Genomic DNA, 43,127 nt, shown 5'->3' with positions numbered 1-43,127 from the left:
TGAGCGACTCGCCCCACACGTCGTCGGCCTTCTCCGGATAGAAGAACACCGGCTGCCAACCCTCCGCGATCTCGGCGGTCAGCTCGACGTTCTTCGGTCCAAGCGCCGCGATCGTGATCGGAATGCGTTCCCGGACAGGGTGATTGATCAGCTGCAGGGGCTTGCCCAGACCGGTGCCCGCCTCAGGCGGCAGCGGGATCTGGTAGTACTTCCCGTCGTAGGTCACCCGCTCGCGCCGCCACACCTGCCGGCATATCTCGACCACTTCCCGGGTACGGCCGAGCGGCGCGTCGAACGGGACGCCGTGAAACCCCTCCATTACCTGCGGGCCCGACGTACCGATGCCCAGTCGGAACCGGCCGTCGGAGACGTAATCGAGCCCGGCCGCGGTCATCGCCAGCAGCGAGGGAGTGCGGATGAAGATCGGCACCACGCCTGAGCCCAGCTCGATTCGCGATGTCCTCGCCGCCAAGAAGCCCAGCTGGCTGATCGCGTCATACGAATACGCCTCGGCTACCAGCGCGATGTCGACGCCGAGCTTCTCCAGTTCGACGACCTCGTCGACGGCCTCGAGGAAGCCCCCGGCGTAGTTCAGAAAAATCCCGGTACGCATAGAAGACACAGTTGATGTATACACCCAACCGGTTGGTTGGCCGACTCAGGGCTTCAGAAGCGCGACGACCTTGTTCTCCAGGTCGACAGGATCGTCGGCGAAAGGATCCATCACGGGGGCCTTCGGCAGGTCGACTTCGGGATCGGCGAAATCCCGGTAGGCCTTGTCTCCGGCCAGCGTGTGCAGCAGATACCCCGTCATCAGCGCCCGCACGATCTTCTGGGTGTCGCGGTCGGCGCCGGGCAGACCGACCACGCGGGCCAGTCGCCGTCCTTCGATCAACCCGCCCGCCTTCACTTTGTTGACCGTGCGCAGGGTGGCGGTCTTCCATACCCGCGCCAACTCCACGGCATTGGACCGCAGCGACATCGGATCGCCAGGATCGGCCAGTATCAGGCCCGAAGCCTGCAGCGACACCGCCGGCTCCTCGGCGGCCGGCTTGGTCACCGTGGGAAACGCGGCGATGACGGCCTTCGGCTTGGCCGGCATGCCCGCCGCCGCGAATACGGCCGCCGATCCACCGAAACCATGCCCGACGACTCCGAGCTTCGTCGGATGCACGCTGATCATGCCCGGCCCCAGCCGCACGCCGGCGATGATGTCGAGCGTCGTGCCCAAATCGAACGCCAGATTGAGCACCGACGGCGCCACGCTCGTCTCGGTGTCGGGCGCTGCCGCGACGATTCCCCACGAGGCCAGATGCTCGAGCGTGCCGTGATACCGGAATGCTCCCGCAAGCCAATCGTGACCAAACGCAACCCCTGGAAGGTTCGTCCCCGATTCGGGGGTGTAGACGACGCCGGGTAATCCGGCAAAGGCCAGGTCACCACGCAAAACTCGGTGGGGGCCGCGGCGCGTCAACGCGTTGAAGAGCTTCTTCGTGCTGGCCACGATCAGACCGTAGCGCAGCAGGGGTTTCGCGGCTCTTGCACTACCCTGAATGGCTATGTGCGGAATCGTCGGCTACGTCGGGCAGCGCCCTGCCTGCGACATCGTGGTCGACGCGCTGCGCCGCATGGAGTACCGCGGATACGACTCCTCCGGTGTCGCGCTGCTCGACGGTCGAGGCGGCCTGACGGTGCGCCGTCGCGCCGGTCGGCTGGCCAATCTGGAGGCGGCGATTGCCGAGACGGATGGCGGCAGCCTGGCCGGGAGCGCCGGGTTGGGCCACACACGCTGGGCCACTCACGGCCGGCCCACCGACCGCAACGCGCATCCGCATCGCGACCCCTCCGGCAAGCTCGCCGTCGTCCACAACGGGATCATCGAGAACTATGCCGCTCTGAAGCACGAACTCGAGGCCGTCGGGGTGGAGTTCGCCAGCGACACCGACACCGAGGTCGCGGTCCACCTGGTCGCGCGCGAGTACAGCCACGGTGAGGCCGCTGGTGACTTCACCGCCTCCGTCTTGGCGGTGCTGCGCCGGCTCGAGGGCCACTTCACCCTGGTCTTCGCCAATGCCGACGAGCCCGGCACGATCGTTGCGGCCCGACGGTCCACGCCGCTTGTCGTCGGTGTCGGCCAGGGGGAGATGTTCGTCGGCTCCGACGTGGCCGCGTTCATCGAGCACACCCGCGACGCCATCGAGCTGGGTCAGGACCAGGCGGTGGTGATCACCGCCGACGGCTATCGGATCAGCGACTTCCACGGCAACACCGACGTCGACTTCCGCGAGTTCCACATCGACTGGGATCTGTCCGCCGCCGAAAAGGGCGGCTACGAGTACTTCATGCTCAAGGAGATCGCCGAGCAGCCCGCTGCGGTCTCCGACACCCTGCTCGGCCACTTTGTCGACGGCCGAATCGTGCTCGACGAGCAGCGTTTGAGTGACCAGGAACTGCGCGAGATCGACAAGGTGTTCGTGGTGGCCTGCGGCACCGCGTATCACTCTGGGCTGCTGGCCAAGTACGCGATCGAACACTGGACGAGGCTGCCCGTCGAGGTCGAGCTGGCCAGCGAGTTCCGTTACCGCGACGCGGTGCTGGACCGCCACACGCTCGTCGTCGCCATCTCGCAGTCCGGCGAGACCGCCGACACGCTGGAGGCGGTCCGGCACGCCAAGGAGCAGAAGGCCAAGGTGCTGGCCATCTGCAATACGAACGGTTCGCAGATTCCGCGGGAATGCGATGCGGTGCTCTACACCCGTGCCGGGCCGGAGATCGGCGTCGCGTCGACCAAGACATTCTTGGCGCAGATTGCCGCGAATTACCTTGTCGGACTTGCCCTTGCACAGGCCCGCGGCACCAAGTATCCCGACGAGGTGCAGCGCGAGTACCGCGATCTGGAAGCGATGCCCGACTTGGTTGCGCGCGTGCTCGACACCGTCGAGCCGGTCTCGGCGCTGGCGCGCCGGTTTGCACAGTCGCAGACCGTGCTGTTCATCGGCCGCCATGTCGGCTACCCGGTGGCGCTCGAAGGCGCTTTGAAGCTCAAGGAATTGGCGTACATGCACGCCGAGGGGTTCGCCGCCGGTGAGCTCAAGCACGGCCCGATCGCGCTGATCGAGGACGATCTGCCGGTGATCGTGGTGATGCCGTCGCCGAAGAACTCGCCGACGCTGCACGCCAAGCTGCTGTCGAACATTCGTGAGATCCAGGCCCGCGGTGCGGTCACCATCGTCATCGCCGAGGAAGGCGACGACACCGTGCGGCCCTACGCCGACCACTTGATCGAAATACCTGCAGTGTCAACGCTTTTCCAGCCGTTGCTGTCGACGATTCCGCTGCAGGTGTTCGCCGCCGGCGTCGCGCAGGCCCGCGGATACGACGTGGACAAGCCGCGCAACCTGGCCAAGTCGGTCACCGTCGAGTAGTGCCGGGCCGCAAGCTCGGGCACCGCACCGTGATCGGCATCGACCTGCTCGGCGAGGCGGGGATGTCCGTGCAGCACAAGCCGATCACCGGTCCACACGATGAGGGGCAATGGCTTGACGAAACACTGGCCGGCCTCGGGCTGAACCGCGCGCACCTGTTGGGTGTGTCGATCGGCGGCTGGACGGCGGTCAACAGTTGTGGGATGAGGTCGACGGGGCGAGCACCGGCGTGTCGTCGTACTAGCCGAGGCGTCGGTGACACGATGGCGCCGTGTCCTTCGTCGAGATCATCGAGGGAACCGGCAGGGCGATCGATGGCGTCGGTGTCGCGGTTATCGCAGGCGGTGCGGTACTCGCCCTGTTCATGACGGTTGGCAGGATCCGTCATGAGGACGGGGGTGCCTACGATTTTTTCCGGCGGCGGCTTGGCCGCGCGATACTTCTCGGCCTCGAATTCTTGGTGGCCGCAGACATCATCCGCACGGTCGCGGTCACACCGACCGCTGAGAGCGTCGCGGTGCTGGGTGGCATTGTGTTGATCCGGACCTTCCTCAGCTTTTCTCTGCAGTTGGAGATGACCGGCGCGTGGCCTTGGCAGCAGCGCTCGGTTGCGGCCGCCGACAAGCCCACGCAGGCGGCGGAGTAGCGCCGAAACTCTGACTTCCCCCCAGCGAGACCACGTAACGTAAAGGAGCGCGGGGCTTGATCGAGCGGGACGGGGGCTGATGCGGCACTACTACACCGCCGATGAGATTCGCGAAGCCGAAGCGCCGCTGCTCGCGAGCCTGCCCGAAGGCGGACTGATGCGCCGGGCGGCGTTCGGATTGGCCACCGCGATTGCTCGCGAACTCGTTCTGCGCACCGGCGGCATCTCGGGCCGCAAGATCTGTGCGGTGGTGGGCTCCGGTGACAACGGCGGCGACGCGCTGTGGGCCGCCACCTTCCTGCGTCGCCGCGGTGCAATTGCGGCAGCCGTTCTGCTCAATCTCGAACGCACCCACAAGGCCGCCCTGGCCGCCTTCACTCGCGCCGGCGGCAGGGTCGTGCAAACCGTGCCGCCCTCAACCGATCTGGTCATCGACGGCGTCGTCGGCATCTCCGGCTCCGGTTCGTTGCGGCCCAATGCGGCCGAGGTGTTCGCCGCCGTCGACGAGGCCCGGATCCCCGTCGTGGCCGTCGACATCCCCAGCGGCATCGACGTGCAGACCGGCGCGGCCGACGGCCCGCACGTTCATGCCGCCTTGACGGTGACCTTCGGGGGCCTCAAACCCGTTCACGCGCTGGGCGAATGCGGCCGCGTCGAGCTGATCGACATCGGACTGGACTTGCCGCAGACCGACATGCGCGCATTCGACGCCGCCGACGTTGCCGCGCGCTGGCCGAAGCCCGGGCCGAGGGACGACAAGTACACGCAGGGCGTCACCGGCATTCTGGCCGGCTCCGCGACATACCCCGGTGCGGCCGTTCTGTGCAGCGGCGCCGCGGTGGCCGCCACGTCCGGCATGGTTCGTTACGCGGGAACCGCTGGGCAGCAAGTGCTTTCACATTGGCCCGAAGTCATAGCCGCGCAGAGCCCTCAGGCGTCGGGCCGCGTGCAAGCGTGGGCGGTGGGTCCGGGCCTCGGCACCGACGAGGCCGGTGCGAGTGCGCTGTGGTTCGCGCTGGAGACCGACCTGCCAGTCATCGTCGACGCCGACGCATTGACCATCCTGGCCGCGCATCCCGACCTCGTCGTGAACCGCAAGGCGCCGACAGTACTGACGCCGCATGCGGGCGAATTCGAGCGACTCGCGGGATCGCCACCCGGTGACGACCGCGTCGCCGCGACCCGCAAACTGGCCGACCACCTCGGCGTCATCGTGCTGCTAAAAGGCAGCATCACCGTCATCGCCGAACCCGGCGGGCCCGTCTATCTCAATCCCGCCGGCCAATCATGGGCTGCCACCGCCGGATCGGGCGACGTGTTGTCCGGCATCATCGGCGCGCTGCTGGCCGCCGGTCTGCCCGCCGCTGAGGCCGCCGCCGCGGCCGCCTTTGTGCACGCGCGCGCAGCCAACCTGTCGGCCGCCGATCCCGGGCCGCGTCCGGCGCCGACGTCGGCGTCGCGCATCCTCGCCCACGTTCGTACCGCCATCGCTTCCCTATAGAAAGGTATTTCCATGCCGCGCAAGCCCACTCACGCCTCGCAGATCACGCCGGCCTACACCGGGCGGCTGGCGATGGCGCCGGTGCCCTCCCTGCGGCTGCCGGACGAGGCGATGGATCCCGACGCCGCATACCGCTTCATCCACGACGAGCTGATGCTCGACGGCAGCAGCCGGCTGAACCTGGCGACTTTCGTCACGACATGGATGGACCCGCAGGCCGAGACGCTGATGGCCGAGACGTTCGACAAGAACATGATTGACAAGGACGAATATCCGGCCACCGCCGCGATCGAGCAGCGCTGCGTCTGCATGGTCGCCGATCTGTTCCACGCCGAGGACCTTCGCGACGACGACCCGTCGAGCGCCACCGGCGTGTCGACGATCGGATCGAGCGAAGCGGTGATGCTGGCGGGGTTGGCGCTGAAGTGGCGGTGGCGTGATCGGGTTGCGCCCGGGAAAAAGGATGCTTGGAAGGGCCGCACCCCGAATCTGGTGATGGGCTCGAACGTGCAGGTGGTCTGGGAGAAATTCTGCCGCTATTTCGACGTCGAGCCGCGGTATCTGCCGATGGAGAAGGGCCGCTACGTCATCACGCCGGAGCAGGTGCTGGAGAACATCGACGAGGACACCATCGGCGTCGTCGCGATCCTGGGCACCACGTTCACCGGTGAGCTCGAGCCGATCGGCGAGATCTGCGCTGCGTTGGACAAACTGGCCGCCGGTGGGGGATTGGACATTCCCGTGCACGTCGACGCGGCCAGCGGCGGCTTCGTCGTGCCGTTCCTGCATCCCGATCTGGTGTGGGATTTCCGGTTGCCGCGTGTGGTGTCGATCAACGTCAGTGGCCACAAGTACGGCCTGACGTATCCGGGCATCGGCTTCGTGGTGTGGCGCAGCCCCGAGCACCTGCCCGACGATCTGGTCTTCCGCGTCAACTACCTCGGCGGCGACATGCCGACCTTCACGCTGAACTTCTCCCGGCCGGGCAATCAAGTGGTCGGCCAGTACTACAACTTCCTGCGCCTGGGCCGCGAAGGCTATGCGCAAGTGATGGGCTGCCTGTCGACGACGGCGCGCTGGCTCGGCGACCAGTTGCGCGACAGCCAGCATTTCGAGGTGGTCGCCGACGGCTCGGCCATTCCGGTCGTCAGCTATCGGCTCGCCGGTGATTTCGGCTACACCGAATTCGACGTGTCACATGCATTGCGCTCCTACGGCTGGCAGGTGCCCGCTTACACCATGCCGGACAACGCGAGCGACATCACCATGCTGCGCATCGTGGTGCGCGAAGGTTTCTCCGCCGACCTGGCCAGGGCGCTACACGAAGACACGATCACCGTGTTGGCTCACCTCGACGAGCTCAAGCCGGGCGGCCACTTCGACCAGCTGCAGCCGTTCGCCCACTAGACGGCCCACCGCCGTCTCGGCCGGTTCTGGGACAATCGACATGACCATGCAGACGACCGAGCTTTCGTTGACCCCCACCGCGACCGCCGAGGCGGTGGTGGATCTCGACGCCATCGCTCACAATGTGCGGCTGCTGCGCGAGCTCGCCGGCTCCGCGCAGGTGATGGCCGTGGTCAAGGCCGACGGCTATGGCCACGGCGCCACACCCGTCGCGCGGGCCGCGCTGGCCGCCGGAGCCGCCGAACTCGGCGTCGCCACCGTCGACGAGGCGCTCGCCCTGCGCCACGACGGCATCCGCAGTCCCGTGCTGGCGTGGCTGCATTCCCCGGGCACTGACTTCGCCCCTGCGGTGCAGGAGGACGTCGAGGTGGCGGTGTCGTCGGTGCGCCAACTCGGCGACGTGCTCGACGCGGCCGGGCGCACGAGCCGCACCGCGATGGTCACCGTCAAGGTCGACACCGGGCTGAACCGCAACGGGGTGAGTGCCGCCGAGTATCCCGAGGTCCTCGCGGTGTTGCGCCGCGCGCAGGCCGACGGTGCGGTTCGGCTGCGCGGCATCATGTCGCACCTGGTGCACGGCGACGACCCCGAGAATCCCTTCAACGACCTACAGTCCCAACGCCTGACCGACATGCTCGCGCAGGCGCGTGATCAGGGTGTGAGTTTCGAGGTGGCGCACCTGTGCAACTCGCCGGCCGCGATGACCCGCCCGGACCTGGCCTACGACATGGTCCGCCCCGGCATCGCGGTCTACGGGCAGACTCCCATCCCGGAGCGCGGCGACATGGGACTACGGCCCGCGATGACATTGAAATGCCCTGTGGCCCTTGTTCGCTCGGTTCGCGCCGGCGCCGGCGTGTCCTATGGGCACACGTGGGTCGCCGAACGCGACACCAACCTGGCGTTGCTGCCGATCGGTTACGCCGACGGAGTGTTCCGCACGTTGAGCGGCCGAATCGACGTGCTGATCAACGGGCGGCGTCGCCGCAGCGTGGGCCGGATCTGCATGGACCAGTTCGTCGTCGACCTCGGCCCCGGGCCGGCCGACGTCACCGAGGGTGACGACGCGATCCTGTTCGGTCCTGGCAGCCAGGGTGAGCCCACGGCACAGGATTGGGCTGAGTTGCTCGACACGATCAACTACGAAGTCGTCACCAGCCCGCGCGGCCGGGTCACCAGAACGTACCGTGGAGCGGCGACGGGCCAAAGTCGTTGAGCGATCACGAAACCAGGCAACGGCGCAGTCGGATGTCCAACGCGCGGTGGCTGGCAGGAGCGGCCGGGCTGAGCGCTGTCGGCACGGCGGCGGGCGTCTCCGCCGCCCGGTCGATGCGCCGGCGCGTCACCACCGACGACCCCTACGCGGACGAGGACTTCGAACTCCTCGACGCCGACCGCGGCTATGTGGTGACGACGCCGGACGGCGTCGACCTAGCTGTGCGCGAGGCCGGTCCGGCGGACGCACGTATCACCGTCGTCTTCGCGCACGGCTTCTGTCTTCGCATGGGCGCCTTCCACTTTCAGCGGGCCCGGCTCGCCGAGCAGTGGGGCCCACAGGTCCGCATGGTCTTCTACGACCAACGCGGCCACGGCCAATCGGGTGAGGCATCACCGGACTCGTACACCGTCACACAGCTGGGTCAGGACCTCGAAACCGTGCTCGCCGTGATGGCACCCCGCGGCCCGGTCGTATTGGTCGGGCATTCGATGGGTGGTATGACCGTGCTGTCGCACGCGCGGCAATTCCCGCAGCGCTATCCGACCCGCATCGTCGGCGCGGCGATCATCGCCTCTGCCGCCGAAGGGGTTTCGCGGTCTCCGCTGGGCGAGATCCTGAAGAACCCGGCGCTGGAGGCCGTTCGATTCGCCGTCCGCTACGCCCCCAAGACCGTGCACCGCACTCGCGGCGCCGCCAAGTCGGTGATCGGGCCGATCCTGCGGGCGGCATCCTATGGCGGCGAGAAGATCAGTCCGAGCGTCGTGGCGTTCTCCGAAAAGATGATGCACGACACGCCCATCGCCACGTTGGTTGAGTTCCTGCATGCACTCGAGGTGCACGACGAGACGGCGGCGCTGCCCACGCTGGCGAAGGTTCCCACTCTGATCGCGTGTGGTGACCGCGACCTGCTCACGCCGATGGAGTACTCGCAGCACATGGCCGCCGCGCTGCCGAAGTCAGAGCTGGTGATTGTCGGCGGCGCAGGGCATCTGGTGCAGCTCGAAACCCCTGAGGTCATCGACGACGCGCTGGTGCGGCTGGTCGAGCGGGCCACGCCGTCCAAACTCGTCGCCCTGACGCGTCGCGTGCGGGATCGGGTGCGCAACTATGGCTGAGCACCGTGCCGGGACTGCGGAACTGCCGACCACCGAAGACACGATCGCGCTAGGCGCACAACTGGGCAAGGAACTGCGGGCTGGCGACGTCGTCGTGCTGTCCGGCCCACTCGGCGCGGGAAAGACCGTGTTGGCCAAGGGAATCGCCGAAGCGATGGATGTCGAAGGTCCGGTGATCTCGCCAAGCTTCGTGCTGGCACGGCTACACCGTGCCCGCCGCCCGGATTCGCCCGCGATGGTCCACGTCGACTTGTACCGACTGCTCGACCACGGGTCTGTCGATCTGCTCGGCGAGCTCGATTCGTTGGACCTCGACACCGATCTCGACGATGCGGTCGTCGTCGTGGAGTGGGGTGAAGGACTGGCCGAACGGCTTTCCGACAGTCACCTCGACATCCGACTCGAACGCGGGCACGACAGCGAAGTGCGCACCGCGATGTGGCAGTGGAGCCGATAGTGAGCACGATCCTGGCTATCGACACCGCGACGCCCGCGGTCACCGCAGGCATCGTCAGGCTCGAGGGCGTCGAGGTGCTCGCCGAACGCGTCACCGTCGACGCCCGGGCGCACGCCGAGCAGCTCACCCCCAACGTCGTGGCCGCCCTCGCCGACGCCGGACTGACCGTCGACGACGTCGATGCCGTCGTCGTCGGTTGCGGCCCAGGGCCTTTCACCGGTCTGCGCGTCGGCATGGCCACTGCGGCCGCCTACGGCCACGCGCTCGGCATCCCCGTTCACGGCGTGTGCAGCCTCGACGCGATCGGCATAGAAAGTGCAGCCACTGCCTCCGAAATTCTGGTGGTCACCGACGCGCGTCGCCGCGAGGTGTACTGGGCGCGCTACCGCGACGGCGTCCGCGTCGAGGGGCCTGCCGTGAACGCACCTGCGGATGTGCCGGGCGCGGCCGAGGTCTTGGAGCACCCGCCGACCTTCCCGACGGCGGCCGGCCTGGTCCGCGCCGTAGCGGATTGGACAGCCGAGCCGGCACCGTTGGTGCCGCTGTATCTGCGGCGTCCCGACGCCAAGCCGCGGGTGGTCACCCGATGACGGTGGTGTACGGCCCGCTGACCCGCGCCGACGCCGCGCGGTGCGCGGAACTGGAAAAGCAGCTGTTCGACGGCGACGACCCGTGGCCCGCACGCGCTTTCGCCGCCGAACTGGAGGCCAAGCACAACCACTACGTCGCCGCGCGCGCCGACGACAAACTCGTCGGCTACGGCGGCATCGCACGGCTCGGGCGAAAACGGCCCTACGAATACGAGATCCACACCATCGGCGTCGACCCTGACTACCAAGGCCAGGGTATCGGGAGGCAACTGCTGGCGGCCCTACTCGAATTTGGCAATGGGGGAACGGTTTTCCTTGAAGTCCGCACCGACAACGAGTCCGCCATCAACCTATATGAGAGCGTGGGCTTCGTCCGGATGGGGCTGCGCCGGCGGTATTACCGCGCCAGCGGTGCCGACGCGTACACCATGAGACGGGATCCGGCATGACGATCATACTCGCCATCGAAAGTTCCTGCGACGAAACAGGTGTCGGCATCGCTAGGCTCGACGACGACGGCACGGTGACACTGCTAGCCGACGAGGTAGCCTCCAGCGTCGACGAGCACGCCCGGTTCGGCGGTGTGGTTCCCGAGATCGCGTCGCGCGCACACCTGGAGGCGTTGGGCCCGACGATGCGCCGTGCGCTGCAGGCCGCCAACGTGGACACGCCCGATATCGTCGCCGCGACCATCGGCCCAGGTCTTGCGGGTGCATTGTTGGTGGGAGTGGCTGCGGCCAAAGCGTATTCGGCCGCATGGCAGGTGCCGTTCTACGCGGTCAATCATCTGGGCGGTCATCTTGCCGCCGACGTCTACGACCATGGCCCGCTGCCCGAGAGCGTTGGCCTACTGGTGTCGGGCGGGCACACCAGCCTGCTGCACGTGCGGTCGTTGGGTGAGCCGATCGTCGAACTCGGCAGCACTGTCGACGACGCCGCCGGCGAGGCCTACGACAAGGTTGCGCGGCTGCTGGGCCTCGGCTATCCCGGCGGCAAGGTGCTCGACGACCTCGCCCGCGAGGGGGATCCCGCTGCAATCGTCTTCCCGCGCGGCATGACCGGGCCCCGCGACGACCCCTACGCGTTCAGCTTCTCCGGGCTGAAGACCGCCGTCGCCAGATACATAGAAAGCCATCCCGAGGCGCCACAGGCCGACGTGGCGGCGGGTTTTCAGGAGGCCGTGGCCGATGTGCTGACGCGCAAAGCCATCCGCGCCGCCACCGAACTGAACGTCAAGACGCTGCTGATCGCCGGTGGCGTGGCCGCCAACTCTCGGCTGCGCGAACTGGCCGAGGAACGCTGCGCGGCGAATGGCCTGACGCTGCGGATCCCGCGCCCTCGGCTGTGCACTGACAATGGCGCGATGATCGCCTCGTTCGCCGCACATCTGATCGCCGCGGGCGCTGCGCCGTCACCGCTGGACGCCGCCAGCGACCCCGGCCTCCCCGTCGTACAAGGACAGGTGGCGTGACCGTCGAGGACCGGTTGGCCGTTACCGAGCTGCTATACCGCTACGCCGAGCTCATCGACGCCGGCGACTTCGACGGCGTGGGCCAACTGCTCGCCCGCGCCACCTTCGCAGGCACACGGTCGCCGTCCACATCGGGCGCCGAGGCCATCGCCAAGCTGTTCGCGATGACGACGCGGCGCTACCCGCAGACCGGCACGCCGCGCACCCGGCACCTGGTCCTCAACCCGATCGTCGACGTCACCGACCGCACGGCCACCGCCAGGTCCACGTTCTGCGTCGTACAGGCCACCGAGACGCTGCCGCTGCAGCCCATCGTGGTCGGCCGTTATTTCGATGCCTTCAGCTGCGACCCAGGAGATGGGCCCGCCGGCTGGTACTTCACTGCACGGCAGGTCGACGTGGAGATGATCGGGGACATTTCGGCGCACCTGATGTTCGACCCGAGAGAGTTCGATCGGTAGGCAGTGGGGCGACCTTGAGTGCTAGCACTCTCATGTATAGAGTGCTAGGTGGCAGGCGCCCAACCCCTGCTCCGGCACCCGCGACGACGGCGCGAGGGCACGGACGCATGCCGAAACCTGTAACTCCCGCATCCGGGGATCCGCCCCGGATCGACACCCGAACTAAGTGGAGGGCTCCATCGTGGCGAGCGTGAACATCAAGCCACTCGAGGACAAGATCCTCGTACAGGCCAACGAGGCCGAGACCACGACCGCATCCGGTCTGGTCATCCCCGACACCGCCAAGGAGAAGCCGCAGGAAGGCACCGTCGTCGCAGTCGGCCCCGGCCGCTGGGATGAGGACGGCGAGAAGCGGATTCCGCTGGACGTGTCTGAGGGCGACGTCGTCATCTACAGCAAGTACGGCGGCACCGAGATCAAGTACAACGGCGAGGAGTACCTGATCCTGTCGGCCCGCGACGTGCTGGCAGTCGTCAACAAGTAAGCACACACGTATTCCGCCCCGGAGATCCCCGTAACCTCGGGCGATGTCCGGGGCGGTATGCGTATCTAGGGAATTGCATTCCATAAAGGAAAGACATTGAGCAAACTCATTGAATTCGACGAAACTGCGCGCCGGGCAATGGAATCCGGCGTAAACAAGCTCGCCGACGCAGTGCGCGTGACGCTCGGCCCACGCGGCCGTCACGTGGTGCTGGCCAAAGCGTTCGGCGGCCCGACGGTGACCAACGACGGTGTGACCATCGCACGCGAGATCGATCTGGAAGACCCGTTCGAAAACCTCGGCGCTCAGCTGGTGAAGTCGGTGGCCACCAAGACCAACGACGTCGCCGGTGACGGCACCACGACCGCGACCGTGCTGGCGCAGGCGCTCGTCAAGGCCGGCCTGCGCAACGTCGCTGCCGGCGCCAACCCGATCGCGCTGGGCGCGGGCATCTCCAAGGCCGCCGACGCGGTGTCCGAGGCGTTGCTGGCCTCGGCCACGCCGGTCTCCGACAAGAAGGGCATCGCACAGGTCGCCACCGTTTCCTCCCGCGACGAGCAGATCGGTGAGCTCGTCGGCGAGGCGATGACCAAGGTGGGCCACGACGGCGTCGTATCCGTCGAAGAGTCGTCCACGCTGAACACGGAGCTGGAGATCACCGACGGCGTCGGCTTCGACAAGGGCTTCATCTCGGCGTACTTCATCACCGACTTCGACGCCCAGGAAGCGGTGTTCGAGGACGCGTTGGTGCTGCTGCACCGCGAGAAGATCAGCTCGCTGCCCGACCTGCTGCCGCTGCTGGAGAAGGTCGCCGAGAGCGGCAAGCCGCTGCTGATCGTCGCCGAAGATGTTGAGGGCGAAGCGCTTTCGACGTTGGTGGTCAACTCGATCCGCAAGACGCTGAAGGCCGTCGCGGTCAAGGCGCCGTTCTTCGGTGACCGTCGCAAGGCGTTCCTTGACGACCTCGCCATCGTGACCGGCGGTCAGGTCGTCAACCCGGACGTCGGCTTGTTGCTGCGTGAGGTCGGCCTCGACGTGCTCGGCTCCGCTCGGCGCGTCGTCGTGGACAAGGACAGCACGGTCATCGTCGACGGCGGTGGCACCAAGGAGGACATCGACGCGCGCGCCAAGCAGCTTCGTGCCGAGATCGAGACCACCGATTCGGACTGGGACCGCGAGAAGCTCGAGGAGCGGCTGGCCAAGCTGTCCGGCGGCGTCGCCGTGATCAAGGTCGGCGCGGCCACTGAGACAGCGCTCAAGGAGCGCAAGGAAAGCGTCGAGGATGCGGTCGCGGCGGCCAAGGCCGCTGTCGAGGAGGGCATCATCGCCGGCGGCGGTTCGGCACTGGTGCGTGCTCGCAAGGCGCTGGACAAGCTGCGCGGCGAGCTGACCGGTGACGAGGCGCTCGGTGTCGAGGTGTTCAGCTCTGCGCTGTCGGCCCCGCTGTACTGGATCGCCACCAACGCCGGGCTAGACGGCTCCGTGGTGGTGAACACGGTGGCCGAGCTGCCCGACGGGCAGGGCTTCAACGCCGCCACGCTGTCCTACGGCGATCTGGCCGCCGACGGCGTCGTCGACCCCGTCAAGGTGACCCGTTCGGCGGTGCTGAATGCCGCCTCGGTGGCCCGGATGATCCTCACCACCGAGACCGCGGTGGTGGAGAAGCCGGCCGAGGAAGAAGACCACGGCCACAGCCACGGCCACGGCCATGGTCACGGCCACTCGCACTAGGAGCTAGACGGAAAACACCCCCCGGTTCAAGGAGCCGGGGGGTGTTTCAGTTCCAAGAATCACTTGAGAATCCGCCAAGACGTCCACTCCACTCTTCGGGCTACAGGCCATCACGGCCCGACCGACCCCGGAGAGGACTAATCATGAAGATCAAAATGATCGCGGCGCTCTCGATTGCAACCGCCGCCGCGCTGCCCCTTGCGGCCATCGCGAACGCCTGCGGCGGAGGTGGCGAGTTACCCGCCGACCACGAGTTCGTGAGTCCGTCGGGAAATATCGTCTGCAGTGTGTACGCCGATAACTCAGGTGCGAATTGCGAAGTCCGGGAACACACCTGGGTGGCACCGGCATCCACAAGCGGCCCCTACGGCAGAGCGTGCGACTTCAGTTTCGGAGGCCTGGAGTTCTACGTCAGTCAGGCCAAACCAGCGAACCTCGGTTGCTACGAGGGAGCCAGCAAGTTCAATACGCCGGGCGTGAAGACACTCGGCTACGGCCAGACCTTCTCGCGCGGTGCGATCAGCTGCGACAGTGAGCTGTCCGGCGTGACGTGCACCGACACCGCCACCGGGCACTACTTCCGCGTCTCACGCGAGAATTACGAGTTGGGATGAACCGGGCTCGGCTCTGACGATGTGAGCGAAACACCAGAGGCACTGGGTAGCGATCGCGACCGGCCTCGTTGTACTTCTCGCAGGCCTTTCGCTGGTCGGTTCGGTCTGCGACGTCATCACCGGTGCTCCGGTCACCGCTGCGGGCCGGTTCTTCGAGTTGGTCATGATGACGGGCGCGACGATCGCGGGTGTGGCCTTGGTACTGCACTCGCCAACCGCTTCGGTGCGCCGTTCGTCGCCATCAGCGCAAATGCGCCGCCCGCGCTGGCCGAGCTGCCTGACGTGTTGCATTCGGCGCGGCAAGCGCCGCGGCCTATGCCCTGGCCTGCTATGCCGAACGGTCCGCGGCGATGGCTGCGGCGTTCGGTGGTGCCGCAGGCACCATCGCGTTTCTTGTCGCACAGGGCGCGGGTTTGGGTGCCGTTGTGGCGTCGTTCGTCGCGGCGGTGCCGATCGGATTGGTTCGGCCGGCTGATGGAACGCCGCAATCTCGCGCCGCCCCTTGTTGTGTCGATCGCCATTCTCAACGACCAGCACGCCGTCGGGTTCGCTTCGGTGTTGGGTGCATTTGCGATCGGCACCGCCCTCGCGGCCGGCGTGACCCTGGGCGAATGGAGTTCGTGGAAAGTTCGAAGGCGCCGGCTTCAGGTTCGTCGCCGTAGCCGCGTCTCGGACATCAAGCGGTGCGGCGGATACCCCGCTTGAGCAACAGCTCGCGCTCGGACTCACTCAGGCCGCCCCAGATGCCGTAGGGCTCGCCGACGGCCAGCGCGTGAGAGCGGCACTGGGCGACCACTGGGCAGCGACGGCACATCTCCTTGGCGCGCAACTCACGCTGGGCGCGGGCACGGCCGCGCTCACCGTCAGGATGGAAGAACATCGACGAATCGACACCCCGGCACAGGCCCGACATCTGCCAATCCCAGATGTCGGCGTTGGGGCCGGGTAGCTGCTGCGGCTGTGGCATTGGAAAACCCCTCTCTACACACTCTTTTCGCGCACGAGCGAGTGCGTGAGTTGTGGAACCGATCCGAGCACATGTCGCCGATGACTACTCGTGCACACAAGGTAGGGGGGCTGTAGAAATTCCGTCAATAGCCCGCGCATGTGCTCAACCACATAACCGCAGGCCGAGAATTTACATCACGTTCATCGTTGCGCCTCGCCGGCAACGAGATTGGTGGTAACGAAACGCGGGCCGACCGATCACGACTTGTGTTTTCGCTGCTCGCCTCGAGCTGTGTCGCGCGAATCTTTTCCCGCGCTCAATAGGCCGTTGACATCGCAGTAACACTGACAGCACAAACTGTTAACGAGAACGGATTTGGCCCCCCGTGCGCAAAGCGGGTCCGCCGGTCTCGGTATTTGCGAGACGAATTGATAGCGTCGCGACCCGATGAGCAGCGTACTGTCAAACGCCGCGTTCGGGGACGATCCGCAACGCTGGCCACTTCCCCCGGCGTCGACGCCGCACGAACTGTGGTTGCGCGCTGTCGTCGCTGGCGGCCAGGGCCGCTACGGCAGCGCCCTTGCCGACGTAGCCGGCGTGCTCCGGCTGCAGCGCGGCGGCGGCTCGGTGCTGTCGCTGGCACACAGCACGCGTGCGTCGTTCCTTCGCCAGCTCGGCTGGCATGACCGCGCACGCAGTTGGGACGGCCGGGCACTGGCGTGCGCCGGATCCGACGTCGAGGCGTGCGCGGATGCGCTCATCGGTTTGGCCGCCGACGCGCTCGGCGTGGGCCGGTTCGCGGCATCGGCGAGGGCGCTCGACCGTGTGGGTGAGCTTCTGACGGATTCCGCCCCCGCACGGCTGCCTGTACGGCTGGCGTGGGTGTCTTCAGAATTGGCGATGGCGCGGGGCGACGGCGCGAGCGCCGTCGGGCACGCCCAGCGAGCCGTCGATCTGGCCGCCAGCCTGGGCTCGGTGCGCCACGCGGTGAAATCCGACGTCATCCTGGCCGCCGCGTTGTGCAGCGCCGGTGACGTCGAGCGGTCTCGACACGTCGCCGATGACGCTCTGCGGGCCTCCGAACGTCACGGAATGATTCCACTGCGCTGGGCGTTGGCCTGCCTGCTGGCCGATATCGGCAGCGCCACACACTCGGCCGAGGTGGTCGTCGGTATCCGCGACGAGTCCGCCGACACAGTACGGTCACGGGGCGGCGTGTGGGCGCTGCGGTGAGCCGGTTGGTCCCATCCTGAAAGTTATTGTTTAGCTGAGCCACCCCTACCGGAATATGTCCGGTTCGTAACGCTGGAGAGATCGCCCACGATGACAAATTCGGGAGAACGTCTCGATGCTGTCGTTGCTGAGGCTGTGGCGGGCAACCGGGACGCGCTCCGGGAGGTGCTGGAGACCATTCGCCCGATCGTTGTTCGGTACTGCCGGGCAAGGGTCGGGGCGACCGAGCGAAGCGGTCTTTCAGCAGATGACGTTGCACAGGAGGTGTGCTTGGCCGCCATCACGGCGCTGCCGCGCTACAAGGATCAGGGACGACCGTTCCTGGCCTTCGTATACGGCATAGCTGCACACAAGGTTGCTGACGCGCATCGCGCCGCCGGCAGGAACCGCGCCGACCCGACGGATGTCATCCCGGAGCGGTTCTCGCTGGACGCCGGTCCCGAGCAAATGGCCCTCGACACCGAAGCGTCGGCGCGGATGAACAAGCTGCTGGCTGTCCTACCCGAAAAGCAGCGCGAGATTCTGATCCTGCGCGTGGTCGTCGGCATGAGCGCCGAAGAGACCGCCGAAGCGGTCGGCAGCACCCCGGGTGCTGTCCGCGTCGCGCAGCATCGTGCGCTTGCCCGGCTGAAGGCCGAAATCATCGCGACGGGACACGACTATGCCTGATTTCGGACGCTGGACTTCCAACGGGGGCGATCCGTCGCTCAACGACATTCACCGCACGGATCGGTTCCTCGACTCGCTGGCGTACAAGGAGCCGGTGTATTCGACCGATCCCGGCGAGGCCGAGCTCGCGCAGCTGTTCGCCGGATGGCGCGACGAGTTGCGCGATCCACCGTTGATGGCGCCGGTGACGCCTCGCGACGCGGCGATCACGCTGCGGCGCGCTGTCGAGTCGCGCAAGCGCACCCGCACGTCGATGGCGGTGGTGGGTTCCCTTGCCGCAGCGGTGTTGTGCATCGGCGGTTTCGGAGCGGTCGTCGCCGGCGCCGGGCCGGGCGACTCGCTGTACGGCTTGCGCACCGCACTGTTCGGTGAGCAGCAGACCACGCGTACCGATGCTGTTGCCCTTGCCTCGCAGCAGCTGGCCGAGGTGCAGCAGCTGATCGACACCGGCCAGTGGGACGCGGCGCAAGACAAGCTGCAGACCCTTACCACCACGGTCGCAACTGTCAATGACGTTGAGAGCAAACAGGAATTGGTCGACCAATGGCAGCAGCTGACGGTCAAGGTCGACGCCAAGGATGCGAATGCGACGCTGCCGCCGGGGGTTCCGCCTCCGGCGATGCCAGAGCCGGCGGTAGTCGAGCCGGGGTCGTCCACGTCGACGACGACATCCACGTCCACGGCCACATCCTCTTCGGAGACCTCGACGAGCACGTCGCCGCCGTCGTCTGACACCGGCACGTCTTCTGCTACGACCACCAGCTCGTCGGTGGTAGAGCCTCCGCCGCCCGTCACCACGACACCGCCGGTGACGACGACACCGCCAGTGACGACGACAACGCCGCCGCCGGTCACCACGACGACTCCACCGGTGACAACGACGACTGCACCGGTGACAACGACCACGACGGTTGCCACCACTACGCGTGTGATCACCACGACGACGACCCCGCCACCTCCGGTTGCGGGTGGCGGTGCCGAGGTCGTCGCGCCGCCGACGTCCGTTGTCGAAGCGCCGAAGTCGCAGTCGCCGGCGGTCGAGGCGCCGAAGTCGCATGGTCCCGAAAGCCCTGTGACGGAAGCTCCGCCGTCGGCGAACATCCCGATCACGACAACGACGTTCGTCATCGCACCGCCCAAAGCGGGCGGGAGAGGTGAATGACGGCTTAAGCCGTCAGCGATATCCGTCGGAGTCCGACGTCGCCTCGTTGAGCGAGGCGTCCGCGTAGCCCCGGCAGTAATCCCAGGTCACGTAGGCGTCGGGTTCCGGATCGTAGGCGGGCTCGTGCGGCCGCACGGTGCCGTCGACCAGCAGCTGCAATAGGTTGGCGCGCAGCATGTCCCAGTCGTGGTAGTGGTCCTGCTGGCATTCGTCGCAGCACACCACCAGGCCGCGAATTCCTTTGTGCGCCAACAACGCTTCGTATACGGCGAGATCGGCGAGATCGGCCTCGACCGCGGTCCGCTCCTGCGGGTCCAGCGGTTGGCCCGGCTCGAGGGCGTCAAGGGCCGCCGATGGGTCGCACGGGTCATCGGCGAACGGATCGGGCGGCAAACCTGGTGGCAGGTGATCACGCACGACTCCACATTACGCAGCCGTACGGGGATCGCGCCAGCCGTTGAGCCGGTCCCGACCTGGGTATCCGCAACGCAGCGCCGTATCCAAAGCAGCGACGTCAGTGCCGATAAGATAGGTATCTAGCTCTGCCGATGGAAGGCCCCGCCCATGTCGATCGCTGAAAGCAGCATCCCCATCGCCGTACCGGTGCCCACCGGCGGCGATGATCCGACCAAGATTGCGATGCTCGGGCTCACTTTCGACGACGTGCTGCTTCTGCCGGCCGCCTCCGATGTGGTGCCCGCCACAGCAGATACCTCGAGTCAGCTCACCCGCAGGATCCGGCTGAAGGTGCCGTTGGTCAGCTCGGCGATGGACACGGTGACGGAGTCGCGGATGGCCATCGCGATGGCACGCGCCGGCGGGATGGGCGTGTTACACCGCAACCTTCCCGCCGCCGAACAGGCCGGCCAGGTCGAGACGGTCAAACGTTCCGAGGCCGGCATGGTCACCGATCCGGTGACCTGCTCGCCGGACAACACGCTGGCCGAGGTCGACGCGATGTGCGCCCGCTTCCGGATTTCCGGGCTGCCCGTCGTCGACGACACCGGCGAGCTGGTCGGCATCATCACCAACCGCGATATGCGGTTCGAGGTCGACCAGTCCAAGCCGGTCTCCGAGGTGATGACCAAGGCGCCGTTGATCACTGCACAAGCGGGTGTTTCGGCCGAAGCGGCGCTAGGTCTGTTGCGCCGCTACAAGATTGAGAAACTGCCGATCGTCGACGGCCACGGCAAGCTGACCGGACTCATCACCGTCAAGGACTTCGTCAAGACCGAGCAGTTCCCGCTGTCCACCAAGGACAGTGACGGCCGGCTGCTGGTCGGCGCGGCCGTCGGTGTCGGCGACGATTCGTGGACGCGGGCGATGACGTTGGTGGACGCCGGCGTCGACGTGATGATCGTCGACACTGCGCATGCCCACAACAGGCTGGTGCTCGACATGGTGCACAGACTCAAGACCGTGGTGGGCGACCGCGTCGAGGTGATCGGCGGAAATGTGGCCACCCGCGCCGCGGCGTCCGCTCTGGTGCAGGCCGGCGCCGATGCGGTCAAGGTCGGTGTCGGCCCCGGTTCGATCTGCACGACGCGCGTGGTCGCGGGCGTGGGCGCTCCGCAGATCACCGCGATTCTGGAGGCCGTGGCCGCCTGTGCACCCGCGGGCGTGCCGGTCATCGCTGACGGCGGATTGCAGTACTCCGGGGACATCGCCAAGGCGCTGGCGGCCGGAGCATCGACGGCCATGCTGGGCTCGCTGCTGGCCGGCACCGCCGAGTCGCCGGGGGACCTGATCTTCGTCAACGGCAAGCAGTTCAAGAGCTACCGCGGCATGGGTTCGCTGGGCGCGATGCAGGGCCGCTCGGGCGCCAAGAGCTACTCCAAAGACCGCTACTTCCAAGACGATGCGTTGAGCGAGGACAAGTTGGTGCCGGAGGGTATCGAGGGACGGGTGCCCTTCCGTGGTCCGCTCTCGACGGTCATCCATCAGCTCACCGGCGGGCTGCGCGCGGCGATGGGCTACACCGGTGCAGCCACCATCGAGCAACTGCAGCAGGCGCAGTTCGTGCAGATCACCGCGGCGGGCTTGAAAGAAAGCCATCCACACGACATCACCATGACCGTCGAGGCGCCGAACTACTACACCCGCTGACGAGCGCTCGCGCGAGGAAGCAAAGGCACAGAGGGGTTCCGAATGCGAGACATGGTCGAAATCGGCATGGGCAGAACCGCCCGTCGCACTTACGAACTCGACGACATCAACATCGTGCCGTCGCGGCGTACCCGGTCGTCGCAGGACGTGTCGACGGCCTGGCAATTGGACGCCTACCGGTTCGAGATCCCGGTGCTGTCGCATCCGACGGACGCGCTGGTGTCGGTGGAGTTCGCGATCGAGCTGGGCCGGCTCGGCGGCCTGGGCGTGCTCAACGGCGAGGGGCTGATCGGCAGGCACGCCGACGTGGAGGCCAAGATCGCCCAGGTCGTCGAGGCTGCCGAGAAGGAGCCGGAACCGTCGGCGGCGATCCGGTTGTTGCAGCATCTGCATTCGGCGCCGCTGGACCCCGATCTGCTCGGGGCCGCAGTGTCCCGAATCCGCGACGCCGGGGTGACGACGGCTGTGCGGGTCAGCCCGCAGAACGCGCAGGCACTGACGCCGTCGCTGGTCGCGGCGGGCATCGATCTGCTGGTCATCCAGGGCACGATCATCTCCGCCGAGCGCGTCGCGCAGGACGGCGAGCCGCTCAACCTGAAGACCTTCATCTCCGAGCTGGACATCCCGGTGGTGGCCGGCGGCGTGCTCGACCACCGCACCGCGCTGCATCTGATGCGAACCGGAGCGGCCGGTGTCATCGTCGGCTACGGGTCCACGTCCGGCGTCACGACCAGTGACGAGGTGCTCGGCATCAGCGTGCCGATGGCCACCGCGATCGCCGACGCCGCGGCGGCCCGGCGCGAATATCTCGACGAAACCGGTGGACGCTACGTGCATGTCCTGGCCGACGGCGACATCCACACCTCCGGTGACCTGGCCAAGGCCATCGCCTGCGGCGCGGACGCGGTGGTGCTCGGCACGCCGCTGGCGACTGCCGCGGAGGCGCTGGGCGACGGCTGGTTCTGGCCCGCCGCCGCGGCGCACCCGTCGCTGCCGCGCGGCGCATTGCTGCAGATAGCGCTGGGTGAGCGGCCGTCGCTGCGGCAGGTGCTGACCGGCCCGTCGGACGACCCGTTCGGCTCGCTCAACCTGGTCGGCGGTCTGCGCCGGTCGATGGCCAAGGCCGGTTACTGCGACCTGAAGGAATTCCAGAAAGTCGGCCTGACCGTCGGCAGCTGAGTTACGTCGGCCGAACAGACGCAAAACTGCCTAAATTCGGCGGATTCGGGGCAGTTTTGCGTCTGTTCGCCGAACAAGTCTGCTTTACAAATTAGGCTCGCCTGTCTAGAAGTTACCCGTTGGTAAGGTCATACTGGTCGGATGAAACCTGACTATGACGTCTTGATCATCGGTTCGGGGTTCGGGGGAAGTGTCACCGCGCTGCGGCTCACCGAGAAGGGCTACCGCGTCGGCGTGCTCGAGGCGGGCCGGCGATTCAACGACGAAGACTTCGCCAAGACCTCGTGGAATCTGCGCAAGTTCTTGTGGGCGCCGAAACTCGGGATGTACGGCATTCAGCGGATCCACTTGCTGCGCAACGTGATGATTTTGGCGGGCGCCGGTGTCGGCGGCGGATCGCTCAACTACGCCAACACCCTGTACGTGCCGCCGGAGCCTTTCTTCGCCGACGGGCAGTGGTCGCACATCACCGACTGGCGCGCCGAGCTGATGCCGCACTACGACCAGGCGCAGCGGATGCTCGGTGTGGTCAAGAATCCGACGTTCACCGATGCCGACCGCATAGTCAAAGAAGTCGCCGACGAAATCGGCGTCGGAGACACGTTCGTGCCGACGCCCGTCGGGGTGTTCTTTCGGTCCCGACGGCACCAAGGCCCCAGGCAAGACGGTGCCCGATCCGTATTTCGGTGGCGCGGGCCCCGCGCGCACCGGGTGCATCGAATGCGGCTCCTGCATGACGGGATGCCGTTACGGCGCCAAGAACACATTGGTCAAGAATTATCTCGGGTTGGCGGAAAAGGCTGGGGCAGACGTCATTCCGATGACCACCGTCACTGGCTTCGAGCAGCGGCCCGACGGACTGTGGAAGGTGCGCACCGCGAGGACCGGCTTGGTGCCCCGCAAGCGGCGCACCTATACCGCCTCACACGTCGTGCTGGCCGCCGGCACGTGGGGCACCCAGAAGCTGCTGTTCAAGATGCGCGACAAGGGAAAGCTGCCCAAGCTGTCGGACAAGCTCGGCGTGCTGACGCGAACCAACTCGGAATCGATCGTCGGCGCTGGACGGTTCGAAGTCTCGCCCGATCTGGACCTCACGCATGGCGTCGCGATCACGTCGTCGATCCACCCCACGCCGGATACCCACATCGAACCGGTCCGCTACGGCAAGGGCTCGAATGCCATGGGGCTGTTGCAGACACTGATGACCGACGGCGGCGGCCCGGAGGGCTCCGACGTTCCTCGGTGGAAGCAGTTCTTCCGTAACGCCGCCGAAAGCCCGCGCGGCACATTGCGGATGCTCAACGTCAGGCAGTGGAGCGAGCGCACGGTGATCGCGCTGGTGATGCAGCATCTGGACAACTCGATCACGACGTTCACCGAGCGAACCAAGCTCGGATTCCGGCGGATGACCAGCAAGCAAGGACATGGCCAGCCGAACCCGACGTGGATCCCGGTCGGCAACGAGGTCACTCGCCGCATCGCCGAGAAGATCGACGGGGTGGCCGGCGGCACGTGGGGAGAGCTGTTCAACATCCCGCTCACCGCGCATTTCCTTGGCGGTGCTGCAATCGGCGACAGCCCGCAGAGCGGCGTGATCGACCCGTACCAGCGGGTGTACGGGTATCCCACCCTTTCGGTGATGGATGGCGCGGCGGTCTCGGCGAATCTCGGTGTAAACCCGTCGCTTTCGATCACCGCCCAGGCCGAGCGCGCGGCGTCGCTGTGGCCCAACAAGGGCCAGGACGATCTGCGGCCGGCCCAGGGCGAGGCCTACAAGCGGCTGACACCGATCCCGCCCGACCATCCCGTTGTGCCCGCTGATGCACCCGCCGCGCTGCGGCGGCTGCCGATCGAGCCGGTCAGTTCGGCTGGTTAGAATCCCGTCAATTCGGGTACCTGAAATTGTCGGCCGAGTTGCCGTCGGGTGTTGAAGCGCGCGGAGGATATGCAATGCGGACCCAGTATCACGAGCAGTTGGCAGCACTGAGCACGCAGATGGGCGAAATGTGCGGTCTGGCGGCGGATGCGATGGAGCACGCAACGCACGCCCTGTTGGAACGCGACCTCTCCGTGGCCGAACAAGTCATCGCCGACCATGAACACATCGCCTCGATGAGCCGGCGGGCTGAGGGGAACGCGCTCAAATTGCTGGCTTTGCAACAACCGGTGGCGAGCGATTTGCGAACGATCGTCGGCTCCATCCATATCGGCGCGGATATCGAGCGGATGGGCGCGCTGGCCGTGCACGTCGCCAGCATCGCCCGGCTACGGCATCCTGACTGCGCGTTGCCGGATGAGGTTCGCGCAAGCTTCGCCGAAATGGGTCATAAGGCAGTCCAATTGGCCCGGTCCGCGCAGGAAGTGCTGCTGTCTCGCAACCCCGACAAGGCCGCACGGCTGCGTGATCAAGACGACGCCGTCGACGCCGAGCACCAGCATCTATTCACCCTGCTGATCGATCGAAAATGGCAGGACAGCGTCTGCTCGGCGGTCGACGTCGCGCTGCTGGGCCGCTTCTACGAACGATTCGCCGACCACGCCGTCGAGATCGGACGCCGGGTGGTATTCGAGGCGACCGGCGGCCTACCGCTGAACAAACAGATGGCCTAGAACCTGTTGCACGGCAGTGCATGGCCATCAGCATCGTGTTCGTGAAACTCGCCTCCGACGAAACATTGAGTGCTTTATGGTTTGCCGGTGCAGACCTTCAACGTCGCGGTCTGGGCCACCCGCGGTGTCGGTCGGTTCGCGATCCGCACGATCGTCGACGGTGTCGACGTGATCACCATCGAACATGTCGATCGGATGGCCGAGGACCTCGCGTCGAATTGGCCGAAGAGCCGCACCGGTGGCATCGACGGCACATGGCGAGTCATCATCGACGGCGAACCCAGCTTCGATGCCGAATTCGAAGTCGGCCATCGACCCGACGAGGATTCCAGTGAGCAGGGCCTGTTGGCGACCGGCATGCGTGCTGTGAACGTCATCCCTTGGGTATGTGCAGCCGAACCGGGGATCGTCGATGCGCTGCATCCGCGTCGCGACGGCATTCCGGCGTTCTGACATGGGCACATTGGACGGCAAGATCGCGATCGTCACCGGCACCAGCCGCGGTGTGGGAGTGGGCATCGCACACGAACTGCTGCGCGCCGGTGCCACCGTCATCGGCTGCTCGCGCTCGAAGCTCGATGCGATACCGGGAGTCGACGCCGAGCCGGATTGGGCGCGGCGCTCGTCGCAAATGGTTTGCGACCAAGGCGATTACTGCGCCATCGACGCGTTGGTGTCCGAAGTGGCCGCGACACATGGCCGCATCGACATCCTGGTCAACAACGCGGGCGGAACGGTGCCCACGCCGCATGTCGAAGACGTGCCCGCGCTTGTACAGCAGATTCAGGGCGCGCCGCGCAGCGACGACGACTTCGAACGCACGGTGCTGTTTCACTCGTTCGCGATCCAGATGAACCTGATCAGCCCGCTGTGGTTCGCCATTCGCGTCTATCGCCAGATGCGCGACCAAGAGGGCACCGGATCGATCGTCAACATCTCCAGCGGCGCCGGGCATCCCGCCGGCTCGCCCACACTGGTGTCCTACGGTGCGGCCAAGGCGGGGCTGAACCACATGACCCGATCGCTTGCCGAGGAGTGGGGGCCTCACGTGCGCGTCAACGCGTTGGCTCTCGGTCCGACCATGACGGACAATTTTCGCAGCTTCGTACTGCCGAAAGACGATCCCGACGGCGCCGAATATTTCCGCAACGTTCCGCTGCGCCGCGCCGGCCAGCCCGCCGAGGTGGGTCGTTCCTGCGTGTTCTTGTGCAGTGGCGCAGCGGATTTCATCAACGGCACCACGATTGAGATCGACGGCGGCATGCTGCCTGGCGTGCTCTACGAGGCCGGGCTGAAAGCCATCACCGATCTGCTCTGAAGGACGCCGCATGCGACGAGTCATCCAGTTCTCCACAGGCAACGTGGGCCGCCACGCGCTTCGGACGATCATCGAGCGCCCGGATCTCGAATTGGTCGGTGTGCACGCCAACGGCGCCGACAAGATCGGGCGCGATGCGGCCGAGTTGTGTGGGCTCGACGACCGGACTGGCGTGGTGGCCACCAACGATGTCGATGCGCTGCTGGCGCTCGATGCCGACTGTGTGGTGTACACGTCGCAGGCGGAGATGCGCCCTGAGGCCGCCATCGAGGAAATCTCACAGTTCTTGGCAGCGGGCACCAATGTCGTTGGCACGTCGATGGTTTGGCTCGTCGCCCCGGAGCATGCGGACGATTGGCTGCGCACGCCGCTGGCGAACGCATGCAAGGCCGGCAACACGTCGCTCTACATCAACGGCATCGATCCCGGCTTCTCCGGTGACACCCTGGTCTACACCGCGTTGGGTCTGACCGCTCGCGCCACCGCGATCACGGTGCAGGAGGTCTTCGACTACGGCAGCTACGACGACGCCGAATTCACCGGTGTGAGCATGGGATTCGGTGCCACGCCGGATCACACGCCGATCATGTTCCAGCCGGGTGTGCTGGCGTCGCTGTGGGGTGGCCAGGTGCGCAGCCTCGCCGATGAGCTTGGCGTCGAGCTCGACGACGTTCGCGAACGCCACGAAACCTGGGTGACGCCGGAGCCGATCGAGTGCACGATGATGACAGTGCCACCGGGGCATGTGGCGGCAGTGCGTTTCGCGGTCGAAGGACGACGCGACGGCGAACGGCTCATCACGATGGAACATGTCAACCGGCTGACGGATGCCGCCGCCCCTGACTGGCCCTATCCGCCCGACGGACGCCCGGGCGTGCACCGTGTCACCGTCACCGGCGACCCCGGCGTTGAGATCAACGCGCACGTCGGGCTCGACGGTGTGGACCACAACCTGGGCGGGGTGATCGCCACCGCGGCCCGCGCGGTCAACGTGATCGAGGCGGTGTGCACCGCGGCCAGCGGACTTCTCGCCGCCAAGGATCTGCCGGCGGGATACATCCGCGGACTGATGTGGTGACGCGATGGCACCGCTGATCGCGCCGCGCCGTCCCGCCAACGGCAGCCAGTTGCGCGCGGATCGGACCCGCGCCCGGGTGATTGACGAGACCATCCGCTGCATCCTCGAAGAAGGGTTCGCCGCCGCCAGCGCCAAGCACATCACCGAACGGGCCGGCGTGACGTGGGGTGTGGTGCAGTACCACTTCGGGGACCGCGACGGTCTGCTGATGGCCGTTGTCGACAAAGGTTTCGCCGAACTGCTGGACACCCTGCATGGACTGCCGCTCGATGCTGAAAAATCCTGCGACCGAATCGAATTCATCGTCACCGCGGCGTGGGAAGCGTTCTCCAGCCCCACGTCTATGGCGGCGTTGGAGATCCTGATCGCCACGCGGGCCATGCGTGACGCAGGCGCGAGCCAACACCTCGGCGAGTTGGGCAGAGCGTTCAGCAAGCTCGGCAAGCACATTGGTGAAGGTCTTGCCGCCCGGCACGCCGCGGCGATCGGGAATCTGATCTGGGCCACTCTGCGCGGGCTGATCGTGGCGCAGTTGGTGGTTCCCGAGCCGCTGGACACCCGTCGGGAGCGTCGCGCGCTCGTCGACATGATCACCCGTTACGTCGACGGTGCGACGGCGTCTGATCGATAGCCCCGCACGCAGCAAACCGGTGCTTTATATTGAGCGGGCTTGGCACCGGTGCTCGCAAACCAGTAGCGCCGAAACGGTTCTAGACAAAGGACTCTCGACATGACATATGAGCCACCGCCGTACCCGCCTCCACCTCCGCCGTATGGCGCACCCCAGGGAGGCATCCCCGCCCAACAGCCGGACAGCAATCTGGTGTGGGGCATCCTGTGCGCGGTGCTGTGCTGCCTGCCGCTGGGCGTCGTGTCGATCGTCTACTCGAGCAAGGTGTCCGGGCTGTGGACACAGGGCCGTTACGCCGAGGCGCAGACCGCGGCCGACACCGCCAAGAAGTGGGCGATTTGGGGTGCGGTCGCCGGCGTGGTCGTCGGCATCGTCTATGCCATCATCGCCGTCGCCGCTGGCGGCTTCTCGTATATGTCCTACTCGTAATGCACGCGCGCTCGCTCGCCGCCCCGTTGGGCGTCGCCGCGGTGGCGGCGAGCGGGTGCGTGTTCGTCTGGCTGGCCAACCCGACCGTGCCGGGCGGAATCATTCCGGTGTGCCCGACCAAGGCGCTGCTGGGTATCGACTGCCCAGGCTGCGGCAGCCTGCGGATGATCTACTCCCTGCTGCATCTCGACGTCACGGCTGCCCTGCGGTACAACGCCGTGGGAATGGTGGCGGTGTTGCTGCTGGTGTGGGCATTCGGCGCATGGACCTACGGCAGGATCGTGGGTCGGCAGGTGTTCAGCTGGCAGCACCTGCGATGGTCAGCGCCGGCGGCGCTGGCCGTGACCCTGGCATGGTTTGTGGTGCGTAACTTGGGTTTTGGGCCTTTCTCCGCGCTGTACGTCTGAAGCGTTCGACATCGCGACGCGCGTTTTGCCCAGCCAACTAGACTGACCGGGTGGAATCAACCTCGCCCCGCCCCGTGTTGGTGGTCGACTTCGGTGCGCAGTATGCACAGCTGATCGCGCGGCGAGTCCGCGAAGCCAGGGTGTACTCGGAGGTCATCCCGCACACCGCAGGTGTCGAGGAGATCAAGGACAAGGATCCGCAGGCGATCGTGTTGTCGGGTGGGCCCGCCAGTGTCTACGAGGACGGGGCGCCGCAGCTGAATCCGGGAGTGTTCGATCTCGGGCTGCCGGTGTTCGGCATCTGTTACGGCTTCCAGGCGATGGCCCAGGCACTCGGCGGGATCGTCGCCAAGACCGGCACCAGCGAGTACGGCCGTACGGAGTTGAATGTCACTGGGGGACAGCTGCATTCGGATCTACCCGTCACCCAGCCGGTATGGATGAGCCACGGCGACGCCGTGACCGCCGCGCCTGACGGATTCGACGTGGTGGCCACCAGCGCCGGTGCGCCGGTGGCGGCGTTCGAGAACCGGGCGCGCCGCCTGGCGGGCGTGCAGTATCACCCCGAGGTGTTGCATTCACCACACGGACAGCAGGTGTTGAGCCGGTTCCTGCACGAGTTCGCCGGGATCGGTGCGACGTGGACCCCGGCGAACATCGCCGACTCGCTGGTCGAACAGGTCCGCAACCAGATCGGCGACGGCAGGGCCATCTGCGGTCTGTCTGGCGGTGTGGACTCCGCGGTGGCCGCGGCGCTGGTGCAACGTGCCATAGGTGACCGGTTGACCTGCGTGTTCGTCGACCACGGGCTGCTGCGCGACGGCGAGCGGGCGCAGGTGCAGCGCGATTTCGTGGCCGCCACCCGCGCCAATCTGGTCACCGTCGATGTCGCGGACCGTTTTTTGGATGCGCTCGCCGGCGTGACCAACCCGGAAGGCAAACGCAAGATCATCGGACGCGAGTTCATCCGCGCGTTCGAGGGTGCGGTGCGAGATACCTTGGGGTCCAGTGGCTCTGAAATCGAATTCCTGGTGCAGGGCACTCTGTATCCCGATGTCGTCGAATCTGGCGGCGGCACGGGCACTGCCAACATCAAGAGCCATCACAACGTCGGCGGTCTGCCCGGTGATCTGAAGTTCAAACTCGTCGAGCCGCTGCGGCTGCTGTTCAAGGACGAGGTGCGTGCGGTGGGTCGCGAGCTTGGTCTGCCCGAGGAAATCGTTGCGCGCCAACCATTCCCGGGCCCCGGTCTGGGTATCCGCATCGTCGGCGAGGTCACCGCCGCGCGGTTGGAGACGCTGCGGCGCGCCGACGCGATCGCCCGCGAAGAGCTGACCGCGGCCGGGCTGGACAACCAGATCTGGCAGTGCCCGGTAGTGCTGCTTGCCGACATCCGTTCGGTTGGAGTGCAGGGCGACGGCCGCACCTACGGCCATCCGATCGTGCTGCGGCCGGTGTCCAGCGAGGACGCCATGACCGCCGACTGGACCCGGGTGCCCTACGAAGTGCTCGAGCGCATCTCGACTCGCATCACCAACGAGGTTCCCGAGGTCAACCGGGTCGTGCTGGACGTCACCAGCAAGCCGCCCGGCACCATCGAATGGGAGTAGCCGGACGCCGCTAGACCGCCCGGCGCCGCTTGACGGTGTCGGTGGGCCGGTGTTTACTCGGTGTATCGAACATACTTTCGAACAAAGAGCGATTCGCATGATGCAGGAGGTGCTGCTGTGACGGCAGCCATGAGCCTGGACCAGCGCCAGCTTAACCGCGCTGAGCAGGTAGAACACCTGCGTCGCAAGATGGCAGCGGTATCCAGCAAGGTCGGCGGCGGGCGTCGGGGTCAAGCGCCGTCGGCCGACGTGCTCACGGACTCGGAATCTTTGCTGCCGATCCCCGAATCCCAGTCAGAACTCCTTCCGGCCTCGTTGCCGCGCGGGACGGTCGCGGTGGTATCGGGCGCCCGCTCGCTGTCGCTGAGCATGGTGGCGGCGGTGACGGCGGAAGGCGGGCATGCCGCGATCGTCGGCCAGCCCGACGTCGGCCTGCTGGCGGCGGTCGAGATGGGAGCGGATCTGAGCAGAATCGCGCTGATCCCCGAACCCGGAGCCGATCCGGTCGAGGTGGCCGCGGTGCTGATGGACGGCATGGATCTGGTGGTGCTCGGCCTTGGCGGTCGATCGGTGCCGGCCACCCGAGCGCGGGCGGTGGTGGCGCGCGCTCGGCAGAAGGGTTGCACGCTGCTGGTAACCGGTGGCGACTGGCAGGGGGCATCCACGCGGCTGGAGGCCAGGGTCTGCGGCTACGAGATCACGGGTCCCGGTCATCCAGGGATTGGCCGCATCAGCAAGGTGCGGCTGGCCATGCGGGGCAGAGGACGGTCGTTCGGCACCGGAGCCGCTCGGCCGGCGACATCAGGCCCTGTTCGTGCGGTGGGCGGATGAGGTGTCTTCCGGGTCTGCCTCTGGGACGTCGGCTCCTCGCCCAAGTGGCTCGTCGCGGGTGCTGGCCATCTGGTGCATGGACTGGCCCGCGGTCGCCGCCGCGGCCGCGGCCGACCTGACACCCACAGTGCCCGTCGCGGTCACGCTGGCCAACCGGGTCATCGCGTGCTCGGCGTCGGCGCGTGCGGCGGGCGTGCGCCGTGGGCTGCGCCGCCGGGAATCGCAGGCACGATGTCCGGAACTGCACGTCGTCACAGCCGATCCCGCGCGCGATGCCCGCCACTTCGAAGAGGTGACAGCTGCGGTGGACGACCTCGTGCCGCGGGCAGAGGTACTGCGTCCAGGGCTGCTGGTGTTGCCGGTGCGTGGAGCGGCGCGCTACTTCGGGTCCGAACAGGCCGCCGCTGAACGGCTGGTCGACGCAGTGGCCGCGGCCGGAGCCGAGTGTCAGGTCGGCATCGCCGACCAGCTGCCCACCGCCGTGTTCGCCGCACGAGCCGGACGGATCGTCGAACGAGGCAAGGATGCGGCGTTTTTGTCCGCGCTGTCGATCCGGCAACTGGCCACCGAGCCGAGCCTGGCGGCGCCAGGGCGCGAGGATCTAGCAGACCTGCTGTGGCGCATGGGAATCCGCAACATCGGTCAGTTCGCCGCGCTATCTCGCAGTGACGTTGCCTCGCGGTTCGGGGCCGACGCGGTGGCTGCGCACCGATTCGCCCGCGGTGAACCCACCCGCGGCCCGTCGGGACGTGAGCCCGCGGCCGAACTCGACGCCGTGATGAACTGCGATCCGCCGATCGAGCGGGTGGATGCCGCGGCGTTCGCCGGACGGTCGCTGGCCAGCACCCTGCACCGCAGCCTCGAGGCGTCCGGCGTCGGATGCACCAGGCTGGCCATCCACGCCGTCACCGCCAATGGCGAAGAGCTGGAACGAGTTTGGCGTTGCGCCGAGCCGCTGACCGAGGACGCCACCGCTGACCGGGTGCGCTGGCAGCTGGACGGCTGGCTCAACAGACGCAATCCGGGCGACCGGCCGACCGCGCCGGTGACGGTGATACGGCTGCGCCCGGTGGAGGTGGTTTCGGCCGAGGCGCTGCAACTACCGCTGTGGGGTGGCGTCGGTGAAGAAGATCGGCTGCGGGCCCGCCGCGCACTCGTGCGGGTTCAGGGTCTGCTCGGACCCGAGGCGGTGCAGATGCCGGTGCTCAGCGGCGGCCGCGGGCCGGCCGAACGCATCACCTTCACCCCGCTGGGCGATGAGCTCGTGCCGCGCGCCGACCCTGGTCAGCCGTGGCCGGGGCAGCTACCGGAGCCGTCGCCGACGGTGCTGCTCGACGACCCGGTCGAGCTGCTCGACGCCGACGGCAATCCCGTGCGGGTGACCGGCCGTGGGATGTTCACCGCCAACCCGTCGCGACTGTCCGCCCCGGGCAGGGAGGGCCGGCTGACGTGGTGGGCCGGGCCCTGGCCCGTCGACGAGCGGTGGTGGGACCCTGAACAAGCCAAGGCCGGACGCACCGCCAGGGCGCAGGTCCTGCTGGACGGCGATGAGCGCTCGCGACCGGCGCAAGCACTGCTGCTGTGCTACCGACAGCGGCGGTGGTACGTCGAAGGGATCTATGAATAGTTGTACACAATTGAATTGTGCGCTACTGTTGCGGGCATGGCCGCATTGAGCCTCGACCGCCAACTCTGCTTCGCCCTGTACTCGGCGTCTCGGGCGATGACGGCGGCCTACCGGCCGATCCTGACCGAACTGAACCTCACATATCCGCAGTACCTTGTGTTGCTTGTGCTGTGGGAAGAGGGGCGCGTCACCGTCGGCCGGCTGGGGGAGCGGCTGCAGCTGGACTCCGGAACGCTTTCGCCGCTGCTGAAGCGGTTGGAGGCCAACGGGTTTGTGAGCCGCGAGCGTTCGCCCGACGACGAGCGTCTGGTCGACGTAACCCTCACGGCGGCGGGCCGACGGCTCGAACACAAGGCCCAGTGCATTCCCGAGCGGCTTTTCAGCTCGACCGGGATGACCGAACGAGAAGCCGCGGACCTGCGCGACGCGGTCCGTCAACTCACCGATGCGCTCAACGCATCACAACGAAAGGAATCCGCGTGAAGACCCTCTACACCGCCGAAGCGCTCGCTACAGGAGAAGGCCGCGACGGCCACGGCCGCACGTCCGACGGCAAGCTCGACCTCGACCTTGCCATCCCGAAGGAAATGGGTGGCAGCGGCAACGGGACCAACCCCGAGCAGCTGTTCGCCGTCGGGTATGCCGCCTGCTTCCACTCCGCACTGAGGCTGGTCGGCCGGCAGGAGAAGGCCGACGTCTCGGATTCGGCTGTCGGCGCACGTGTTTCGCTCGGCCAGATCGACAACGGCGGTTTCGGACTTGCCGTCGAGCTGGAGGTCACGCTGCCCAACCTCGACCACGACACCGCGCAGCAGCTCACCGAGAAGGCGCACCAGGTCTGCCCGTACTCGAACGCCACCCGCGGCAACATCGAGGTCAAACTCGTCGTCACCGACGACTGAACCTCTCGAGACTGCGCCGTCAGCCCAGTCGCTGTGCAAACGGCCCGACGCGGGCGATGAACCGGTCGAAGAACGCGCCGGGGTCGACCTCAACGCCGATGAGCGCGTTGGCTTCTCGGCCCCAGTGCCCGCTCCAGTCGGCGACCGTCATGCCGCGGGTCAGGGTGCCGGTCAATTCCACGTCAATCGCGGCCGGCCGGCATCGCACCAGATCTGGATCCAGCGCCACGGCCGCCGCCAGGGGATCGTGCAGGTGTGCCAAATAGCCTTCGCCCTGGTCGAAGTGGAACTCGAAGTAGAACCGCATCGCGTCCTCGAGCACCCGGATCAATGGGTTCGACGCCACTGACCGGGTGCCGCGGTCGTCCAGCACGCTCATCGGCGCCGAGGACGACTCGGCCGCAATGGCAAGCCGGCTCAGTATGGCCGGTGTCATCGCGATGTTCTCGGTGAGGTTGAGCCCCAACACGATCGGAATATGTTTGGGTGGTTCGAGTCCCCACGCCGCGCCCCACACCGCGAACACCTCCGCCGCAGCCTCGGGGTCCACGCTGATGTTCCACTCGGCCACCGGCGTGGTGTTGCCGCGGTAGTCGAACGCCCCACCCATGATCACCAGCCGTCGTAGCAGTTTCGGCAGCGCCGGTTCCCGGCGCAGTGCCAGTGCCAGGTTGGTCAGCGGCCCGGTCGCCACCGCGATCAGCTCACCGGGATAGGCCTGCGCCGCGCGTACCCAGGCTTCGGCGGCGTCGTGGGCGGTGAGCTCGCGGTCGGTCGCCGGCAACGTGGCATAACCCAGCCCTTCTGGCCCGTGCGTGTCCTCAGCGGTGCGCAACGGGGCGCTGACCGGTTGTTCGGCCCCCTTGGACACCGGGACGCCGCTGGCCTGACACAACTCCATCAGGGCGAGATTGTTCTGGCAAACCTGTTGCACCGGAACGTTTCCCGCAGTCGACGCGATACCAACCACCTCGGCGTCGTCACTGGCGAACAGGTATACCAGCGCCATCGCATCGTCGACACCGGTATCGACGTCGACGAACACAGGCAGCGGAGCCGCCGGCCCCTCGGTCATCTCGCCAACGATAAGGCCGGCGGCTTGTACACGCACGGCAGGCTTGCCCGGGGCGGCGAAGCGGTCGGGGCGGCCCGCCTACCAGTGCACGCCGGGCACCAACCGCACCGCCCGCTTGATCGGCCGCGGAACGCGAAGGGATGCAACCGCGCGCGTGGGGCGTTTGGGCCTGCGTGACGGCGCGCGCCTAGCCTCGGATGGCCGCTCGGCCGTCGGCAGTCCGCGTGCGGCCGCCGAGTCCGGATAGCCCAGGTAAAGCTGATGCAGGACGCGCCGCGACAGCTTGGGCGCCATGTAGTTGCCGAAATCGGCGAGCGTGCCGACCGGGGTGTCGATCCGCGCAGGCTTTTCCACCAGACCGCGCACCACCATCGCCGCGGCATGTTCGGCGGTGATCGGGGGTACGGGGTTGAGCCGGCGCGACGGCACGATCATCGGCGTCTTCACCAGCGGCATGTGGATGTTGGTGAACGTGATGTGGTCCGACAGCGTTTCCGTCGACACCACATCGGAGAAGGCATCCAGCGCCGCCTTGCTCGGCAGATACGAGCTGTACTTCGGATTGCGCGCCTGCACGCCCGCGCTCGACACGTTGACCACATGGCCGAACCGTCGCTCGCGCCAGTGCGGCAGCAGCGCGAGCACCATCCGCACCGCGCCGAAATAGTTGACCGCCATCACCCGCTCATAGTCGTGCAGCCGGTCGGTGGAGTTGACCACCGAGCGGCGGATCGACCGCCCGGCATTGTTGACCAAGTAGTCGACGTGACCGAACTGGCCGAGGATGTCTTTGACCGTGTGCTCGACCGACGTGGACTCGGTGACGTCACAAGTGAATGCGTACGCATCCCCACCCGCGGCGCGGATCTCGGCGACCAGGTCATCAAGGGATTCGGCGTTGCGCGCCAACGCAAACACCGTCGCTCCGCGTTCGGCGACCGCGATCGCCGATGCACGTCCGATACCACTGGATGCGCCGGTGATGACCACATGCTTGCCGACAAGCGGTCCGGCGGGGTCGTCGCGGCGGGCCCGATCAGGATCCAGATGCTCGGCCCAGTACCGCCACAGCTGTGGGGCGTACGACGCGAATTCGGGAACCGTTATCCCGGTGCCACGCAACGCTTCTTGCGTGTTGTCGGACGTGAACGTGGGTGCCAGGTCGACGACGTCGAGGATCTCGGCTGGAATACCGAGCTGCGTAGCCGCCATATTCCGCCACACCTTGGCCCGCCCGCTCGCCTTCAGGAACGGCGCGGCGGTCGAACCTGGCAGAGAGCCGCGAAGTGGCGGCAAGCCCGCCGCGTCGGCCACCCCGCGGTAAATACCACGCAGCCCAATGGTTTTCGGCGCCACCAGGTGAAAGCTGTCGCCGTCACGGTCGTCGATATGCATCAACGCCACAAGCGCGTCGACGACGTAGTCGACCGGAACGATGTTGGTGCGCCCGGTGTCGGGCAGCACCATTGGCGTGAACCGGGGCAGCACCGCCAGCTTGGCCAAGAGCGGGAAGAAGTAATAGGGCCCGTCGACCTTGTCCATTTCGCCGGTACGCGAATCGCCGACGACGACCGCCGGCCGGTACACCCGATACCGCAGCCCGGGCGTAGACCGTACTAACAGCTCGGCCTCGAACTTTGTCTGGTGATACGGGGTCGGCAGGTCCTGCGCGACGTCGAAATCGTCCTCGGTGAACTCGCCGCGATAACTTCCCGCGACGGCGATCGACGACACGTGGTGCAGTGTCGCGTCCAGTCTCCGGGCCAGGTCGATCACCGCGCGGGTGCCCTCCACGTTGGCCGCCCGTTGGACAGCCTCGTCGGCGGTGATGTCGTAGATCGCGGCGCAATGCACGATGTGGTCGACGGTGCCGAGCTCGGCGACGGTCTCGTCGGACAGCCCGAGGTTCGCCGCGGTGAGGTCGCCGACCAGTGGTTTCGCCCGCTCGGCCCACTCAGCCGCCAGCTGTTCGAAGCGGGCGAGCGACTCGCGTCTAACCAGTACCCACACCTCGGCGTCCTCGCCGCGGGCCAAGATCTGCGACACCACTCGGCGGCCAATAAACCCGGTACCGCCGGTAACGACATAGCGCATGCGAGCCATGGTCACCCCTGACCGGACAAAGGTCAACTGGGCCTACTGGATGAGCGGGAGAAACTCCCGCTCACAGGGGAGACGCGGTCATCGGCGGCCGATATCGTCCGACTATGCCGATTGACCCCAATGCCATAGGTGCCAAAACAGACGCACAGCTCTTCGAATGGACCGACCGCGACACTCTGCTCTACGCGCTCGGCGTCGGCGCGGGAACCCAGGATCTGGCGTTCACCACCGAGAACAGCCACGACATCCCGCAGCAGGTGCTGCCGACCTACGCGGTCATCGCCTGCCTGCCCTTCGCGGCGGCAGGCAAGATCGGCTCGTTCAATTTCGCGATGCTGTTGCATGGGTCCCAGGAAATCCGGCTGTTCAAACCGCTGCCTGCGGCGGGCAAGCTCAGCGTGGTCGCCGAGGTCGCCGACATCCAGGACAAGGGTGAGGGCAAGAACGCGATCGTGATGTTGAAGGCGACGGGCACCGACCCGGACACGTCGGAGGTTGTCGCGGAGACGCTGATGACCGCGGTCATTCGCGGCGAGGGTGGTTTCGGCGGTCAGCCGGGGCAGCGACCCGTCGCCCCGCAGATTCCCGACCGCGAACCCGACGCCCGCGTGGCGCTGCCGACACGCGAAGATCAGGCACTGATCTATCGGCTCTCGGGCGACCGTAATCCGTTGCACAGCGACCCGTGGTTCGCGCGCCAGCTGGCCGGCTTCCCGAAGCCGATTCTGCACGGGCTGTGCACATATGGGGTCGCCGGACGGGCTTTGGTGGGCGAGCTCGGTGGCGGCGACGCGACCAAGGTCAGCGCCATCGCGGCACGGTTCACCTCGCCGGTGTTTCCCGGCGAGACGCTGACGACGTCCATCTGGCGCACAGAACCTGGACGCGCGGTGTTTCGCACCGAGGCGGCAAATCCCGATGGATCGGATGCCCGGCTGGTCCTCGAGGACGGCGCAGCAGAATACCAAGCCTGACCGCTGTCAATTGGCTGGAACTGCCGATAATCGCGGCCCGTATTGACAGGATGTCTGTAGGCGGGGTATCAGACGGGCGGTTGTTGGATGAAGTTAGTCGTCGGTTATCTGGCTACCGGTGGCGGTGCGGACGCCTTGGCGCTCGGGGTGCGGCTGGCCCGCACGCTCGGCGCCACTGTCGACGCGTGCATGATCCTGCCGCCCGATCGACCTCTTCTCGGGGCCGTCGCCGGTTATGACGAGCTGCTCTCGGAGCAGGCGGAGAAGTGGCTTGCCGAAGCGCTCGCAACGGTGCCCGACGGCGTCGAGGCGCACGGTCATGTGAGTTTCGTCGACTCCTTCGCCGACGGGCTGATTCGGGAGGTCGCACGGCTCGAGGCCGACATCATGGTGGTGGGTGGCTCGGGTGGCGGGCTGGCAGGCAGCTATTCCCTGGGTTCGGTCGTCAGCGAGCTGTTGTACTCAGCGCCGGTTCCGGTGGTCGTGGCACCACGCGGGTTGAGGGATTCGTCGGCGGATCGGGTCCGAGAAGTGACGTGTGCGATCGGACAGCGCCAAGGCGCGGATCTCTTGCTGGACACCGCAGTCCGATTCAGCAAGGCGGCGGGTACACCGCTGCGGCTGGTCTCGCTGGTGGCGCTGGATCCGACGTTCGGAAGCCTCCGCGGCGACGAAGAGGCCGTTCGTGAGCGCGCGATGGCTCACGCCCGCCAAGCGCTGGAGACGGCGAAAGCCGCACTGCCCGAAGGTTCTTCGATCACCTCCACGATCGTCGACGGATCCACCGTTGAGGATGCGGTCAACAAGCTCCAGTGGCATGACGGGGATCTGATCATGGTCGGGTCCAGCCGGCTCAGTGCGCCCAAGCGCCTGTTCCTCGGGTCGACGGCCGCAAAGATGCTGCGGGTGCTCGACGTCCCCATGATGGTCGTGCCGAGGGATCAACTCGGCACGCAGGATCTGCCTTGAGGCAACCAAGCCAAGTGATGTCGCGAGCTGTTTGCTGCGGCTGGTAGCCTTCGGATGTGCGCCGGCGCATAGCTCTATTGGAAGTCCTTGACCAGCCGATGCGCGAGAATTTCAGGGCTCAGGGTGATAATCCATGACCGCAACACGGGTTTGGCTCGCTCGCCCCGACCACTATTACTGGTTCACTGCGCTACTCGCTGCGCGCGGACTGCGGACGACGACGTCTCGCATCGTCGCGGTGATCATCTTCGGCCTCGGCGCAATTCCGGTGATCCTGATCGGCAGCGCGGTCGGTCCACAAACTCGGCTGGAACGGATCCTGGCCATCGGTGTGGCGGCCTGTTGCCTTGTCATGGCGCTGAGCTGGTTACGCCACCAATGGCCGACGAGGATCCAGTCGCTGCTGTGCGTGGTGGCCGGAACCTTCTGTATCGCCGTGGCGGCGCTCATCGTCGCCAGCCCAATCTGCGGGGTTCTCGGCGCGACGACGTTTGCTGTGCTCGGTGCCTATGTGGTGTGTTTTCACACCACGCGGCTGTTGGCCTTCACGTGGACAGTTGCCGGAATCACGTTGGGCGTGCTGTTTTTTCGGTTGGCCCACACCGATATTCCCCTGGCGGTGACGAGCATCGGCGTGGCTGCGATGGTCAACATCTTCGTTGTCTTCGCCTGCCGAGCGGCGATTCGGCTGATCCGTCCAGACGTTCATCACGGCGATATCGAGCAACTCACCGGGCTGCTGCACCGAGATGGCTTCTACCAGAAAACCGCAACGCTGTTGGCTTCTCGCAACCGCCTGGACGACCGCTATCTCGTCGTCGTTGCGGTCAACATCGACAGCTTCTCTCTTCTGCTGGGCATCGCCGGCGCACGCGGCGGCAACCAGGCGCGCGTCGCAGTCAGTGAAGCTCTGCGCGAGACCGTCCGCCACGACGCGGTGCTGGCCCACGTCGCCGAGGACGATTTCCTGATCGCCGACAGCTTCCTCACCGCCGAACCGACGGCGCTCGTCGAGCGCGTTCGCGGTTCCATCGCCACCACACCGCCACACTTCACGGCCAGTATCGGTGTCGTCAGCACGCCTCTTGGCCCGTTGACCGAGTACCCGCCGTATGACGTCCTCGACACTCTCGTCGGCATCGCGAACAACGCGATGGACGAGGCCCGTAGAGCCGGGGGTAATCAGGTCCGATACGTCGTGCGGCCCACGCTGGCGATGGGGCGCGACGAGGACAGTTCGGTCTAGTTCCTGTTCGAACTGATGTTCGATATACTGGCGGGGTGGGCTGGCATAACGGGCCGCCGAGCTGGACGGAAATGGAGCGGGTGCTCACCGGCAAGCCGCGGCGGGGTGGCGCGCCGCTGACTTGGCCGAACGGCGACGGCGGCGACAGCCCGGCCTGGTCGCGCAAGCGCGGTAGCTATCAGCCGGTCGAGCTCGACAGGCCAGGGTCGTCGGTCCCGTACGCCGAGCTGCATGCGCATTCCGCGTACAGCTTTCTCGACGGCGCCAGCACACCGGAGGAACTGGTGGAGGAGGCCGCCCGGCTCGATCTGCGCGCCATCGCGCTGACCGATCACGACGGCCTATACGGGGTGGTGCGCTTCGCCGAAGCCGCCAAGAAACTGGATGTGGCCACGGTGTTCGGCGCGGAGTTGTCGCTCGGTGGTGGCGACCGGACTGAAGTGCCCGACCCGCAGGGGCCGCACCTGCTGGTGCTCGCCCGCGGTCCGGAAGGCTACCGCCGGCTGTCACGTGAGCTCGCCAAGGCGCATCTGGCGGGCGGCGAGAAAGGCGTGCTCCACTACGATTACGACGCGCTCACAGAGGCGGCGGGCGGGCACTGGCACGTCCTGACGGGTTGCCGCAAAGGCCATGTGCGCCAAGCGCTTTCATCGGGTGGCCCCGAGGCCGCAGGTAAGGCGCTGGCTGATCTGGTGGACCGCTTCGGCCGCGACCGGGTCAGTGTCGAGTTGACCCATCACGGCCATCCTCTCGACGACGAGCGCAACGCCGCGCTGGCCGAGCTGGCACCGAAGTTCGGCGTCGGCATCGTCGCCACCACCGCCGCCCACTTCGCCGAACCGGCGCGCGGTCGGCTGGCCATGGCGATGGGAGCTATCCGGGCGCGTAACTCGATGGACGAGGCGGCTGGTTTCCTTGCGCCGCTGGGCGGATCGCACTTGCGGTCGGGGGAGGAGATGGCGCGGCTGTTCGCGCACTGCCCAGCGGTGGTGAAGGCCGCGGCCGATCTCGGCGAGCAGTGCGCGTTCGGGCTGGCATTGATCGCCCCGCAGTTGCCGCCGTTCGACGTCCCGGACGGGCACACCGAGGACAGCTGGCTGCGGCACCTGGTGATGCGGGGCGCCCGCAACCGGTACGGTCCGCCGGAGCGGGCGCCGCGCGCCTATGCCCAAATCGAGCACGAGCTGAAAGTCATTGAGAAGCTGAGGTTTCCGGGATATTTCCTGGTGGTGCACGACATCACGCGCTTCTGTCGCGAGAACAACATCCTGGCCCAGGGCAGGGGATCGGCGGCCAACTCGGCGGTCTGCTACGCGCTCGGTGTCACCAATGTCGACCCGGTCGCCAATGAGCTGCTGTTCGAACGCTTCCTGTCCCCGGCACGCGACGGCCCACCGGACATCGACATCGACATCGAATCGGATCTGCGGGAAAAGGCCATCCAGTACGTCTATGACCGTTATGGCCGCGACTATGCCGCCCAGGTCGCCAACGTCATCACCTACCGCGGCCGCAGCGCGGTGCGCGACATGGCCCGTGCGCTGGGATTCTCCCAGGGCCAGCAAGACGCGTGGAGCAAGCAGATCAGCCGGTGGAACGGTCTGGACGACTCACCCGACATCGAGGACATTCCCGAACCGGTGATCGACCTGGCGATGCAGATCCACAACCTGCCTCGCCATATGGGCATCCACTCCGGCGGCATGGTGATCTGCGACCGGCCGATCGCCGACGTGTGCCCGGTGGAATGGGCCCGGATGGAGAACCGCAGCGTCCTGCAGTGGGACAAAGACGACTGTGCGGCAATCGGTTTGGTGAAGTTCGACTTGCTCGGGCTTGGTATGCTCTCGGCGCTGCACTACGCCATCGACCTGCTCGCCGAGCACAAGGGCATCAAGGTAGACCTGGCTCGGCTGGACCTGTCCGAGCCCGCGGTGTACGAGATGCTGCAGCGCGCCGATTCCGTCGGGGTGTTCCAAGTGGAATCCCGGGCGCAGATGGCCACGCTGCCTCGGCTGAAGCCACGCGTGTTCTACGACCTGGTGGTCGAGGTCGCGCTGATCCGACCCGGTCCGATCCAGGGCGGGTCGGTGCACCCCTACATCAAGCGGCGCAACGGCATCGAACCGATCACCTATGACCATCCGTCGATGGAGTCTGCGCTGCGAAAGACGTTGGGTGTGCCGCTGTTTCAGGAGCAGCTCATGCAGCTCGCGGTCGACTGCGCGGGCTTTTCCGCCGCCGAGGCTGACCAGCTCCGGCGGGCGATGGGATCAAAGCGCTCGACCGAGCGGATGCGGCGGCTCAAGGGCCGGTTCTACGACGGAATGCGCGCGCGGCACGGCATCACTGGCGAGGTGGCCGACCGGATCTACGAGAAGCTGGAAGCCTTCGCCAATTTCGGTTTCCCGGAAAGCCATTCGCTGTCCTTCGCGTCGCTGGTGTTCTACTCCTCGTGGTTCAAGTTGCACCATCCGGCCGCGTTCTGCGCGGCGCTACTTCGGGCGCAGCCGATGGGCTTCTACTCGCCGCAGTCGCTGGTCGCCGACGCCCGCAGGCACGGCGTCACGGTGCACGGGCCCGAGGTCAATGCCAGCCTGGCCCACGCGACGCTGGAGAATGAGGGCCTCGAGGTGCGGCTCGGGTTGGGCAGTGTCCGCCACATCGGCGACGAGCTCGCCGAGCGGATGGTCGAGGAGCGAAACGTCAACGGGCCGTTTGCTTCTCTGCTTGATCTGACCAGCAGGCTGCAGCTTTCGGTACCGCAGACCGAGGCGCTTGCCACCGCTGGTGCGCTGGGCTGCTTCGGTATCACCCGTCGTGAAGGACTCTGGGCGGCCGGCGCGGCCGCCACCCAGCGTCCGGACCGGCTTCCGGGAGTGGGGTCGTCGTCGCACA

The 43,127-nt window shown here is 66.8% G+C and carries 42 protein-coding genes and 2 pseudogenes; 38 read left to right on the top strand and 6 right to left on the bottom strand.

All coding sequences use genetic code 11. The annotated features are described in order from the left end of the window. Nucleotides 1–613: LLM class F420-dependent oxidoreductase (locus VJV41_RS17085; RefSeq protein WP_325335762.1), on the bottom strand; the 613-nt coding region annotated here is incomplete at its 3' end. A 45-nt stretch (nt 614–658) separates the two neighbouring features. Then, entirely contained in the window at nt 659–1,504 is an 846-nt protein-coding gene (locus VJV41_RS17080; protein WP_325335760.1) for a hypothetical protein, read from the bottom strand. Nucleotides 1,505–1,559: 55 nt separating this feature from the next. On the opposite strand from VJV41_RS17080, the gene glmS reads away from it, so the two are divergent. From glmS to VJV41_RS17000, 16 genes and pseudogenes are all read left to right on the top strand, one after another. Next, nucleotides 1,560–3,425 (top strand): glutamine--fructose-6-phosphate transaminase (isomerizing), encoded by a 1,866-nt coding sequence (gene glmS, locus VJV41_RS17075; protein ID WP_325335758.1) that lies wholly within the window; start codon nt 1,560–1,562, stop codon nt 3,423–3,425. Nucleotides 3,426–3,439: 14 nt separating this feature from the next. After that, nucleotides 3,440–3,622, top strand: a pseudogene (locus tag VJV41_RS17070) (alpha/beta fold hydrolase); the annotation flags it as partial. Between the two features lie 74 nt (nt 3,623–3,696). Further along, on the top strand, nt 3,697–4,071 hold the full coding sequence (locus VJV41_RS17065; protein WP_325335756.1) for a DUF1622 domain-containing protein: 375 nt from the start codon (nt 3,697–3,699) through the stop codon (nt 4,069–4,071). Nucleotides 4,072–4,150: 79 nt separating this feature from the next. Beyond that, nucleotides 4,151–5,572, top strand: coding sequence for an NAD(P)H-hydrate dehydratase (locus VJV41_RS17060; protein WP_325335754.1), 1,422 nt, complete (start codon nt 4,151–4,153; stop codon nt 5,570–5,572). 12 nt (nt 5,573–5,584) lie between these two features. Next, complete coding sequence (locus VJV41_RS17055; RefSeq protein ID WP_325335752.1) at nt 5,585–6,979, top strand: glutamate decarboxylase; 1,395 nt, start codon at nt 5,585–5,587, stop codon at nt 6,977–6,979. 46 nt (nt 6,980–7,025) lie between these two features. Next, on the top strand, nt 7,026–8,195 hold the full coding sequence (alr, locus tag VJV41_RS17050; protein ID WP_325335773.1) for an alanine racemase: 1,170 nt from the start codon (nt 7,026–7,028) through the stop codon (nt 8,193–8,195). Between the two features lie 32 nt (nt 8,196–8,227). Continuing rightward, on the top strand, nt 8,228–9,313 hold the full coding sequence (locus VJV41_RS17045) for an alpha/beta hydrolase (protein WP_325335750.1): 1,086 nt from the start codon (nt 8,228–8,230) through the stop codon (nt 9,311–9,313). Further along, entirely contained in the window at nt 9,306–9,770 is a 465-nt protein-coding gene (gene tsaE, locus VJV41_RS17040) for a tRNA (adenosine(37)-N6)-threonylcarbamoyltransferase complex ATPase subunit type 1 TsaE (RefSeq protein ID WP_325335748.1), read from the top strand. The genes VJV41_RS17045 and tsaE overlap by 8 nt, the downstream gene beginning before the upstream one ends. Continuing rightward, entirely contained in the window at nt 9,758–10,360 is a 603-nt protein-coding gene (gene tsaB / locus VJV41_RS17035; RefSeq protein WP_414684982.1) for a tRNA (adenosine(37)-N6)-threonylcarbamoyltransferase complex dimerization subunit type 1 TsaB, read from the top strand. Before tsaE ends, tsaB begins: the two co-directional genes overlap by 13 nt. Continuing rightward, a complete protein-coding gene (gene rimI, locus VJV41_RS17030; RefSeq protein WP_325335747.1) occupies nt 10,357–10,809 on the top strand; it encodes a ribosomal protein S18-alanine N-acetyltransferase in 453 nt (150 codons plus the stop codon). The genes tsaB and rimI overlap by 4 nt, the downstream gene beginning before the upstream one ends. Further along, a complete protein-coding gene (gene tsaD / locus VJV41_RS17025; protein WP_325335745.1) occupies nt 10,806–11,831 on the top strand; it encodes a tRNA (adenosine(37)-N6)-threonylcarbamoyltransferase complex transferase subunit TsaD in 1,026 nt (341 codons plus the stop codon). Before rimI ends, tsaD begins: the two co-directional genes overlap by 4 nt. Then, entirely contained in the window at nt 11,828–12,292 is a 465-nt protein-coding gene (locus tag VJV41_RS17020; protein WP_325335743.1) for a nuclear transport factor 2 family protein, read from the top strand. The genes tsaD and VJV41_RS17020 overlap by 4 nt, the downstream gene beginning before the upstream one ends. Nucleotides 12,293–12,473: 181 nt before the next feature. Continuing rightward, complete coding sequence (gene groES / locus VJV41_RS17015) at nt 12,474–12,776, top strand: co-chaperone GroES (RefSeq protein ID WP_015305122.1); 303 nt, start codon at nt 12,474–12,476, stop codon at nt 12,774–12,776. A 96-nt stretch (nt 12,777–12,872) separates the two neighbouring features. Then, entirely contained in the window at nt 12,873–14,507 is a 1,635-nt protein-coding gene (gene groL, locus VJV41_RS17010) for a chaperonin GroEL (protein WP_325335741.1), read from the top strand. Nucleotides 14,508–14,650: 143 nt separating this feature from the next. Beyond that, the gene (locus VJV41_RS17005; RefSeq protein WP_325335739.1) at nt 14,651–15,121 is read left to right on the top strand and encodes a hypothetical protein; all 471 of its coding nucleotides are present in this window, start codon (nt 14,651–14,653) and stop codon (nt 15,119–15,121) included. 52 nt (nt 15,122–15,173) lie between these two features. Further along, entirely contained in the window at nt 15,174–15,596 is a 423-nt protein-coding gene (locus VJV41_RS17000; protein WP_325335768.1) for a threonine/serine exporter family protein, read from the top strand. Between the two features lie 201 nt (nt 15,597–15,797). On the opposite strand, the gene VJV41_RS16995 is transcribed toward VJV41_RS17000, so the two are convergent. Continuing rightward, complete coding sequence (locus VJV41_RS16995) at nt 15,798–16,088, bottom strand: WhiB family transcriptional regulator (protein ID WP_325335737.1); 291 nt, start codon at nt 16,086–16,088, stop codon at nt 15,798–15,800. Nucleotides 16,089–16,517: 429 nt separating this feature from the next. Between VJV41_RS16995 and VJV41_RS16990 the strand changes: the two genes are divergently transcribed. The 3 genes from VJV41_RS16990 (at nt 16,518) to VJV41_RS16980 (ending at nt 19,134) form a co-directional block, all read left to right on the top strand. After that, the gene (locus tag VJV41_RS16990; RefSeq protein WP_325335735.1) at nt 16,518–17,303 is read left to right on the top strand and encodes a hypothetical protein; all 786 of its coding nucleotides are present in this window, start codon (nt 16,518–16,520) and stop codon (nt 17,301–17,303) included. Nucleotides 17,304–17,393: 90 nt separating this feature from the next. After that, nucleotides 17,394–17,972, top strand: a complete 579-nt coding sequence (locus VJV41_RS16985) for a sigma-70 family RNA polymerase sigma factor (protein ID WP_325335733.1) — start codon at nt 17,394–17,396, stop codon at nt 17,970–17,972. Beyond that, complete coding sequence (locus tag VJV41_RS16980; RefSeq protein WP_325335731.1) at nt 17,965–19,134, top strand: anti-sigma-D factor RsdA; 1,170 nt, start codon at nt 17,965–17,967, stop codon at nt 19,132–19,134. Before VJV41_RS16985 ends, VJV41_RS16980 begins: the two co-directional genes overlap by 8 nt. Nucleotides 19,135–19,146: 12 nt before the next feature. Here the strand turns inward: VJV41_RS16980 and VJV41_RS16975 are convergent, their stop codons facing one another. Then, entirely contained in the window at nt 19,147–19,551 is a 405-nt protein-coding gene (locus tag VJV41_RS16975) for a DUF5319 domain-containing protein (RefSeq protein WP_011768106.1), read from the bottom strand. A gap of 147 nt (nt 19,552–19,698) precedes the next feature. Here VJV41_RS16975 and guaB point away from each other — a divergent pair, with 147 nt between their 5' ends. The 15 genes and pseudogenes from guaB to VJV41_RS16900 all read left to right on the top strand — a co-directional run bounded on the left by guaB (nt 19,699) and on the right by VJV41_RS16900 (nt 33,862). Beyond that, nucleotides 19,699–21,240: an IMP dehydrogenase gene (guaB, locus tag VJV41_RS16970; protein WP_325335729.1), complete on the top strand. Its 1,542-nt coding sequence runs from the start codon at nt 19,699–19,701 to the stop codon at nt 21,238–21,240. A gap of 51 nt (nt 21,241–21,291) precedes the next feature. Continuing rightward, nucleotides 21,292–22,419, top strand: coding sequence for a GuaB3 family IMP dehydrogenase-related protein (locus VJV41_RS16965; RefSeq protein ID WP_325335766.1), 1,128 nt, complete (start codon nt 21,292–21,294; stop codon nt 22,417–22,419). Nucleotides 22,420–22,560: 141 nt separating this feature from the next. Then, nucleotides 22,561–24,295 (top strand): annotated as a pseudogene (locus VJV41_RS16960) (FAD-dependent oxidoreductase). Between the two features lie 74 nt (nt 24,296–24,369). Next, a complete protein-coding gene (gene phoU, locus VJV41_RS16955) occupies nt 24,370–25,029 on the top strand; it encodes a phosphate signaling complex protein PhoU (RefSeq protein WP_325335727.1) in 660 nt (219 codons plus the stop codon). An 87-nt stretch (nt 25,030–25,116) separates the two neighbouring features. After that, complete coding sequence (locus tag VJV41_RS16950; RefSeq protein ID WP_325335725.1) at nt 25,117–25,482, top strand: hypothetical protein; 366 nt, start codon at nt 25,117–25,119, stop codon at nt 25,480–25,482. 1 nt (nt 25,483) lies between these two features. After that, nucleotides 25,484–26,347: an SDR family NAD(P)-dependent oxidoreductase gene (locus VJV41_RS16945; protein WP_325335723.1), complete on the top strand. Its 864-nt coding sequence runs from the start codon at nt 25,484–25,486 to the stop codon at nt 26,345–26,347. 10 nt (nt 26,348–26,357) lie between these two features. Beyond that, nucleotides 26,358–27,425 carry a dihydrodipicolinate reductase gene (locus VJV41_RS16940; protein ID WP_325335721.1) on the top strand — a complete coding sequence of 356 codons (1,068 nt, stop codon included), beginning with the start codon at nt 26,358–26,360 and terminating at the stop codon, nt 27,423–27,425. 4 nt (nt 27,426–27,429) lie between these two features. Continuing rightward, nucleotides 27,430–28,056 carry a TetR/AcrR family transcriptional regulator gene (locus tag VJV41_RS16935; RefSeq protein WP_325335719.1) on the top strand — a complete coding sequence of 209 codons (627 nt, stop codon included), beginning with the start codon at nt 27,430–27,432 and terminating at the stop codon, nt 28,054–28,056. A 99-nt stretch (nt 28,057–28,155) separates the two neighbouring features. Then, complete coding sequence (locus VJV41_RS16930) at nt 28,156–28,485, top strand: CD225/dispanin family protein (RefSeq protein ID WP_325335717.1); 330 nt, start codon at nt 28,156–28,158, stop codon at nt 28,483–28,485. Beyond that, the gene (locus VJV41_RS16925) at nt 28,485–28,892 is read left to right on the top strand and encodes a DUF2752 domain-containing protein (protein WP_325335715.1); all 408 of its coding nucleotides are present in this window, start codon (nt 28,485–28,487) and stop codon (nt 28,890–28,892) included. Before VJV41_RS16930 ends, VJV41_RS16925 begins: the two co-directional genes overlap by 1 nt. 50 nt (nt 28,893–28,942) lie before the next feature. Further along, a complete protein-coding gene (guaA, locus tag VJV41_RS16920) occupies nt 28,943–30,502 on the top strand; it encodes a glutamine-hydrolyzing GMP synthase (RefSeq protein WP_325335713.1) in 1,560 nt (519 codons plus the stop codon). 117 nt (nt 30,503–30,619) lie between these two features. Then, on the top strand, nt 30,620–31,333 hold the full coding sequence (locus VJV41_RS16915; protein ID WP_414684981.1) for a hypothetical protein: 714 nt from the start codon (nt 30,620–30,622) through the stop codon (nt 31,331–31,333). Between the two features lie 76 nt (nt 31,334–31,409). Further along, a complete protein-coding gene (locus tag VJV41_RS16910) occupies nt 31,410–32,960 on the top strand; it encodes a DNA polymerase Y family protein (RefSeq protein WP_325335711.1) in 1,551 nt (516 codons plus the stop codon). 36 nt (nt 32,961–32,996) lie between these two features. Then, nucleotides 32,997–33,443, top strand: a complete 447-nt coding sequence (locus VJV41_RS16905) for a MarR family transcriptional regulator (RefSeq protein ID WP_325335709.1) — start codon at nt 32,997–32,999, stop codon at nt 33,441–33,443. Further along, entirely contained in the window at nt 33,440–33,862 is a 423-nt protein-coding gene (locus VJV41_RS16900) for an organic hydroperoxide resistance protein (RefSeq protein ID WP_325335707.1), read from the top strand. Before VJV41_RS16905 ends, VJV41_RS16900 begins: the two co-directional genes overlap by 4 nt. A gap of 19 nt (nt 33,863–33,881) precedes the next feature. On the opposite strand, the gene VJV41_RS16895 is transcribed toward VJV41_RS16900, so the two are convergent. Together VJV41_RS16895 and VJV41_RS16890 are read right to left on the bottom strand one after the other, a co-directional pair. Further along, nucleotides 33,882–34,937: a nucleoside hydrolase gene (locus tag VJV41_RS16895; RefSeq protein WP_325335705.1), complete on the bottom strand. Its 1,056-nt coding sequence runs from the start codon at nt 34,935–34,937 to the stop codon at nt 33,882–33,884. 78 nt (nt 34,938–35,015) lie between these two features. Next, nucleotides 35,016–37,031, bottom strand: a complete 2,016-nt coding sequence (locus tag VJV41_RS16890; protein WP_325335703.1) for an SDR family oxidoreductase — start codon at nt 37,029–37,031, stop codon at nt 35,016–35,018. Nucleotides 37,032–37,144: 113 nt separating this feature from the next. On the opposite strand from VJV41_RS16890, the gene VJV41_RS16885 reads away from it, so the two are divergent. From VJV41_RS16885 to VJV41_RS16870, 4 genes are all read left to right on the top strand, one after another. Beyond that, nucleotides 37,145–38,014 (top strand): MaoC/PaaZ C-terminal domain-containing protein, encoded by an 870-nt coding sequence (locus VJV41_RS16885; RefSeq protein WP_325335701.1) that lies wholly within the window; start codon nt 37,145–37,147, stop codon nt 38,012–38,014. 87 nt (nt 38,015–38,101) lie between these two features. Further along, nucleotides 38,102–38,983 carry a universal stress protein gene (locus tag VJV41_RS16880; protein ID WP_325335699.1) on the top strand — a complete coding sequence of 294 codons (882 nt, stop codon included), beginning with the start codon at nt 38,102–38,104 and terminating at the stop codon, nt 38,981–38,983. Nucleotides 38,984–39,116: 133 nt separating this feature from the next. After that, the gene (locus VJV41_RS16875; RefSeq protein WP_325335697.1) at nt 39,117–40,229 is read left to right on the top strand and encodes a GGDEF domain-containing protein; all 1,113 of its coding nucleotides are present in this window, start codon (nt 39,117–39,119) and stop codon (nt 40,227–40,229) included. Nucleotides 40,230–40,264: 35 nt separating this feature from the next. Continuing rightward, nucleotides 40,265–43,127: error-prone DNA polymerase (locus VJV41_RS16870; protein WP_325335695.1), on the top strand; the 2,863-nt coding region annotated here is incomplete at its 3' end.

This window comes from Mycobacterium sp. (assembly GCF_035274705.1).
Lineage (GTDB): Bacteria > Actinomycetota > Actinomycetes > Mycobacteriales > Mycobacteriaceae > Mycobacterium.
The sequence above is the reverse complement of the archived record's forward strand: the minus strand, read 5'-3'. Positions and strand labels throughout refer to the sequence as shown.

What these genes read in the sequence shown, in the direction of transcription:
- glmS (WP_325335758.1), top strand. Translation starts at nt 1,560, where the DNA reads ATGTGCGGAATCGTCGGCTACGTCGGGCAGCGCCCTGCCTGCGACATC.
- VJV41_RS17060 (WP_325335754.1), top strand. Translation starts at nt 4,151, where the DNA reads ATGCGGCACTACTACACCGCCGATGAGATTCGCGAAGCCGAAGCGCCG.
- VJV41_RS17055 (WP_325335752.1), top strand. Translation starts at nt 5,585, where the DNA reads ATGCCGCGCAAGCCCACTCACGCCTCGCAGATCACGCCGGCCTACACC.
- alr (WP_325335773.1), top strand. Translation starts at nt 7,026, where the DNA reads ATGCAGACGACCGAGCTTTCGTTGACCCCCACCGCGACCGCCGAGGCG.
- VJV41_RS17045 (WP_325335750.1), top strand. Translation starts at nt 8,228, where the DNA reads ATGTCCAACGCGCGGTGGCTGGCAGGAGCGGCCGGGCTGAGCGCTGTC.
- tsaE (WP_325335748.1), top strand. Translation starts at nt 9,306, where the DNA reads ATGGCTGAGCACCGTGCCGGGACTGCGGAACTGCCGACCACCGAAGAC.
- rimI (WP_325335747.1), top strand. Translation starts at nt 10,357, where the DNA reads ATGACGGTGGTGTACGGCCCGCTGACCCGCGCCGACGCCGCGCGGTGC.
- tsaD (WP_325335745.1), top strand. Translation starts at nt 10,806, where the DNA reads ATGACGATCATACTCGCCATCGAAAGTTCCTGCGACGAAACAGGTGTC.
- VJV41_RS17005 (WP_325335739.1), top strand. Translation starts at nt 14,651, where the DNA reads ATGAAGATCAAAATGATCGCGGCGCTCTCGATTGCAACCGCCGCCGCG.
- VJV41_RS16995 (WP_325335737.1), bottom strand. Translation starts at nt 16,088, where the DNA reads ATGCCACAGCCGCAGCAGCTACCCGGCCCCAACGCCGACATCTGGGAT.
- VJV41_RS16990 (WP_325335735.1), top strand. Translation starts at nt 16,518, where the DNA reads ATGAGCAGCGTACTGTCAAACGCCGCGTTCGGGGACGATCCGCAACGC.
- VJV41_RS16985 (WP_325335733.1), top strand. Translation starts at nt 17,394, where the DNA reads ATGACAAATTCGGGAGAACGTCTCGATGCTGTCGTTGCTGAGGCTGTG.
- VJV41_RS16980 (WP_325335731.1), top strand. Translation starts at nt 17,965, where the DNA reads ATGCCTGATTTCGGACGCTGGACTTCCAACGGGGGCGATCCGTCGCTC.
- guaB (WP_325335729.1), top strand. Translation starts at nt 19,699, where the DNA reads ATGTCGATCGCTGAAAGCAGCATCCCCATCGCCGTACCGGTGCCCACC.
- VJV41_RS16965 (WP_325335766.1), top strand. Translation starts at nt 21,292, where the DNA reads ATGGTCGAAATCGGCATGGGCAGAACCGCCCGTCGCACTTACGAACTC.
- phoU (WP_325335727.1), top strand. Translation starts at nt 24,370, where the DNA reads ATGCGGACCCAGTATCACGAGCAGTTGGCAGCACTGAGCACGCAGATG.
- VJV41_RS16945 (WP_325335723.1), top strand. Translation starts at nt 25,484, where the DNA reads ATGGGCACATTGGACGGCAAGATCGCGATCGTCACCGGCACCAGCCGC.
- VJV41_RS16940 (WP_325335721.1), top strand. Translation starts at nt 26,358, where the DNA reads ATGCGACGAGTCATCCAGTTCTCCACAGGCAACGTGGGCCGCCACGCG.
- VJV41_RS16935 (WP_325335719.1), top strand. Translation starts at nt 27,430, where the DNA reads ATGGCACCGCTGATCGCGCCGCGCCGTCCCGCCAACGGCAGCCAGTTG.
- VJV41_RS16930 (WP_325335717.1), top strand. Translation starts at nt 28,156, where the DNA reads ATGACATATGAGCCACCGCCGTACCCGCCTCCACCTCCGCCGTATGGC.
- VJV41_RS16925 (WP_325335715.1), top strand. Translation starts at nt 28,485, where the DNA reads ATGCACGCGCGCTCGCTCGCCGCCCCGTTGGGCGTCGCCGCGGTGGCG.
- VJV41_RS16910 (WP_325335711.1), top strand. Translation starts at nt 31,410, where the DNA reads ATGGACTGGCCCGCGGTCGCCGCCGCGGCCGCGGCCGACCTGACACCC.
- VJV41_RS16905 (WP_325335709.1), top strand. Translation starts at nt 32,997, where the DNA reads ATGGCCGCATTGAGCCTCGACCGCCAACTCTGCTTCGCCCTGTACTCG.
- VJV41_RS16895 (WP_325335705.1), bottom strand. Translation starts at nt 34,937, where the DNA reads ATGACCGAGGGGCCGGCGGCTCCGCTGCCTGTGTTCGTCGACGTCGAT.
- VJV41_RS16890 (WP_325335703.1), bottom strand. Translation starts at nt 37,031, where the DNA reads ATGCGCTATGTCGTTACCGGCGGTACCGGGTTTATTGGCCGCCGAGTG.
- VJV41_RS16885 (WP_325335701.1), top strand. Translation starts at nt 37,145, where the DNA reads ATGCCGATTGACCCCAATGCCATAGGTGCCAAAACAGACGCACAGCTC.
- VJV41_RS16880 (WP_325335699.1), top strand. Translation starts at nt 38,102, where the DNA reads ATGAAGTTAGTCGTCGGTTATCTGGCTACCGGTGGCGGTGCGGACGCC.
- VJV41_RS16875 (WP_325335697.1), top strand. Translation starts at nt 39,117, where the DNA reads ATGACCGCAACACGGGTTTGGCTCGCTCGCCCCGACCACTATTACTGG.